At 58.8% G+C, this 57671-nt stretch carries 49 protein-coding genes and 7 pseudogenes; 23 read left to right on the top strand and 33 right to left on the bottom strand.

The annotated features are described in order from the left end of the window. Positions 1-275: 275 nt before the first annotated feature. The 5 genes and pseudogenes from AB3X95_RS37700 to AB3X95_RS37680 all read right to left on the bottom strand — a co-directional run. Positions 276-365, bottom strand: a pseudogene (locus AB3X95_RS37700) (LysR family transcriptional regulator); the annotation flags it as partial. A 795-nt stretch (positions 366-1160) separates the two neighbouring features. After that, positions 1161-2067 (bottom strand): annotated as a pseudogene (locus tag AB3X95_RS37695) (HTH-type transcriptional regulator ArgP). A 140-nt stretch (positions 2068-2207) separates the two neighbouring features. Continuing rightward, the gene (locus AB3X95_RS37690; protein ID WP_368593757.1) at positions 2208-3437 is read right to left on the bottom strand and encodes a diaminopropionate ammonia-lyase; all 1230 of its coding nucleotides are present in this window, start codon (positions 3435-3437) and stop codon (positions 2208-2210) included. Positions 3438-3497: 60 nt separating this feature from the next. Continuing rightward, positions 3498-4754 carry a Zn-dependent hydrolase gene (locus AB3X95_RS37685; protein WP_368593758.1) on the bottom strand — a complete coding sequence of 419 codons (1257 nt, stop codon included), beginning with the start codon at positions 4752-4754 and terminating at the stop codon, positions 3498-3500. Positions 4755-4770: 16 nt separating this feature from the next. Further along, positions 4771-5933, bottom strand: a pseudogene (locus AB3X95_RS37680) (M20 aminoacylase family protein). 150 nt (positions 5934-6083) lie between these two features. Between AB3X95_RS37680 and AB3X95_RS37675 the strand changes: the two are divergent. Next, positions 6084-6563 carry an Lrp/AsnC family transcriptional regulator gene (locus AB3X95_RS37675; RefSeq protein WP_368593759.1) on the top strand — a complete coding sequence of 160 codons (480 nt, stop codon included), beginning with the start codon at positions 6084-6086 and terminating at the stop codon, positions 6561-6563. Positions 6564-6568: 5 nt separating this feature from the next. Here AB3X95_RS37675 and AB3X95_RS37670 read toward each other — a convergent pair whose 3' ends face one another. The 5 genes and pseudogenes from AB3X95_RS37670 to AB3X95_RS37650 all read right to left on the bottom strand — a co-directional run bounded on the left by AB3X95_RS37670 (position 6569) and on the right by AB3X95_RS37650 (position 12048). Then, a complete protein-coding gene (locus tag AB3X95_RS37670; protein WP_368593760.1) occupies positions 6569-7705 on the bottom strand; it encodes a branched-chain amino acid ABC transporter substrate-binding protein in 1137 nt (378 codons plus the stop codon). 515 nt (positions 7706-8220) lie between these two features. Then, positions 8221-8439: pseudogene (locus tag AB3X95_RS37665) on the bottom strand (transposase); the annotation flags it as partial. A 56-nt stretch (positions 8440-8495) separates the two neighbouring features. Continuing rightward, the gene (locus AB3X95_RS37660; RefSeq protein WP_368593761.1) at positions 8496-9386 is read right to left on the bottom strand and encodes a LysR family transcriptional regulator; all 891 of its coding nucleotides are present in this window, start codon (positions 9384-9386) and stop codon (positions 8496-8498) included. A gap of 11 nt (positions 9387-9397) precedes the next feature. Continuing rightward, entirely contained in the window at positions 9398-10675 is a 1278-nt protein-coding gene (locus tag AB3X95_RS37655; protein WP_368593762.1) for an MFS transporter, read from the bottom strand. A 23-nt stretch (positions 10676-10698) separates the two neighbouring features. Beyond that, entirely contained in the window at positions 10699-12048 is a 1350-nt protein-coding gene (locus AB3X95_RS37650) for a tetratricopeptide repeat protein (protein WP_368623902.1), read from the bottom strand. A gap of 217 nt (positions 12049-12265) precedes the next feature. On the opposite strand from AB3X95_RS37650, the gene AB3X95_RS37645 reads away from it, so the two are divergent. Next, positions 12266-13042, top strand: coding sequence for a helix-turn-helix domain-containing protein (locus AB3X95_RS37645; RefSeq protein ID WP_368623901.1), 777 nt, complete (start codon positions 12266-12268; stop codon positions 13040-13042). 87 nt (positions 13043-13129) lie between these two features. Here the strand turns inward: AB3X95_RS37645 and AB3X95_RS37640 are convergent, their stop codons facing one another. Then, the gene (locus tag AB3X95_RS37640; RefSeq protein WP_368593765.1) at positions 13130-14563 is read right to left on the bottom strand and encodes an amino acid permease; all 1434 of its coding nucleotides are present in this window, start codon (positions 14561-14563) and stop codon (positions 13130-13132) included. 159 nt (positions 14564-14722) lie between these two features. Continuing rightward, on the bottom strand, positions 14723-15961 hold the full coding sequence (locus AB3X95_RS37635; RefSeq protein WP_368593766.1) for a MalY/PatB family protein: 1239 nt from the start codon (positions 15959-15961) through the stop codon (positions 14723-14725). A gap of 474 nt (positions 15962-16435) precedes the next feature. On the opposite strand from AB3X95_RS37635, the gene AB3X95_RS37630 reads away from it, so the two are divergent. Then, positions 16436-16864 (top strand): SDR family NAD(P)-dependent oxidoreductase, encoded by a 429-nt coding sequence (locus AB3X95_RS37630; RefSeq protein WP_368593767.1) that lies wholly within the window; start codon positions 16436-16438, stop codon positions 16862-16864. Positions 16865-17639: 775 nt separating this feature from the next. Next, positions 17640-17831: a hypothetical protein gene (locus AB3X95_RS37625; protein WP_368593768.1), complete on the top strand. Its 192-nt coding sequence runs from the start codon at positions 17640-17642 to the stop codon at positions 17829-17831. A gap of 343 nt (positions 17832-18174) precedes the next feature. Here AB3X95_RS37625 and AB3X95_RS37620 read toward each other — a convergent pair whose 3' ends face one another. The 6 genes from AB3X95_RS37620 to mdeB all read right to left on the bottom strand — a co-directional run bounded on the left by AB3X95_RS37620 (position 18175) and on the right by mdeB (position 27270). Further along, positions 18175-18681, bottom strand: a complete 507-nt coding sequence (locus AB3X95_RS37620; protein WP_368593769.1) for a hypothetical protein — start codon at positions 18679-18681, stop codon at positions 18175-18177. 495 nt (positions 18682-19176) lie between these two features. Beyond that, the gene (locus AB3X95_RS37615) at positions 19177-19440 is read right to left on the bottom strand and encodes a hypothetical protein (RefSeq protein ID WP_368593812.1); all 264 of its coding nucleotides are present in this window, start codon (positions 19438-19440) and stop codon (positions 19177-19179) included. A gap of 66 nt (positions 19441-19506) precedes the next feature. Further along, on the bottom strand, positions 19507-21279 hold the full coding sequence (lpdA, locus tag AB3X95_RS37610; protein ID WP_368593811.1) for a dihydrolipoyl dehydrogenase: 1773 nt from the start codon (positions 21277-21279) through the stop codon (positions 19507-19509). A gap of 43 nt (positions 21280-21322) precedes the next feature. Then, the gene (gene aceF, locus AB3X95_RS37605) at positions 21323-22684 is read right to left on the bottom strand and encodes a dihydrolipoyllysine-residue acetyltransferase (protein ID WP_368593810.1); all 1362 of its coding nucleotides are present in this window, start codon (positions 22682-22684) and stop codon (positions 21323-21325) included. A gap of 70 nt (positions 22685-22754) precedes the next feature. Next, positions 22755-24512, bottom strand: coding sequence for a biosynthetic-type acetolactate synthase large subunit (ilvB, locus tag AB3X95_RS37600; RefSeq protein WP_368593813.1), 1758 nt, complete (start codon positions 24510-24512; stop codon positions 22755-22757). Between the two features lie 43 nt (positions 24513-24555). Next, entirely contained in the window at positions 24556-27270 is a 2715-nt protein-coding gene (mdeB, locus tag AB3X95_RS37595) for an alpha-ketoglutarate dehydrogenase (protein ID WP_368593809.1), read from the bottom strand. A 186-nt stretch (positions 27271-27456) separates the two neighbouring features. Here mdeB and AB3X95_RS37590 point away from each other — a divergent pair, with 186 nt between their 5' ends. Next, a complete protein-coding gene (locus AB3X95_RS37590) occupies positions 27457-27996 on the top strand; it encodes an Lrp/AsnC family transcriptional regulator (RefSeq protein ID WP_368593808.1) in 540 nt (179 codons plus the stop codon). A 306-nt stretch (positions 27997-28302) separates the two neighbouring features. On the opposite strand, the gene AB3X95_RS37585 is transcribed toward AB3X95_RS37590, so the two are convergent. The 5 genes from AB3X95_RS37585 to ehuB all read right to left on the bottom strand — a co-directional run bounded on the left by AB3X95_RS37585 (position 28303) and on the right by ehuB (position 32796). Next, positions 28303-29448, bottom strand: a complete 1146-nt coding sequence (locus AB3X95_RS37585; RefSeq protein ID WP_368593807.1) for a porin — start codon at positions 29446-29448, stop codon at positions 28303-28305. A 274-nt stretch (positions 29449-29722) separates the two neighbouring features. Beyond that, positions 29723-30514 (bottom strand): amino acid ABC transporter ATP-binding protein, encoded by a 792-nt coding sequence (locus tag AB3X95_RS37580; protein WP_368623900.1) that lies wholly within the window; start codon positions 30512-30514, stop codon positions 29723-29725. A 51-nt stretch (positions 30515-30565) separates the two neighbouring features. After that, positions 30566-31228, bottom strand: a complete 663-nt coding sequence (locus AB3X95_RS37575; RefSeq protein WP_368593805.1) for an amino acid ABC transporter permease — start codon at positions 31226-31228, stop codon at positions 30566-30568. Continuing rightward, positions 31225-31875 carry an amino acid ABC transporter permease gene (locus AB3X95_RS37570; protein ID WP_368593804.1) on the bottom strand — a complete coding sequence of 217 codons (651 nt, stop codon included), beginning with the start codon at positions 31873-31875 and terminating at the stop codon, positions 31225-31227. Before AB3X95_RS37570 ends, AB3X95_RS37575 begins: the two co-directional genes overlap by 4 nt. Before the next feature lie 30 nt (positions 31876-31905). Beyond that, on the bottom strand, positions 31906-32796 hold the full coding sequence (ehuB, locus tag AB3X95_RS37565; RefSeq protein WP_368623899.1) for an ectoine/hydroxyectoine ABC transporter substrate-binding protein EhuB: 891 nt from the start codon (positions 32794-32796) through the stop codon (positions 31906-31908). Positions 32797-32926: 130 nt separating this feature from the next. Here ehuB and AB3X95_RS37560 point away from each other — a divergent pair, with 130 nt between their 5' ends. Genes AB3X95_RS37560 through AB3X95_RS37540 form a run of 5 tightly spaced genes read left to right on the top strand, consistent with a single transcriptional unit; the run spans position 32927 to position 38544 of the window. Further along, positions 32927-33622, top strand: coding sequence for a GntR family transcriptional regulator (locus tag AB3X95_RS37560; RefSeq protein WP_368593802.1), 696 nt, complete (start codon positions 32927-32929; stop codon positions 33620-33622). Further along, complete coding sequence (locus tag AB3X95_RS37555) at positions 33622-34818, top strand: M24 family metallopeptidase (protein WP_368593801.1); 1197 nt, start codon at positions 33622-33624, stop codon at positions 34816-34818. Before AB3X95_RS37560 ends, AB3X95_RS37555 begins: the two co-directional genes overlap by 1 nt. 27 nt (positions 34819-34845) lie before the next feature. Beyond that, positions 34846-35880 (top strand): succinylglutamate desuccinylase/aspartoacylase family protein, encoded by a 1035-nt coding sequence (locus tag AB3X95_RS37550; RefSeq protein WP_368593800.1) that lies wholly within the window; start codon positions 34846-34848, stop codon positions 35878-35880. After that, the gene (locus AB3X95_RS37545) at positions 35874-37055 is read left to right on the top strand and encodes a pyridoxal-phosphate dependent enzyme (RefSeq protein ID WP_368593799.1); all 1182 of its coding nucleotides are present in this window, start codon (positions 35874-35876) and stop codon (positions 37053-37055) included. Before AB3X95_RS37550 ends, AB3X95_RS37545 begins: the two co-directional genes overlap by 7 nt. A gap of 22 nt (positions 37056-37077) precedes the next feature. Beyond that, the gene (locus AB3X95_RS37540; RefSeq protein WP_368623898.1) at positions 37078-38544 is read left to right on the top strand and encodes an MmgE/PrpD family protein; all 1467 of its coding nucleotides are present in this window, start codon (positions 37078-37080) and stop codon (positions 38542-38544) included. A 322-nt stretch (positions 38545-38866) separates the two neighbouring features. On the opposite strand, the pseudogene AB3X95_RS37535 reads toward AB3X95_RS37540, so the two are convergent. Continuing rightward, a pseudogene (locus AB3X95_RS37535) lies at positions 38867-39297 on the bottom strand (transporter substrate-binding domain-containing protein); the annotation flags it as partial. A gap of 88 nt (positions 39298-39385) precedes the next feature. On the opposite strand from AB3X95_RS37535, the gene AB3X95_RS37530 reads away from it, so the two are divergent. The 8 genes from AB3X95_RS37530 (at position 39386) to AB3X95_RS37495 (ending at position 46578) form a co-directional block, all read left to right on the top strand. Continuing rightward, positions 39386-40081: a GntR family transcriptional regulator gene (locus AB3X95_RS37530; protein WP_368593797.1), complete on the top strand. Its 696-nt coding sequence runs from the start codon at positions 39386-39388 to the stop codon at positions 40079-40081. 380 nt (positions 40082-40461) lie between these two features. Next, positions 40462-40638, top strand: coding sequence for an alpha/beta hydrolase fold domain-containing protein (locus AB3X95_RS37525; protein ID WP_368593796.1), 177 nt, complete (start codon positions 40462-40464; stop codon positions 40636-40638). 345 nt (positions 40639-40983) lie between these two features. After that, entirely contained in the window at positions 40984-42687 is a 1704-nt protein-coding gene (locus AB3X95_RS37520; protein WP_368593795.1) for a phage integrase family protein, read from the top strand. A 178-nt stretch (positions 42688-42865) separates the two neighbouring features. Next, entirely contained in the window at positions 42866-43135 is a 270-nt protein-coding gene (locus AB3X95_RS37515; protein ID WP_368623897.1) for a DUF1488 family protein, read from the top strand. Positions 43136-43960: 825 nt separating this feature from the next. Then, complete coding sequence (locus tag AB3X95_RS37510) at positions 43961-45061, top strand: restriction endonuclease (protein WP_368593793.1); 1101 nt, start codon at positions 43961-43963, stop codon at positions 45059-45061. Between the two features lie 372 nt (positions 45062-45433). Continuing rightward, positions 45434-45916, top strand: a complete 483-nt coding sequence (locus AB3X95_RS37505) for a hypothetical protein (RefSeq protein ID WP_368593792.1) — start codon at positions 45434-45436, stop codon at positions 45914-45916. Positions 45917-45964: 48 nt separating this feature from the next. Next, positions 45965-46279: a transposase gene (locus AB3X95_RS37500; protein WP_368623896.1), complete on the top strand. Its 315-nt coding sequence runs from the start codon at positions 45965-45967 to the stop codon at positions 46277-46279. Continuing rightward, positions 46276-46578, top strand: coding sequence for an IS3 family transposase (locus AB3X95_RS37495; RefSeq protein ID WP_368623895.1), 303 nt, complete (start codon positions 46276-46278; stop codon positions 46576-46578). Before AB3X95_RS37500 ends, AB3X95_RS37495 begins: the two co-directional genes overlap by 4 nt. Here the strand turns inward: AB3X95_RS37495 and AB3X95_RS37490 are convergent. Continuing rightward, positions 46564-46767 (bottom strand): hypothetical protein, encoded by a 204-nt coding sequence (locus AB3X95_RS37490; RefSeq protein ID WP_368623905.1) that lies wholly within the window; start codon positions 46765-46767, stop codon positions 46564-46566. The two genes, AB3X95_RS37495 and AB3X95_RS37490, sit on opposite strands and share 15 nt — an antisense overlap. Before the next feature lie 26 nt (positions 46768-46793). On the opposite strand from AB3X95_RS37490, the gene AB3X95_RS37485 reads away from it, so the two are divergent. The 5 genes and pseudogenes from AB3X95_RS37485 to AB3X95_RS37465 form a co-directional block, all read left to right on the top strand. Beyond that, entirely contained in the window at positions 46794-47303 is a 510-nt protein-coding gene (locus AB3X95_RS37485; RefSeq protein ID WP_368623894.1) for a hypothetical protein, read from the top strand. Next, positions 47269-47673 (top strand): hypothetical protein, encoded by a 405-nt coding sequence (locus tag AB3X95_RS37480; protein ID WP_368623893.1) that lies wholly within the window; start codon positions 47269-47271, stop codon positions 47671-47673. Before AB3X95_RS37485 ends, AB3X95_RS37480 begins: the two co-directional genes overlap by 35 nt. Then, a complete protein-coding gene (istA, locus tag AB3X95_RS37475; protein WP_368623892.1) occupies positions 47666-49165 on the top strand; it encodes an IS21 family transposase in 1500 nt (499 codons plus the stop codon). The genes AB3X95_RS37480 and istA overlap by 8 nt, the downstream gene beginning before the upstream one ends. Further along, positions 49134-49943 (top strand): IS21-like element helper ATPase IstB, encoded by an 810-nt coding sequence (gene istB / locus AB3X95_RS37470; protein WP_368623891.1) that lies wholly within the window; start codon positions 49134-49136, stop codon positions 49941-49943. The genes istA and istB overlap by 32 nt, the downstream gene beginning before the upstream one ends. Positions 49944-50016: 73 nt before the next feature. After that, positions 50017-50550 (top strand): annotated as a pseudogene (locus AB3X95_RS37465) (IS3 family transposase); the annotation flags it as partial. A gap of 602 nt (positions 50551-51152) precedes the next feature. Here AB3X95_RS37465 and AB3X95_RS37460 read toward each other — a convergent pair. From AB3X95_RS37460 to AB3X95_RS37425, 8 genes and pseudogenes are all read right to left on the bottom strand, one after another. After that, positions 51153-51908 (bottom strand): hypothetical protein, encoded by a 756-nt coding sequence (locus AB3X95_RS37460; protein ID WP_368593791.1) that lies wholly within the window; start codon positions 51906-51908, stop codon positions 51153-51155. Next, complete coding sequence (locus AB3X95_RS37455) at positions 51905-53263, bottom strand: AAA family ATPase (protein ID WP_368623890.1); 1359 nt, start codon at positions 53261-53263, stop codon at positions 51905-51907. Before AB3X95_RS37455 ends, AB3X95_RS37460 begins: the two co-directional genes overlap by 4 nt. Next, positions 53260-54159: an HEXXH motif-containing putative peptide modification protein gene (locus tag AB3X95_RS37450; protein ID WP_368593789.1), complete on the bottom strand. Its 900-nt coding sequence runs from the start codon at positions 54157-54159 to the stop codon at positions 53260-53262. Before AB3X95_RS37450 ends, AB3X95_RS37455 begins: the two co-directional genes overlap by 4 nt. Further along, positions 54156-54740 carry a cyclophane-containing peptide 2OG-Fe(II) oxygenase YhhC gene (gene yhhC, locus AB3X95_RS37445; RefSeq protein ID WP_368593788.1) on the bottom strand — a complete coding sequence of 195 codons (585 nt, stop codon included), beginning with the start codon at positions 54738-54740 and terminating at the stop codon, positions 54156-54158. The genes AB3X95_RS37450 and yhhC overlap by 4 nt, the downstream gene beginning before the upstream one ends. Next, positions 54737-55876 carry a cyclophane-forming radical SAM/SPASM peptide maturase YhhB gene (gene yhhB, locus AB3X95_RS37440; RefSeq protein WP_368593787.1) on the bottom strand — a complete coding sequence of 380 codons (1140 nt, stop codon included), beginning with the start codon at positions 55874-55876 and terminating at the stop codon, positions 54737-54739. Before yhhB ends, yhhC begins: the two co-directional genes overlap by 4 nt. Further along, the gene (gene yhhA / locus AB3X95_RS37435; RefSeq protein ID WP_318231751.1) at positions 55873-56070 is read right to left on the bottom strand and encodes a YhhA family cyclophane-containing RiPP; all 198 of its coding nucleotides are present in this window, start codon (positions 56068-56070) and stop codon (positions 55873-55875) included. Before yhhA ends, yhhB begins: the two co-directional genes overlap by 4 nt. Positions 56071-56470: 400 nt before the next feature. Further along, positions 56471-56701: pseudogene (locus tag AB3X95_RS37430) on the bottom strand (ABC transporter); the annotation flags it as partial. 163 nt (positions 56702-56864) lie between these two features. After that, positions 56865-57083, bottom strand: coding sequence for a hypothetical protein (locus AB3X95_RS37425; protein WP_368593786.1), 219 nt, complete (start codon positions 57081-57083; stop codon positions 56865-56867). Between the last annotated feature and the right edge of the window lie 588 nt (positions 57084-57671).

Genomic DNA, 57671 nt, shown 5'->3' with positions numbered 1-57671 from the left:
GAGTACATTGTCGGAGATAAATCAGAAAACATCCTCGTTAAATCAATCACCTAAGCGTGAAATCAGAGTCCTCTTCTGGAGTCCAAAATCGTACGAGGAAGTCTCGTAAAGCTTGAATACCTGATAAACGTTTGATTCGATGAGATTTTTCCGAGTGCCGCTCGGTGCGCAACCGCGCATGGTGGGCCATGCAGTGCATCCACGGCACATCAAAGTTCGAGTGCTGGAAACGTACTCGTATCCTTTCTCTTTCGCACGCTCAGGCACTGCCAACGATCGACAACCGGTTCCGGTTGCGTGGACAGAAAGCCCTTGACGTCGCCGCGCGCGAGTGCCTCGAGCGTATGGTCCGGCGTGTTCAGCATCGTCCACTTTCCCCCTCGCTCTTCGAGCGCGTCTGACACGGGAACATCAACGCCATGCAGCGTCCGGTAGTGGCGCGGGTCGATGGTCGTCTTGCCCGGGCGCCCGGTGGTCAAGAACGACGCGTAACCCGTTGCAGAACTAACCGTGACAGAAAACCGTAACCGGTATCCAGCAGATGGGGATAGCGACGGGCCGATTTCCTTCACAGGCCTGCCGGTACTTTTCCCGACCTAGACGCTTGCACCACTCGCTTCCGTACACGAGACTTTACTGTGCATGGCAGGCCGCTCTGGACCGGAAGGATAAATGCACCATTTGCCGTCTCGGTGACGAAAAAAGAACATCGCCTTCGATCCGCTCCCATTGTCTGCGACGACGCAAACGTAACGTCCCGCCCCGGATCGCCCGTAATGACTGACCCGGAATCCCCTCTCAGGGTCGGGTGCCAGCCAGTCCTGGACCATGTCTCTCAACGACATTCCTGAGATCGCCATAAAACGTCCTCCTCCTTTGTGAAGGTTCGCGTCCGGGATCATCTCGACGCGCGACAGCGGCTTCGGCTCGATGGGGCCGAGCTTCCAGTCGACCATCGGCCATGGCAGCAGATCGAGTGCGCAGCTCGTCGACGCTACAGCTGCTTCCCGGCACCGCGCACTGGCTTGTCATCGCACCTTTCACGAAGCCGTGATGTCGTCCCATTGTGATGCGCCCTTTCGGGGCAGAACCCCAGGATGCCGCGCGTTGAGCGTAGCGTCCGACCGGCGAAAACATCAGCGTAGCGCCACAAGCCCCCTTCAACGGGTCTCCTCATCCCTCTGGGCCGGCTGAACCAGGCCGCGCCGCGCCGCGGCCATGACCAGTGCGCTGATTGTCGCGAGTGGCTCGGGCTCCTCCTCCCAGTGATGCCAGTACAGATCGAGCAAAAGATCGTGCGCGGGCGCGAGCACGACCATTCTGCCACTGCCGGTCAGCGGCTCCGCCTGCATCGCGGGCACCAGCCCGTAGCCGAGCTCGTCCAGGAGCGCATTGAGCAACGCCACCGGCGAAGGAAAATAGTGCCGCGGATACCGGCCGACCGTCACCCCGAAATACGACGCGAAAAACGCATCGTGCAGCGCGTCCTTCCGGTCGAACAGGATGGCGGTGGCCTCGAGTGCGCCCGGCAAGGTCAGGCCACCAGCGAAATGTTCGCGCGCAAATCCGGGGGTGGCGACGCACTGGTAGCGCATCTGCCCGACCGGCGCCGCAACGAAACGGTCGACAACCGGTTCCGGTTGCGTGGACAGAAAGCCCCCTTGACGTCGCCGCGCGCCAGCGCCTCGAGCGTATGGTCCTGATCGTCCACGACGATCTCGAGCGCCACATGGTGTTGCGCCGGCTCGCGCGTACCGGCTCGAACCAGGTCGCTAGGGAATCGGCATTGATGGCCAGCGCAAGCGCTGTCGTCGCCGCTTTACCCGGTGTGACACGCCGAAGCAGGTCATCCTCCTGAAGCCGGACCGTCATGAAATGACGAAACACCGCTTCGCCCGCTTTCGTCGGCAGCACGACCGGTTCGCGCAACAGGAGCAGCGCCCCGATCGACTGTTCGAGCCGCTTGACCCGCCGTGTCGCCGCTGCAGAGGAGATGTTCAGCGCAACCGCCGCCTGCGTGAAACTGCGATGCTCGACCACCGCGGCAAATGTCTCCAGCTCCACCATGTTCAACAGCGCGTTCACTTTCACCCTCGCTCCTCGCTCTTCGATCCCGCATCTGGGACGGGAACGTCAATGCCAGGAAGTCGTTATGTAGGCAATGAATGCCGTCATCGCGTCGGAGATGACGGCGAGCGGGAGTTCGCTCAGGCTGTCGGCTCGGCTAGCCAGGCGAGTTGGCGTTCGAGGACTGATTGGGCGGTCTCGCCGACCAGTTTCTGATACGTTGCGGGAGCGGTTGCGCCTTCCGTATTGACCAGCAACACGCGGGACGAGCCATCGAGGCCCACTTTGCTGGCCAACTGCGCGTCCTGAAGCAAGACGATAAGCCCGGCGAGACCCGCCACGCCCGACTCGCCAGCAACAACAGGCGTATCGGTATCGCTGCCAGCGGCCAGGATACGCATGGCGTTCACTGCATCGTCATCGCTGATCGTCATGAAATCATCGACAGCGGGTTGCAGAAACTTCCACGCAAGCGGCGACGTCTCGCCGCAAGCGAGCCCGGCCATCACGGAGTCGACGGAACCCGTTGCACGCGCTGCGCGTCCCGCCAATGCGCTCTGATACAGACAGTCCGCCTGCTGCGGTTCTACGACGACAAAACGGGGACGATGTTCGCCATGGCATTCCCACAGGTAGCTGATCAATCCTGCTGCAAGGCCGCCGACACCGCCCTGAAGGAACACATGCGTGTACGCCGGCCGATCCGGCTGGCTGTCGCTCTGCTCGACAATCTCCGCTGCAATCGTGCCGTAGCCTTGCATCACATCGCGCGGGATGTCTTCGTAACCGTCGTATGACGTGTCGGAAACGACGTGCCAGCCGTTCAACGAAGCAAGGCGCGCCGCCTCTTCGACCGACTCATCGTAGTTTCCGGTGATCCTGACGATTTCCGCGCCATACGCCGCGATGGCCTTCTCGCGCTCGACGCTGACATTGGCGTGCAACACGATCACACAACGGCAACCGAGCGTTTGCGCGGCAGCGGCAAGACCCTTCCCATGGTTGCCGTCCGTGGCGCTCACTACCGTGAAATGCGTCAGCAGATCCCGATAGCGCCCTTCGAACAGGCCACGCGCGTCGAGATCGTGATTCGGCCACAGCCGCTGAATCAGGCGTACCAGCGCAATAGGCGCGCCTAGTGCCTTGAAGCTGCCCAGCACAGAGCGCGTCGACTCGTCCTTGATGCTGATGCTGCCGACCCCGAGCCTCACGGCCACCCCAGGCAAATCGCGCAACGGCGTCGCATCGGGCGAAATCTTGTCCCAGCATGAAAGCCAGGCACGGCTTTCCTGTGCCTTCTCGATGCTGAGAATGGCCTTCAATTCAGCGGGGTACGCAGCGCGCGTTGCGCGTGGATTGGCTACCAACATGACCGTGATACTCCAGTAACGAATGATGTGAATGGGCGAAGTCGTGAGCGACAGTCGCGCTCACTTCTGTGCGAGGCGTTTGAGCACGACATCCAGCAAGACGTTTGCGCCGTCGATAAGCTGATCGCCGTCCGTGTGTTCGCGCGGGTTATGACTGATGCCGCCGCGGCTCGGCACGAAGATCATCGCGGCGGGCGCGATGCGCGCGATCATCTGGGCGTCGTGTCCTGCGCCGGACGTCATCCGGCGATGCGTGAAGCCCATGCGCTCCGCCGAGGCTTCGATTGCATCGGCCAGCGTTGCATCGAATACGACTGGCTCGAAACGGACCAGGCGTTCGGTCGTGATCTTCACGCCTTCCTTCTCCGCGACTTCGATGAGGAATCCGGCAAGACGACGCTCGGCGTCCTGCAGGCGTTGTTCGTCCGGGTCGCGCAGATCCACCGTGAACACCGCCTTGCGCGGAATCACGTTGATGACGTTCGGCTCGATGCGCAGCATGCCGATCGTCGCCAGCGTGGTGCCTGTGGTCACGGCCAGCTCACGCAGGAACGTCGACACGGCAGCAGCCACCCAGCCCGCATCATGACGAAGCCGCGTTGGCGTCGTACCCGCGTGATTGGCATTGCCCTGAACAGTGATCTGCTGCCACGAGATGCCCTGAAGATTCTCGACTACGCCGATACGGATGTTCTCTGCTTCGAGTATCGGACCCTGCTCGATATGCAGTTCCAGATATTCGTGCGGAACCACCACGCCGGGCTCCAGATCACCCGCATAACCGATGCGCGCGAGTTCGTCGCCAAGACGCGTACCGTCGATGCCAACCGTATCCAGCGCTGCATCGACCGACAGGCCGCCCGCGTAGACCAGCGAGCCCATCATGTCCGGCTGATAGCGGATGCCTTCCTCGTTGGTGAATGCGCCGATGGTGATCGAACGCTGCGGTTTGATGCCCGCCTGACGAAATGCTCTTGCAACTGCGAGACCAGCCAGCACGCCGTAACAGCCATCGAGCGCACCCGCGTTTTTAACCGTGTCGATATGCGAACCCATCATCAATGGACGCTCGTTGCCGTCATCCGAATCGGAACGCAGCGTGCCGAAAATGTTGCCGATGCGATCGATGCGGACATCGAGATCGAGTTCGCGCATCCATCGGACGACGAGATCGCGACCGGCTCGCTCGTCATCAGTCAGCGCGATGCGCGTCCGTCCACCCACTTCACGATCAGCACCCAGTTCACCAAGCTGACGTAGTTGCTCTAAAAGCAATGCGCCGTCGAGCATCAGCGATGAAGATACAGACATATTCATTTATTACCTTTGATCGTTAGCCGACCGGCAATTCGAGCCGCGCGATCTCAGCGAAATAACGCGCTCCCGTCAAAAGGATGTCGTCGTTGAAATCGTAGGTGGCGTTGTGCAGCGGCGTGCCGCCCTTTCCCGCCGACTCGCCGTTGCCGATGAAAATAAAGTTGCCGGGCACGGCCTGCAGGAACGCACCGAAGTCTTCCGAAATCATCATGGGCTGAATGTTGTCATCGACGCCGTCGCTTCCCGCCACATTGCGCGCCGCCTCTACCGCGACGCCGACGAACTGCGCCGAGTTCACCGTCGGTGCGAACTCATGTGTGTACTCGAAGGTGCAATCGGCGCCGTGCGTGCGGCAGATGCCTTCGCATACTTCGCGCATGCGCGTCTCGAGCAGCGTCTGCACTTCGCGCGAATAGCTTCGCGTATCGCCCTTGATGATGACATTCGACGGAATGACGTTTCTCAGGCCGTCAGTGATGAATTCTGTACACGAAATCACCGCCTGCAGGCTCGGATCGAGATTGCGCGACACGACGGTCTGCAATGCCATCACAATCTGTGACGCGATGACGATCGGGTCCACGCCCATATGCGGACGTGCAGCATGTGTGCCCCGCCCCTTGATATGAATGACAAAGTTGTCTTCACTCGCCATGATGCCGCCCGCGCGCGTTGCAAACGTTCCCGCGCGCATGCCCGGCATGTTGTGCGCGCCGAAGATGGCATCGACGGGGAAGCGTTCGAACAGGCCGTCGGCCATCATCGCCTTCGCGCCCCGGCCATGCTCTTCCGCCGGCTGAAAGATGAAGCGGACCGTGCCATTGAAATCGCGTCGTTCTGCAAGGAGTCGCGCCGCCCCGAGAATCATCGACATATGCCCGTCATGCCCGCACGCATGCATTTTTCCGGCGGTGCGCGAAGCATGCTCGCGATCGGGCGCCTGCTCGGCAATGTTCAGCGCATCCATATCGGCGCGCAGGCCAATAACCCGTTTCCCGTCCCCGGCCGTCAGGTTCGCAACGAGCCCCGTTCCCCCGATGCCGCGGTGAACTTCCAGCCCAAGCGTCCGGAGAATGTTCGCCACATAGTCGGACGTGTTGACTCCTCGAAGCCCGTTTCGGGATGTTGATGCAAATACTGGCGCCAGCTCTTCAAGTGGCCCTGCAGCGTGCTTTCCATTGTCGGACGTCCTTGCTGATGATTTCGGGGAATGCGCCTGTCGAACCTGTCGGCTGGGGAAATAATATTGTTTGCGGTGACAGAAAAAGTCTCCAAATCGTCCCCCCTCATGCAAAAATATCTTTGTTTCGACCTTCCGGCCGCAAAACCATGACACTCAGCCTGGACGATTTTGATCTCAAGCTATTGATGGAAGTCCAACGCGACGCGCAGATTCCTCAGAACGAACTCGGCGCGCGCGTCAATCTGTCTACAGCGGCCGTCAATCGCAGATTGCGACGCCTGTCGGACGAAGGCGTCATTCGCAACTATGCCGCCATCGTCGCGCCCGAGAAGGTCGGCTATCCGCTGACGATCATCGCAACAGTCGAGGTCGAGAGCGAGCAGATCGATCTGCTCGACTCGATGAAGCGCATCTTCGCGCAATGCCCGCAAATCCAGCAGTGCTACTACGTCGCGGGCGAATGGGACTTCGTGCTGATACTGACGGTTCGCAACATGGACGAGTACACGGCCCTCACGCGGCAACTGTTCTTCTCGAACAACAACGTCAAACGCTTCAAGACGCTGGTGAGCATGAGCAGCGTGAAGGTGGGGCTTGGTGTACCCGTCGCGCCCGAAAGCGCGTGACGCCGTCAACGCACGACTGACTTGTCGGTCCAGTTGCCCTGATCGAACTGACGAACGGTAATCGCGCCGTTACGGATGTCCCCCTTCTCGTCGAACTGGATCGCACCCGTCACGCCGTCCAGCCTGGATGCGCGCAGCTTCGGGAGATACACCTTCGGGTCGGTCGAGCCCGCAGCCTGCATCGCGTCCGCCATCGCGAGCACGGCGTCGTAGGCATAAGGCGCATAGAGCTGCACGGGAACGCCAAAGCGCTGCTGATAGCGTTTGAAGAACTCCGGTCCTTGCGGCATCTTTGCAGGCGGCACACCCGCCAATGTGCAGTACGCGTCCTTGCTCATCGAAGACCCGGCCAGCTTGATGAACTGCGGGGTGCACGCTTCATCGCCGGCAATGAACTTGACCTTCAAGCCGAGCTTTTGCGCCTGCTGCACGAATGCGGCGGCTTGCGTGTCGCCGCCCGTGAAAGCGATCCCTTCCGGCTGACGGCTCTTGATGGTCGTGAGCACCGCCATCCAGTTCGTCGTCTTGTCGGTGCCGTATTCGCGGGCGACGACGTTGCCTCCGGCAGCCTTGACGGATTTTTCGATCTCGTCGGCGAGACCTTGTCCGTACGCCGTGCGATCGTCGACGATGGCGACCTTGCGCGCGCCAAGATCGTGGACCAGATACGAGCCGATGACCGAGCCCTGTCTCACGTCATTCGCAACCATACGGAACACGTTCGTGAATCCTTGCTGCGTGAGCTTCGGGTTGGTTGCCGATTCGGTGATCATCGGGACGCCTGCATCCGAGTAGATTTTGGAAGCGGGTATCGACGTCCCGGAGTTCGCATGACCGACGACGCCCGCCACGCCATCGTCCACCAGCTTCTGCGCGACGGTCACTGCTGTCTTGGGGTCGGCCGCATCGTCCTGCGAGTCGAGCACGAACGTCACGCTTTGCCCCCCTATGCGAATCTTTTTGCTGTTCAGATCTTCGATCGCCAGCCGCACACCGTTTTCATCATCCTTTCCGATGTGGGACAACTCGCCCGTCAGCGGGGAAACTTGCCCGATCTTGACCGTCAAATCCGCGTGAGCCGCGAGAGGTTGCAGGGCAAGCGTCAAGGACGCGAGGGATATCAATGGCCGGGGTGATCGCATGGTCGTGCTCTCGATAGGTTGGCTTGAAATCGGATCGGCAGAACCCGCGACCCGTTGGGCCAGGCAACACTGTGCTGACCCTCCAACCATCGTAATGACGCGCGATAGTAGCCAAAATCGGCTGCGACGACCTTTCTGCAAATTTCGATTGAAAAACGAGCAATTTTCGATAATTTTTCTCGGTGCCTGGATAGCAGTGTTTGCCATGGCCGCTGCCGATCTTTCCGCGGCTCATACTGCGGTCGACGCCATCCAAGAATGGCTCTTGTTGTTCCCCGATTTACTGGCGAACGAGAGATCCTTGTCCCAGGAGCGCCAGATACAGCACTAGGCGGCTTGGTAGGACATGCAAGGCAATGCAGTGAGCTCGGGCGCGAGATTGAAGCGCTGGGAATTGCTGTGTGCGGTGGCGGGTCGAGTTCCGCTTCGGAGGCCTACTGGAAGGCAACTGCGACTTGACTGGTCAAGTCATCGTAGCTGACCAACTGATATAAAACGGCTTCAGGTTCATCGAGGATTAGCGGGAACGCGGCGCGGTGGATTTTGAGGGACAAGTACTCCTCGTCGCGATAGCCGTACGCGCGGCGTTTGATGACCTTGATGGTGTTGTTGACCCCTTTAACGACGCTGGTTTTGAGTGGATGACGATAGCGCGCCTGGATGCCATGCCAGTAGCCGCGCAGGCGCCGGGCAAACAGCTGCAGGGCCGCTATCCCGCTTTGCCGGGCCTGTTCGACCTACCCAGCAAGCATCGGTCAGCGACCGCAGTACTTCGCTTAACGCTTGATGACTACTGGACGCCGAGGTCACGCGCCAGAGCGAGAAATCCTGCAATGTACGCGACCTCCTCTTCTCCACGCCGCACACCTACGTTGATGCATTTGCTAATACCCGGCTCGCCCAGACGAATGGCCCGTACAGGCAACCCTTCGCCCTCTTCTGCTACGAGCCAGTCCGGCAACACCGCGACGCCGCGTCCAGCCGCGACGAGTTGCAGCATCAATTCCGTCTGCTCCGCCGTCCGGTGATACTTCGGCTTGCAATGCGCGGGCACGAGAAACCGCGTGAAGATATCCAGACGCTCCTTGCTGACGGGAACGGTGATGAGTTCCTCATTCATCAGATCCTGCGGCAGCGCAAATTCGCGCGCGGCGAGCGGATGCTCGTCCTGCACGACGAGCATCAGTTCATAGTCGATAACAGGTGCGAACACGATGTCAGGCACGTCGATGGGGTCCGGCGTGATCAGCATGTCGATCTCGTAGCCGAGCAGCGCAGCGACGCCATCGAAGCGGAACGCCGTACGCACGTCGAAATCGACGTCAGGCCACGCGGTTAGGTATTGAGGCGTCAGGCGCGTCAACCATTTCTGGCACGGATGACATTCCATACCCACGCGCAACGCTCCCCGGCGACCTGCAGCGAAATTGGTCAGCGTGCGTTCGGCGTGTTCCATCTGCGGGATCACGCGTTCCGCGAGACCCAATAGATATTCTCCGGCGTGCGTGAAACGCAATCCGCGGCCGTTCTTCGTCCACAACTTGACGCCATGTCGCTCCTCGAACTTCCGGACCATATGCGACAGCGCGGACTGCGTCACATTCAAACGCTCGGCAGCGGCCGTCACGCTGCCGAGACGGTCGACTTCCATGACGATCGACAGATACTGGAGGTCTAGCATATCTTGCTCCTTCAGCCGCGGTGCGTCCCGAAGGTTCTCACCGATGCGCGGGTGTTTCGCGACATGGCGGTGAATGCGACCAGTCCGAGCACCGGGCCAGGTACCAGCAGCCAGGTCGCATCCAGGCCGACGCGTTCGAAGAGCGACGTCGTGATCGCGATCGAAACCACCGTCACCGCGAATCCGATCGAGTTCTGGATGGCGAGCGCACTTCCTACAAGCTCCGGCGGACACGCCTTCGCAGCCAGCGCGGAGAACTGGGGCGAATCGGCGACGACGGCTGCACCCCATATCGCCATGAGCACGGCCAGCCATTCAGGAGAGAGGTAGCGCCAGCCGAGCGCAAAGGTAAGACAGCAAAAGCCCGATATTGCAAGGGCGCCTGTTGCCACCTTCGCGCTCCCGATGTGTCGCGACAGCACACCGCCCGCTAGCGAGCCAACGGCACCCATGCCGATGATCGCAAACGACATCGCCGGCACGCCGATAGCGGGAAAACCTGATACGAGAGATGAATGGGAAACCAGCAGCGGCACCGCAGTCCAGAAGGTGTACAACTCCCACATGTGACCGAAATACCCGAACGTCGCCGCCCGGAATGACGGGATGCGAAACGCGTCGATCACTGAGGGTTGAGTCGCTGCTGGCGCAACCGCGTCGTCGAATGCACGCGCCCTGACCGCAGAATGCGGCCCTTCTGCCAATGCCCCGATAACGATAGCACCGCTCACAGCCAGCAACGACGACGCGGAGATGATGAGCTGCCACGGAAAGCCTGTGCCCATGACGCGCATCGCATGCGGTAGCGCCGTGCCCAGCACGAGCATCGCGACGAGTTGCGCCAATGCCTGGCCCGTGCGGTTCGGCGCCCAGCCGACGATGAGCTTCATCCCCATCGGATAAATCCCGGCAAGACAGACGCCCACGCCGAACCGGTACACGCCGCCGCTCACGAGCCCGGTCGAGAGCCACGCAAAACCGAGATTGAGGATTGCACCAGCAAGCGCGCTGCACACGAAGATGCTACTCGCACGGAAGCGATCCGCCGCGCCGCTCAACGAGATGATGAGCGTACCCAGAATGAATCCGAGCTGGACTGCATTTGTCAGCCAGCCGATATCGGCTGCGCTCGCGTGCCACAGCTTCATCAGGTCGGCGGCGGTGCTGTTCGCGCTGAACCACAACGCCGTGCCGAACAGCTGCGCGAGCGAGATTGCCGCGACGGGGCCGAGACTATCGACCAGCAGTCTGCGCAGTCCCGTCGCGTTCATCGTGATACCCGAGTCCATTTCGCTTTCCCGAGGCGCCACCATTAGCCATTCGATAAACCGCTCGCCGTTTCCGCAGCCAGCAGTTCGTTCAGCCATCGGGTATCGCGGGGCGACGGGCGGCGGTGCAGCCGCCTGTCGAGCAGCGCGTGGGCTTTCTTCAGTTCCCCGCTTCGCATCAGGGCAACGAGCAGTGTGTCTTCGACGATCTCGCGCTGTGCGCCGCTTCCGCCTATGCGCACCACATCCCGCTCAACCGGCTCGAGGATCCGGACCGCGAGCGCATATTGCCCGCCCGCAAACGCAAGCGACGCCCGGCAAATTTCAGGGACCACCGAACCGGCAGGCAGCCGGCCTTCATCGACGAGCTTGTTCAGCGCGTTGACCCGCTGCTCGACCGCCTGCGTGTCTCCCGTCGCGGCGCCGACAAGCGCCATGTGGAAATCCGCGAAAGGGAAGCCCGCGTCCCTGAAGTAGCCCGATGCGTAGCGCGCCGCATCATTCCACATTCCTTCAGGAACAGCATGGCCGTATGCCTGCATGCGCCACAGAAACGACGACGTGTCGCTGACGATGTTGATGGGCGTGCCCTTCGACGCCGACGGCGCAACATGATCGCTGTAGATCGCGATCGCGCCGTCAGTGTCTCCGCGTTCCAGCGCGATGAGCGCCCCGTGCCACGCAATGTGACCGTGCAGCACGCCAGCCTTCGGATACGCCGGCAGCCAGCCGGCAATCAAGTGCTGGGCCTCGTCGTTCGCGCCCGACTCGTAGAGAACGTGAGCGACGGCATGTGCCGCATTCACGTTATGACGACGCAATTCGAGTGCGCGCTGCGTGAGCGTACGACCAAGTCCGACATCGCCATTCTCGCCATGCGCCCAGCCGCGATAAGTGAGGAACCACCAGTCGTCGGAATCGAAATGGCGTGCGTGCCGCTCGCACAGATCGACTCGCGCCTGATCGTGGTCGGCCATGCCAGAGAACGCGTAAAGCCCAAACGCGCCGAGCGGCATCGAGAGAATCACAACGTCGCGCGGCCATCTGTCGGTATGCGCCAATGCACCGGCAAGCGCTTTCGGCGCCTGCCCTTCTATCGCGAGCCCTAGCACCTCGACATGACTGCGCTCACGCTCGGTGCCGCGATGCGCAACGAGAGCCTGCGCTGTCGCGATCTTCTCGCGCGCTTGCGACGGTTGTGCGCTGATCGCGTGCAGCCGGGCGCGCGCCGCGTGCGCCAGCGCAAAGTCCGGGTCCGCCGCGATCGCCGCGTCCAATGCTTCGCTGGCACCGGGCCATAGCGACAGCAGCAGGTCGATACCCGTTCGATATCGCTCCGCTGCAAGGTCGGAGTCGGTCGAAAGTGGCAGATCGTATCGGTCGTGGCGAGCCATAAGGCGCAATACTCCAAGTTTCCTGGGCCGTGGTGCGCAGCGCATTCTTCATCGCGCGCGGGAACCCAATGCGGGGGAACCTTCATTAAAACAATTTTTGGGATGACAGTCTTTCGACGAGTGGTCAAAATATGTCGAATAACTGCCAACCGGATGACATGTGATGTGGAAAACAATTGAAGCGCCCGCTGACGCGGCGCCGCCGAACCCGTTGACGGTGCGCGCGCAATTCATTCCCGCCCAGCGTTTTTTCCCGGAGCACTCGCACCAGTGGCATCAGATGGTGTATGCGATCTCGGGCGCGCTGACCGTGATATCGGAAGGCGGGTCGATCGTCATTTCGCCCGAGCAGGCAGTGTGGCTGCCGACGGGCCTTCGTCACAGGGTGGGCTCGCTGCTAGGTTCGGAATTTCGCAGCCTTTGGATTGCCGACGAAACCGGCAGCACTCTGACGGGCGCGAGTCCCATGGTGTTCGCCGTATCGCCGCTGCTGAGGGCGCTCATAGTCGAAGCCACCGCGATAGCTGGACAGCCGGACGATGACGGTTATGTCGGGCGAATCACGCAACTGATTCTCGATCAGTTGCGTCGGGCGCGGCCACTTCCGACGGCTCTACCCTGGCCGCGCGATGACACGCTCGCGCAGCTCTGCGAGACGCTGCACGCGGACCCGGCGGATCCGCGCGGACCCGATGAGTGGGCGCAACGCCTGGGCATGTCCGCGCGCACGCTGGCGCGGCGCTTCGTCGCGGAAACGGGGATGAGTCTGCGTTCATGGCGCCGCAGGCTGCGGCTCTTTCGGGCGATCGAACTGCTGGGCGGAGGCATGGATGTCACCCGAACCGCGCTGGAACTCGGCTACAGCTCGACATCCGCTTTCATCTACGCATTCCGGCTTGAATTGGGCAGCAGCCCGCAGGCCTTCATGCGCGGCCGTAGTGAGCGGGCCGCATCGGATCTTGTGGCACCGTCGCAGCAGGATTCAAATGAGTAAGCCGTTGGCGCTTGCCAACGGAATCAGGGCGAATCACCGCGGATCTTCCGTGCAATTCGCCCCGCCTTTCAATTGCTTTCCCGCTTGTCACGCAAGCTGATCTTTCGGCTCGCGCAGTTCTGCCTCACTATCGGACCGCATCGCACCCTTGCCGACGAAGAAGCGATACGCGACATACACGACCGCAACCCACACTGCCGAGACCACGAGCGACATGCGCATGTCGGGCAGAATAGCGATGCCAGCCAGCACCGCTGCGATAAAAAGCAGCGCGATGTAGTTGCCGTACGGGAAGAACGGCATGCGGTACGTGATCTGGCTTGCCTCTCCTTTGAGAACCTTCAGCTTTCTGAAACGCAGGTGGCTGATGACAATCGAGCCCCACGCGCAGACGAGCGCGAAGACGGTCACCGAGGAGAAGAGTTCGAACGCCTGCTCGGGCATGAAGTAGTTCAGCAGCACGCCTGCGAACATCGTGACGAAAACCATCATGATCGCGCGATGCGGCACTTTCCGCGCATTGGTGACGCCAAGGAAGGCGGGTGCGTTCTTCTGCAGGGACAGATTGTAGAACGTCCTGCTGTTGGTAAAAACGCTCGCATTTACCGCAGACAGCACGGCCATGATTACCACCAGATTCATGATGCTCGCTGCTGCCGGAATGCCGATCTTCGTGAACACCTGAACGAACGGGCTGCCCTTGGTGGTCAATGACGTCCATGGGAAAATCATCAGCAGTACGGCCATTGCGCCGACATAAAAAATCAGCAGACGCCAGAACGTCGCGTTGATGGCCTTGGGCATCGTCGTCTTCACGTCCTTCGTTTCTCCCGCCGCGAGGCCGAGATTTTCAACGCCACCGAACGAGAAAGCGACCATCACCACCGCGAGAAATGTTCCGCCCGCGCCCTTCGCGAAGAAGCCACCGTTATCCACCAGGTTGTGGTATCCGATCGGCACACCGTTATTGCCAATGCCGAAGACGATCATCCCCGCGCCGAACGCAATCATTGCGACGATGGCGACGACCTTGACGAGCGAGAACCAGAATTCGGCCTCCCCGTAAATCTTCACGCCGATGATATTGACGAGGAACATCACCGATACCGCCGTCCCGGCAGTGACCCAGATCGGAATGTGCGGGAACCAGAAATGCACGTAGTTCCCTAGCGCGTTCAGATCCGCTGCGCTGGTTGCCAGCAGAAAAATGAATGCGTTCCATCCGTTCAGAAAACCTGCGAAACGGTGAATATAGCGGTTGGAATATGAGATGTAAGAGCCCGACACCGGTTCCTCGACGGCCATTTCACCGAGCGCCCGCATGACGAAATAGATCGCGATGGACGCCAGCAGGAACACGAGAAGGATGGCCGGCCCCGCCGTCCTGATCGCCCACGACGATCCGTAGAAAAGGCCGGTTCCGATTGCGCCGCCGATGGCGATCATCTGGATGTGCCGATTCTTGAGATCTCGTTTCAGATCCTCGTGTTCGTAGGTCTGTATTTCGATGTCGTGACTCATGTAGTCTCCAAAGATTGTTTGCGATGTTGTAGTTCTCTTGATTGGGGAAATTGATTCAGTGCCAACCCCACACCCTCGACGCGGCCGGCCGAATGTACCGAGCTTAAAAGTGCAAAGCGGGAAGGCATGTGCCTACGCGGTGGTTATGTCGACCGCCTTCTATAGGGCAGCGAGCGCGTTTGTTAGCCGACGAATGGCTTCATCGATCGTGGACCGGGGACATCCGAGGTTTGCCCGCATATAGCCGTGTCCTTCGACACCGAACTTCTGCCCTTTGTCGAACCAGAGCCTCGCTTCCGTCAGCATGAAGCGGTTCAGCACATCCGGGTCCATACCCAGTCCGCGGCAGTCCATCCACGCGAGATACAGCGAGTCGGCGGGCAGCATCTCGATCTTCGAGGTCAGTCCGTGCACTGCATTGCGGAAGTGCGTATGGTTGTCGCGCAGGTACACAAGCAGTGCCTCAAGCCACGACTCGCCACCCGTATAGGCCGCCTCGGCGGCGACCATGCCCAGCGTGTTCACGGATTGATACATGTTGCGGTCGACCTGCCTGCGCAGTTCATCGCGCAGCCGTCTATCCGGCACGAAGAGATTCGCGCTCTGCAGTCCGGGCAGATTGAAGGTTTTGCTGGGCGCCGTGCACGTGATGCTGTTCGCTGCGAATCGTTCGCCAAGCGACCCGTAAGGGATGTGCTTTTTGAACGGATTGATGATGAGGTCCTGATGGATCTCGTCCGAAATCACGAGCACGCCGTACTTCAGGCAGATTTCACCCATAGTCCGCAGTTCGTCCTCCGACCAGACATTGCCTGTCGGGTTGTGCGGATTGCTCAGAATGAAAAGCTTCGTGTTGCTTCTGATTGCTGCCTCGAATGTCGTTGCATTGAAGCGGTACGCGGTGCCAGCCCGTTCGAGCGGCGCGTAAACGAGCTGCCGTCCGTTCAGCAGAACATCGTCATGAAAGTGCGCGTATACGGGCGGCTGGATCAGGACAGAATCGCCCGGCGCGGAGAACGCCTGAATCGCATTCTTCAGCGCGGTGATGATGCCGCTGGATTGCATCACCCATTCTCTCTCGACTTCCCAGCCGAAGCGCTTTGCCTGCCACGCGATCACCGCATCGACATAACGCTTCGTCGCTCCGTGCGAGTAGCCGAACACGCCGGACTCGACCGCTTCGTGAAGCGAATCGATCACACACTGTGGCGCGCGGAAATCCATGTCGGCGACCCACATCGGCAGCGGGTCTGCAGCAAACTCTTCCGGGCTCAACAACGTTTTACCGAATGCCCACTTCAGCGAATTCGAGTGTTTCCGGTCGATGACGTCATCGAATACAGATTTGACCCTCACGGCAGATGCGCCGCTTCCCGACGTTTCACGATGAATCTTCACGATGCCTTCCGTTCGCAATTGACTGTCACACCGACGGGGTGACTTCGTATTGCGGCCAAGAGTAGCAGCGCTAAATTCGGGGCAACAATGGTAAGTTCTCACGCGATAATGAGCGCAGTTCATGGATGCTGCCGAGAGCCGGCGCGCCGGTCATCAGGGCGGCGTCCGGACCGCCATCGTGAACAGAGAGAAAACGCGACGTCATGTATCGTCGCGACCGTCTTGACCGGTTACCATCTGCGTTCCAACGGAGCGGACCTTCAGCTCCTCGCTCACTGCGACATCAACGGCAACCCGTCGCGCCGACTGATCGGAGCGCAACAAGGTCATTCCGTCCTCTCCTGCAGACTTCGCGTCAACCGTCGAACCCTGTAGGCTGCCACCGACCCTCGCGGCGGTACCGACCACTTCGAGACAGGGCGTGATAGCGTACCCTTCATTCGAATTCAGCAAACAGCCACCGGCGAAACCAACGTGCTTGGGGTCTTCGCGGTCACACAGGCGACGCTGCCGCTGCTTCGAAAAGCACCGACCGGCCGCATCGTCAACGTGCCGAGCGCAGGTGGCTCTTTCACGCTCAAAGACAACCCGTCCGACTACTCGCGACAGTACGTCGAGGAGTACCAGACGTCGAAAACCGCGCTCAATGCTGTGACGCAGGCGTTCGCCATTGAGCTGGAGGGCACTAGCATCAAGGTCAATGCAGTCTGTCCAGGGATCACCGCAACAGGTCCGAGCAACTATGCCCCCGATGCTGGATCGGTTGAGGATGCGGCACGGCAACCCGTCCGCCAGGCCGTCCTTGATGCGAATGGACCCCGCCGACAAGGTTCTGGAACGCCACAGGTCCACTTCCTTGGTAAGGTGCTTTGCGGGAACGTATCAGGGATTGCTGAACCATGATGGTCTGACCGAACGCCCTGCCGTGCGCCTGGTCTGGCGCGCCTCGTCGGCAATGAAACGCGCCGCCCCGCGGGGCAGACAAACTGGCAACATTCAATCTTCGCCAAACCCGTGTCCTTCGAGCGGCTCGAGGATCGCCTGGCTCGCGCGATCTCTATGAAAAGCTCGTTCATCCGGTCGGGCGCGTCCAGTAGTCGATCGGACAATTTGTCCGCGTCGCGACGCTGACCTGATTGCGCCGTTCAATACGAGTATGCGATGCCGTCGATCTCAAGCAGGTCACGAAGCACACTCACCTTCCCACGCGTAGCTGCATCTCCACGTAACTGACACCAAATCGCGAACGGTTCGGCGTCGACGGAGAGTCGACGCTCTAGCTGCCGTCCAGCTAAAACCCAAGGCACGAAAGTACCAGGTACAGGAAAACCCTTGTTGATATACCGAGCATACCAAGTATGCTTTAATGGTGCATTGGTAAGGAGTGCGGGATGGACAGCAGCGGAAGCTCTCTGCGCGCGATTGTTACAAAATGGCTCGCGCCTACGGCGTGTTCACCGGTAGCCTTGACGCGACTCCGGTACTCTAATGCCGGGTCACTGCGATGTGTTCGCGCCGCGCGTGTTGGTTCACAACATACGGTGGCAATCTACTTCTTTCGGCACGATGATGGATGGTGGTCGGTATTTCCTCCCGCACCTCCGCGGCCGACAATGCGGGCAGTTGCAATGGCTGATTAAGGATGGCTGATGGACGATCGGCAATGAAGGGGAAGGCAATGGACTTGGAACAGAAGGCGCGCGAGTCGGGTATGTTGATCGTCCCGGACGGCCGCATCGGCTGCGAAGAATACAAGAGCGTCTACGGCTCACTGGATGCGCTCCAGCGATTTGCGAATAGCGTTGGAGAGGAGGCTGCAAACCGGCTTCGATTGTATGACGTTGGCGCACGATCGCCGGACCTGACCTGACTGGGCCTGCGCGCGGTCCGCGGGGGTCCCGAGCAACGCTTGACTAGCGCTGGGAAACCCGTCGAGTTCAGGGATCGTCGACAACGGCTGTCGGTTCATGCCAGAGAAGCCGTCTATACACCGATCATTGAGTGGCCGATTGGTCGGCTCACATGCACTGGCTAGCATACGCCGATCGGGAATGGCTCGAACAAGCCGTTCAGTGACACGAGGGAGGCGGCACACGGATAGACATTCGAGCTTTTTCAACTCCACGAATTTGTCCGAGGGCTAAGGGGCGCTGACGTCGTTCTACTTAAAATTGCGGTAGGCTACGAACGAGTCGTGCGCCGTCTCGAAAACATTAGCCTTGGGTGCGTGGGAAATTCGTTGCTGGCCGGTCTCTGTTCATCTTCACTCTTCTCCTTGAGCGTTGCACTAGCTCATCGATCGACAATCGCTCTTCAGGAGGAGCGTTGATATTCCGGTCTGCCCGCCGATGTGCTTCAATCAGTTCGTTGAGCGGTGCTGCCTGAAGCTGAGTATCGAAGAGCGTCAGCAGCCGGGCGGTAGGCTCAACCGCGTGCGCACTCAAGCGGTAGCTGGCCTGAAGGTTGCGCGACATGGCAAGCTCGCTCAGCCTGAGATCCGCTTCAGAATAATCCGCCAGATTTCCGTCGCCGTAGCCTGCGTCAAACAGATAGAACGACACAAACAATGTGCGCACGATCGTTCCCAAATGAAACGCGCATCCGTATTCATCGCGTAGGGCACTGAAACAGAGATGGTTGCGGAGCGATAGATCAATATAGCCAGCAGCGGGGAGTCGAGCATGCTTGCTTGGTCTCATATTTATGATGCGAATTGCCATGTCGATTAGTTCAATCTCAAGTCCGGAATAGTCATGCTGCCAATTTGTATCGAGGGCTAGGGACGCCGGATAAAGCATACTTCGGCAGCCCAGGCGGGGCGCCGGATTTACGCATCCACAGTTCCCGTTGCGGAATCCGAGTACCCGCCGCGAAGTTGCGCCGCCTTCCTTTCAGGCAAAGCATATGAGCCTTTCGACTCAATACAGCTATCGCCTACCCCGTTTTCTCGGCCACCGTGCGTGATCAAGTTCGGTCGCTGTGCTTTGTGACGCTGCAGGCGGATCGCGCGCGACCGGGCTACTCGACAACGTCAAAGCCTGCACCGGATAGTCGCCTCTTTGGTTCTCGTCAGTAGACGATCTTCGGCTCTCCCGATGGAGTCCAGTTCGCATGAGGCGAACGAGCCCCGCGCTCCGCTCGCGGATTGCTCCCGCAGTAATAGATGCGCGCCGTGACGCGCAGACGGGGGCTGCGCTCGATTGCCCCGCCTCTACTCAGTTGTAGCCGAGAATTGCAGCACGCGAGACATCGGCCCGTTCATTCACAACGCTCACCAGCATCGATGTCGGACTTTGCAACAACGAAGCATAGGGAGAAATCTGCTTCCCTTTGACAGGTAGCGTAGACACCGGTCTCGACCGAGTCGGCTCGGCCACTTCGTTTAGCAAAATTACGTGTTTGAGTTGCTGATTGGACTGAAAAGCCGGCACAGCAGCATCGTCACATGGTGTTGCGCCGATAAAGTTATGTGTGTTCATCCAATCGTAGTGTGAATTCCTGAACGCCCATACCCAATGTCGTTGCGGTCCCACGCCGTTCGCGCTCTACTTCTTCTTTTGCGGCGGCAGATCCGTACAAACGCCTTCGTACAGTTCCGCGGCCATCCCGATCGATTCGCCGAGCGTCGGGTGCGGATGGATCGTCTTGCCGATATCCGTCGCGTCGGCCCCCATCTCGATCGCGAGGCACACTTCGCTGATCAGGTCGCCCGCATTAAGACCGACGATGCCGCCGCCGATCACGCGATGCGTTTCTTCGTCGAAGATCAGCTTCGTGAAGCCCTCATCGCGACCATTCGCGATCGCGCGGCCCGACGCGGCCCACGGGAACACTGCCTTGCCGTACTTGATGCCTTCGGCCTTGCACTGGTCTTCCGTCTTGCCCGCCCATGCCACTTCCGGATCGGTGTAAGCCACCGACGGAATCTGCATCGCGTCGAAGTACGCCTTCTCGCCATGCGCCGCTTCCGCCGCGACGTGGCCTTCGTGCACGGCCTTGTGCGCGAGCATCGGCTGGCCGACGACATCGCCGATCGCGAAAATATGTGGCACGTTGGTGCGCATCTGCTTGTCGACGTCGATGAAGCCGCGATCCGTCACGGCCACGCCTGCCTTGTCCGCGCCGATCTTCTTGCCGTTCGGGCTGCGGCCCACGGCGACCAGCACGAGGTCGTAGCGTTGCGGCTCGGCAGACGCCTTCTCGCCTTTAAACGTCACGTAGATGCCGTCCGGCTTCGCTTCCGCGCCCGTCGTCCTGGTCTTCAGCATCACGTTGCCGAAACGCTTGCTGTTGAACTTCTCCCAGACCTTCACGAGATCGCGGTCCGCGCCCGCCATCAGGCCATCGAGCATTTCGACGACGTCGATCTGCGCGCCGAGCGTCGCGTACACCGTCGCCATTTCGAGACCGATGATGCCGCCGCCGATCACGAGCATGCGCTTCGGCAATTGGCGCAACTCCAGCGCACCCGTCGAATCGACGACGCGCGGATCTTCCGGAATGAACGGCAGCTTCACGGCTTGCGAACCCGCCGCGATGATCGCCTGCTTGAACCTGACGACCTTCTTGTCGTTTTCGCCCTGCACTTCCATGTGATACGGATCGACGAACGCGCCGAGGCCCGTGAGGACTTCGACCTTGCGCGCCTTCGCCATCCCCGCGAGACCGCCCGTCAGTTTCTTGACGACGCCCGACTTGAAGTCGCGCAGTTTGTCGAGATCGATCTGCGGCTTGCCGAACGTGATGCCGTGCGAGCCGAGCGCTTCTGCTTCGTCGATCACGAGCGCCGTGTGCAGCAGCGCCTTCGACGGAATGCAGCCGACGTTCAGACACACGCCGCCGAGCGTCGAATAGCGTTCGACGAGCACCGTCTTCATGCCGAGATCGGCCGAGCGGAATGCCGCCGAGTAGCCGCCGGGACCGGCGCCGAGCACGAGCATGTCGCATTCGACGTCGACGGAACCCGAATAGCTGCCGGCTTGCGGCGTCGCGGTTTTCGAACCGTCGGCGGCCTTCGGTGCTTCCGCTACCTTGGGCCCCTTCGGTGCTTCCGCCTTCGGACCCGGCGCGGCCGCAACTTCCGACGTCTCGACCAGAGCGATTACCGTGCCCCGCGAAGCCTTGTCGCCAGCCTTGATCTTTACTTCCGTGACGGTGCCCGCAACATTGCTGGGCACTTCCATCGTGGCCTTGTCCGACTCGAGCGACAACAGCGTCTGCTCCTTCTCGATAACGTCGCCGACCTTGATGTTGACTTCGATGACCTCGATGTCCCTGAAGTCACCGATGTCGGGCACTTTTACATCGATAAGCGTCATTTGTTAGTTTCTTCTTTGCGTTTGTGCCGGGGCTTGTCGCCGGTCAAAGCGATACCCGTCGATAGTCGGCCAGAATCGTGGCTAGATAGGCATTGAAGCGTCCGGCTTCCGCGCCATCAATGACGCGGTGATCCCACGAAAGCGACAGGGGCAGGATGAGGCGCGGTACGAACTGTTTTCCGTCCCACACGGGCTTCGTGGCGCTGCGCGACAGGCCGAGAATGGCGACTTCAGGCGCGTTGATAATCGGCGTGAAGTGCGTGCCGCCGATACCGCCCAGCGACGAGATCGAGAAGCAGCCGCCCTGCATCTGGTCCGGCTTCAGCTTGCCTTCGCGCGCGAGCTTCGACAGTTCCGTCATCTCCTTCGCGATATCGACTAGGCCCTTCTTGTCCGCGTCGCGAATCACCGGAACGACGAGGCCGTTCGGCGTGTCGGCGGCAAAACCGATGTGGTAGAACTGCTTGTAGACAATGTTGTCGCCGTCAAGGCTCGCGTTGAACGCCGGGAACTTTTTCAGCGCCGCGACACAGGCCTTGATGACGAACGCGAGCGTCGTGAATTTCACGCCCGCCTGCTCATTTTCCTTGTTCAGTTGCACGCGCAGCGCTTCGAGCTCGGTAATATCCGCTTCGTCGTTGTTCGTGACGTGCGGGATCATGACCCAGTTGCGATGCAGGTTCGCACCCGAAATCTTCTTGATGCGGGAAAGCGGTTGCGTATCGACCGGCCCGAACTTCGTGAAGTCGAGCTTCGGCCAAGGAAGCAGGTTCAGACCCGCGCCTCCCACGGCCGCCGGGGCTGCTGCAGCAGCGGGCGCCGCCAGTCGACCCGTCATCACGCCCTTCACAAACGCCGTAACGTCGTCCTGCGTGATGCGACCCTTCGGGCCCGAGCCCACAATCCTAGCCACTTCCACGCCGAGATCCCGCGCCAGCTTGCGCACTGAGGGCGAAGCATGGCTCGACATCCGAACGTCCTTCTGCGCGACTACAGCCGCTGGCGCAGGCGCGGAGGGACGGCTTGCCGGTTCAAGCAGTTCATTCACAATGGGTGAACCGTCATAAAGCCCGAGCTTCGCCACGGGACCCGCCTCAGCGGTGACCACCTCGGCCACCGCGCCGTGCGGCTCCATGAGCAGGATGACCGAGCCTTCCGACACCGTATCTCCGATCTTGAGCTTTACTTCCCGAACGACGCCGCCAAGAGGACTGGGCACATCCATGGTGGCCTTGTCCGACTCCAGCGTAACCAGCGATTGCTCTTCCTGTATTACATCACCGGGAGCCACCAGCACCTCGATGACGGGCACGCCATTGTAGTCGCCAATGTCAGGCACCTTAATCTCTCTTACATGCACTTCAGTAATCTCCCAATCGCGCTCCAAAGCGAGAGCAACAATCATCGCGTAGTATTTCGCTCCGGCCGGAACAGGCAGCGGACACGTGGATGCCCGAAGCCCTAGTCATATCGAACTACCGGTCGAGGTCGCCCGAATTCATCAGCATGTCCGTCAGTCCCGCGCCAGCCCGTACCATAGGCCAGACGTTCTCGGACGGATCAATGGCGAAGTCCATGAATACCGTACGCTGCTTCATGGCAAGTGCTTCACGCAGCACCGGCTCGACATCGCATGGTCGCTCGATGCGAAAGCCGACATGCCCGTAAGCGCGGGCGAGCGCGATAAAGTCAGGCAACGCGTCCATGTACGAGTGAGAGTAACGGTCACGATAATTCACATGCTGCAGTTGCCTTACCATACCGAGGAAGCCGTTGTTAAGCGAAACGATTTTGACGCCGATGTCGTACTGCTTACAGGTCGACAACTCCTGGATGCACATCTGGATCGAACCGTCCCCGGTGATTGTGACCACGTCCGCGTCCGGAAGCGCCCGTTTGACGCCCATTGCGTAGGGCAGTCCGACACCCATGGTTCCAAGCCCGCCTGAGTTGATCCATCGACGCGGTTTGTCGAATCCATACAACTGCGCGGCCCACATCTGGTGCTGCCCGACATCCGAACAGATATAGGCATCGCCTCCGGTAGCTTCCCAAAGCCGTTGGATAACAAACTGAGGCTTGATCACATCGGCGTCCGGCTCGTAGGCGAGGCAGCGCTTCGCACGCCAGGCCTCGATCTCTCTCCACCAGTCGTTGCGATTTCCGTCATTGATCCGCTGTGCCCGGAGCTGCTCCAGTATCGCGCGCACTGAGGTCCTCACATCTCCTACGATCGGTATGTCAACCTGCACCCGCTTATCTATGGACGCGGGGTCGATATCGACATGGATAATCGTCCTGCCACCGGAGCGGAAGTCCCCGGTATTTCCAACCACCCGATCGTCGAATCTCGCACCGAACGCAATCAGCACGTCGCAATGCTGCATGGCCATGTTGGCTTCGTATGTGCCATGCAGCCCTGGCATCCCGAGGCACCGCCTGTCTGAAGCGGGAAAGGCGCCGAGCGCCATCAACGTGTTCGTCACCGGCGCATCAAGTCGCCGCACGAGTTCCCCAATCTCCTCGCTTGCTGCCGACGCGACCGCTCCGCCGCCAACCAGAATGCATGGCCTGCGTGAGCGTGCGAGCGCTTCGGCGGCTCGACGCACCTGTCCCGCGTGAGGATCCGTGCGTGGACGGTAGGACCGTAGCTCAATGGATTCAGGTATGCACAACGGCGTCCTCGCCTGAAGTACATCTTTGGGAATATCCACCAGTACGGGGCCTGGGCGTCCGGTGCGGGCAACATGGAACGCGCTTTTTAGCGTCTTCGCCAGTTGCGAGACGTCCAGCACCAGAAAGTTATGCTTGACGATCGACCTGGTGATCCCGACAGCATCACACTCCTGGAACGCGTCGGTTCCAATAGCGTGTGTGGGCACGTTACCGGAGATCACCACCAGCGGGATCGAATCGAAATAGGCGGTCGCAATGCCCGTCACCGCGTTCGTCACGCCCGGCCCCGACGTCACCAGCGCTACGCCGACCTTTCCCGTTGCGCGCGCGAAACCATCTGCCGCGTGCACGGCGGCCTGTTCATGGCGAACCAGCAAATGGGTGATATCGATGGATTCCTGAAGCACGTCGTAGAGTGGCAGGACGGCGCCCCCTGGGTACCCCCAAACCGCATCAACACCCTCTGCGCGCAAGACGGACATGACCACCTGTGCTCCCGACGCGTGGCCATCCGTGCCCGAATTGCCCGAAGGACCGGCTTTCGCAACCTGTTGCATCTCTGAACCCGCAATTTTCATTTTTGGCTCCGCATGGTGCGGATCACCGTTGCCACGGCGGGGCCCGTTGACCATCATGCTTGCCATAGCGATCAACGGCCTGTTTGACGACCTCATCCGGGATTGCGCCGTCGTCCGCGAGCGCTTTCAGCGCAGCAATCGCGATCGAATACCGGTCGACTTCGAAGAAGGCTCGCAATGCCGCACGGGTATCACTGCGTCCAAAGCCATCGGTGCCGAGTGTCACGTAGCGCCGCGGCACATACGCACGAATGAGTTCCGGCACAGCACGCACATAGTCTGTTGCTGCGACCACGGGCCCCCGAGTGGGAGACAACACAGACGTCACATACGGAGCGGGACCGCGATCCTCATTGAACAAACGATCGGTGCGTTCGGCTGCGACACCGTCCCGTTGCAGCTCGGTATAGCTGGTGACGCTCCAGATAGAAGCTTCGATGCTCCAGTCTTCCTTCAGCAAGCGCGCAGCGGCCTGCACTTCGCCCAGAATCGCCCCCGAACCGAGCAACTGGACCTGTGTCCGACCGACGGATGTCGCGTCGAGCGGATACATACCCTTGAGCACACCTTCACGCACGCCCTCGACGGGTGCACCCGGAAGCGAAGGCTGGGCGTAGTTCTCGTTCGTCACCGTCAGGTAATAAAACACATCGCGCTGACGTTCGATCATTTCGCCCATGCCTTCGTCGACGATCATGGCTACCTCGTACGCGAATGCCGGATCATAGGCTCGGCAGTTCGGTACCGTTGAAGCCGCCAAATGGCTCGTGCCGTCCTGATGCTGCAAACCCTCGCCACCGAGCGTCGTTTTGCCCGCCGTCGCACCGATCAGAAAGCCGCGCGCTCGCTGATCAGCAGCAGCCCAGATCAGATCGCCGATGCGCTGGAAACCGAACATCGAGTAGTAGATGTAGAACGGCAGCATGGGCAGGTCGTGCACGCTGTATGAAGTTGCCGCCGCAACCCAAGACGACACAGCGCCGGCCTCCGAAATGCCTTCTTCCAGTATCTGTCCGCCAGTGTCTTCCCGGTAGTACAGCATCGAACCCATGTCTTCGGGCTCGTACAGTTGCCCGAGCGGCGAATAGATCCCAACCTGCCGGAACAGATTCGCCATGCCGAACGTGCGTGCCTCGTCGGCAACCACAGGGACAATGCGAGGACCGAGCGACGGGTCCTTCAGAAGGCTTCCGAGCATCCGCACGAACGCCATCGTGGTTGACATCTCCTTGCCGCTGGCTTCCAGCGCGAATTGCCCCCAGGCCGACAGTGCCGGCACAGGCAGCGTTTGCGACGCGGCTCTCCTTCTGCGGGGCAGATATCCGCCAAGCGCTTCGCGCCGGGCATGCAGGTACCGCATTTCCGGACTGTTGTCCGCCGGCCTGTAGAACCGCAGCTGTTCGACCTCCTCGTCGGAAATGGGTAAGCGAAACCGGTCGCGAAACGCTTTCAGCTGTTCGATGTCGAGTTTCTTCTGCTGATGCGTAGTCATCCGGCCCTGGCCAATCGAGCCCATGCCGAAGCCCTTCATTGTCTTCGCGAGAATGACAGTGGGTTGACCACCATGCTTCAGTGCCTTGTCGTACGCCGCATACAGCTTCCGTACGTCATGTCCGCCGCGGCGCAGACGGTCGATGTCATCGTTGCTCAGATGCGCGGCGAGCGCAGCCAGTTCCTCGTTCTGTCCAAAGAAGCGCTCACGGTTGTAGGCGCCGTCATTGGCCGAAAAGGTCTGAAACTGTCCATCGACGGTATGCGCAAACGCGCGCAACAAGGCGCCAGTGCGATCGCGTGCGAAAAGCGCATCCCAGTCGGAACCCCAAACCACCTTGATGACGTTCCAGCCCGCGCCCGTGAATTGCGCTTCGAGTTCGTCGATGATGCGGCCGTTACTTCGCACGGGGCCGTCAAGTCGCTGCAGATTGCAGTTGATCACGAAAACGAGATTGTCGAGCCCTTCGCGGGCCGCAAGAGACAAGGCCCCAATCGATTCGGGCTCGTCCATCTCGCCGTCCCCGAAGAACCCCCAGACCTTTTGCCCTTCCGTTTGGCGCAACCCACGGTTCTGCAGATAGCGCATGAAACGCGCCTGGTAAATCGAGTTGATCGGTCCGATGCCCATCGAACCCGTTGGAAACTGCCAGAAGTCGGGCATCAGCCAGGGATGCGGATACGAACACAGGCCCGGGCCTGCAATCTCGCGACGGTAATGCTCCAGATGCTGCTCGCTCAGAAAACCTTCCAGGTATGCGCGCGCATACACGCCCGGTGACGAGTGGGGCTGGAAATAGACGAGGTCACCTCCATGCGTATCATTGGCACCACGAAAGAAGTGGTTGAACCCCACCTCAAAGAGATCCGCTGCCGACGCGTAGCTCGCAATATGTCCCCCGAGTTCGCCGTAAGCGCGGTTCGCCCGCACCACCATCGCGAGCGCATTCCAGCGTAGTGCAGCTGCGAGTCGCTCTTCCATATCGACGTCACCTGGAAACGGCGGCTGCTGGTCGACCGGAATGGTGTTCGTATAGGGTGTGACATTCGCACGTGCCGTTGCAATACCGCTCGACAAGGCGTGCGCCGCCAGACGGTCGAAGAGATACTGGGCGCGCTCGAGCCCGACATGCTCCACCACGCCGTCGAGTGCGGCGATCCACTCGGCAGTCTCCTGCGGATCGTTGTCGATACGGGTTTGAGCGAGGGCGAGAACCGGTTTGGCACCGCTCGATAAATCGGTCATGGTGACTCCATGCTGAACAGTGAGATTCGTGAGATTTGAGACTCATGCATGTCGAACGAGACAGTTCGACGGCGTGAGAAGAGCTTATCCAACTGTTCACAAAATGTGCGTCTCTTTTGCTGGTAGTTTTCGCTTCAGATAGGGTATAAATTCTGGGAACGCAGTCTCACGTGAGATTTCCATACTATGACGTCCGAAACAAAGCTTCCAACCCGCCGGTTGGATCGAACCGACATCGCGATCCTGCGGCAGTTGCAGGACAATGCGCGTATCACAAACGCCGAGCTCGCACGCGCTGTTAACCTCTCTCCAACTCCCTGCTTCAATCGCGTGCGCACACTCGAAAAGCTCGGTCTGTTCCGGCAGCACGTCACCCTCCTCGACGCAAGCGCACTCGGGTTGCGTATCAATGTCTTCATTCAGGTCAGGCTCGAGCAACAGGTAGAAGACGCACTGCGCCGCTTCGAGAGGGAGATCACCGATCGGCCCGAGGTGATGGAGTGCTATCTGATGACGGGCGATGCCGATTATCTGCTGCGGGTTGTCGTGCCTGACATGCAAAGCCTTGAGCACGTCATCGTTCAATGGTTGACGAAAATACCCGGCGTGTCGAACATCCGCTCCAGCTTTGCGCTTAAGCAGGTGCGGTACAAGACAGCGTTGCCTTTACCGACTGTTGGCCTCACGTTGCCGAGTGGCGAGGAAACGCCTCAGGAATGGACTTGAGGGGCAGTAGCCAACGTCTAACGTTGGCACTGGTAACGCCCTTGTGCCGACAAGTAGCCGACCGGGCAGACAGATAATGCAGAAGCCGAAAATGCCCCGTCGTCCACGGCCGCGTCATCCCCGCCAGATCGCGAACTATGGATTTGCGTCGAACTCAGTCCCTGAACACTAATACCTTCAGACCGGTATTAGACGATGCGAACTCGCCGCCTTTTTACCCTGTCGCGCCGCGGCGAGATTGGCCAACATTGCACTGCTCTTCAGAGAACCGCCCGATCTCCCCGATTTGAGGTCAAGCCGAGCTGACTAGAATTTATGACGAAGCCCGAGGCGCATAACGAGCTGGCTGTTGCCCGAGGAAACACCGTAAGCACCGGGTACATATGCGAAATCCAGCACTGAACCTGTTGCATCTCCTCCGACGTGCTGATAGGCCCCCTGAAGATAAACATCGGTTCGCTTTGAAATGTTGTAGTCGCCCATCAACCCGACTGTTTGATAGTTCGGGTGGAAGGTGCCCGCCGCCGTGTTCATCGTCGCATGTGTATACGTGTACATCGCGCCAACATAGAACGCTGGCGTGAACTGGTACTTGCCATTGATTTCGAAGTTCTGGAAGCGGAGGTCCGAAGCGGGACCGCTAACAGGTGTAATAGCGCCCACATAGCCGGAGTTCACCGGATTCTTCACATCCACGTTTGAGTAAGCGAAGCCGAACGTGGCGCTTCCAACATAGTAGTTAATACCTGCACCGAAAATGCGAAGCCGGTCACCCACAAAATTCTCATCGCCGCCGTTGTTGATCGCACCGGTTGCAGTTGAAGACGGGTTATTAGCCTGCAAATAAGACGCCGCGAACAGAAAGCTTCCAGTGGCGTATTGCGCACCTAGGCTGTATTGGCGATTGTTAGCGAAGTTGGTGTCGTTAGAGAAACTATAAGTGCCGCCAAACTGGAAGCCCCCGAGATTCGGACTGGTGTATTTCGCCGTATTATTGACACGGAACGTACCATCCGTATTATCGTTGTCGTATGGGTGAGAAAACAGATAACCCGCCCAGTTTCCATTTGCCGTCGTCAACGAGAAGTAATCGACAACAGAGTCATACTGTCGACCAAAGGTAAGCTTGCCATAAGTCGAACTTGACAGTCCCACGTATGCCTGACGTCCGAACATCAGGCCGCCCTGGCCAAGCTTTCCATTGTTGACGTTGAAGCCGTTTTCAATCTGAAACACTGCGCTCAATTGACCGCCAAGATCCTCACTACCTTTCAGACCCCAACGACTGCCTTGAACATAGCCGCTTTGAAGTTCGTAAGCCTTGCTTCCTGACGCATTGTTCGTGAAGTCGAATCCCTCGTCGAACAGACCGTACAAGGTAACCGACCCTTGTGCATAAGCGGAAGCTCCTACGACCGTCACAACTGACGCAACAAGCAATTTCATCTTCATTTAAATGTCTCCAAATCAGAAAACGACGTTATTTTATTTGCATACCTAATTGCTATTTAGTCACTTTTTAAGCCTTCGCACGTTACAGCCTCAATCTCATCGCAATTTTCCCGGCTCCGTTAGTGGTGGCACGAACCACTCCTCTGTCGCCTGCCCTATCGATCCTCGCGTCAGAATATCGTGCTTACAGGTTGTTCGACTGTTCCGGAAAACTGTCAGTTCGTGCCTATAGCGACGTGGATTCCGGCAAACTTCTCTTGAAAATTATGTCGCCCTATTTATGCAACAACTGGCTGAGGAATTGCTTCGCGCGTAGGTGTGTCGGGCTCCGGAAGAACGTCTCTGGATCTGCGCACTCGATGATCTCACCTGCGTCCATGAACACTACCCGGTCCGCCACCTCGCGCGCAAAACCCATTTCATGGGTCACACAGATCATCGTCATGCCGTCACTTGCTAGGCCCGTCATGACGTCCAGTACCTCCTTGATCATTTCCGGGTCAAGCGCGGACGTGGGTTCGTCGAACAGCATGATTTTTGGCTTCATGCAGAGAGCACGCGCGATCGCAACGCGCTGCTGTTGCCCTCCCGACAACTGCGCCGGGAATTTCTTTGCCTGATCCGGTATCCGTACACGCTGCAAATTTTCCATTGCAACCGATTCTGCCTCTTCCCTTGACACCTTTCGTGCTCGTCTCAAGGCCAAGGTGCAGTTATCCAGTACGTTCATGTGTGGGAACAGGTTAAACTGCTGAAACACCATGCCAACGTCGCGACGCAACGCGGCCAATCCTTTCATGCGCGCGTGCATCTCCACGCCGTTGACATTGATTCGTCCCTCTTGGTGGGTCTCCAACTGATTGATGCATCGGATCAAGGTTGACTTGCCGGACCCGGAGGGGCCGCAGATAACGATTTTTTCGCCAAATTCCACCTCCAGACTCACTTCTCGCAGAACCTGGAAGTTGCCATACCATTTTGAGACCTTCTCCATTTCGACAGCAATTGGAGACGCTTGTGCGCAAACACTCGCAGTGGCGAGTGGGCGCGTCAATTGGGATGCCATGTCGTCCTCCACAACAACTTTATACGATGTACTACTGCTTTTGTGATCTGCTCACCGCGGCACAGCGCCAATCCCGAGAGATCGTTCTACGCGCGCAACCAGGCCAACGGCGATGAGCGCCAGTGCCAAGAACAGAATCCCCGCAACGAGCATTGGTTCAGCATAACGGTAGGTATCGGAAGCCACGTCCAATGCGCTGCCGAGCATTTCGGGAACCGCAATCACCGAAAGGTAGGGCGTCGATTTCAGGATTGCAATTGAATAGGCACCAAGGGGAGCGGCGACATTTCGCAACATCTGCGGCGCAATCACGAAAGCGATGGTGTCCCACCAGCTGAGTCCGAGGCTCTTTGCGCCTTCGGACTGTCCAACGGGGACAGCATCTATGCCAGCCTTGAACACTTCGGCCATATATCCTGAGTAGTAGAAACTCAGACCAAAAACCCCGACGAACAACGCCGGCAGCGTGACTCCATAGTAGGGCAGAACAAAAAACAGAAAGTAAATCTGAACGAGCGCAGGTGTAGACCGGATTGCATCGATGATGAACTGGATGACGGGACGGACCACATTGCTCGAGCGGCGCAACATCTCCCAGACAAAACCAAGTGTAAGCGCACCAATGAAGCTAAGGATTGCTACAAGGAGAGTGTTGCCGACTCCCTCCAGTACCCGCGGTATGATTCGCAACGCGAAAGCAAGATCGAAGTTCATGTTCTCCCCCGCCGACTTCCGTGTGACTTCTCAAGGTAGCGCCCGAAGATGGTCACTGGATAGCAGAGCGCCAGATAAGCAAGCAGAAGGCTCGAGTAGATCAACAAGGGATCGTAGCTCAACTGCGCGATTTCCTTAGCGCGAAACGTCATGTCCGCCAACGTAATAAGTGATACCAATGCAGTTCCCTTGATCAACTGAATTAAATCATTGATAAAGGCCGGTATCATCGCCCTGATTGCCTGCGGCAACTCGATGAGAAAGAGTGCTTCGACCCGGCTCAAGCCCAAAGCGAGACCCGCTTCGCATTGCCCACGCGGAAGCGACTGCAATGCGGCACGGACAGACTGGCTACTGTAGGCGCCCGAATTCAACCCGAGGACGAGTGCGCCTACCGTCACGCCAGACAAGTAGATACCAAATGCCGGTAGCGTGTAGTAGAAAGCATAGAGGAGCACAATAACTGGCGAACTCCTCCAGAATTCGATGACGAAGGTGATGGCCTTGCGAGTAAAGCCGCTCGAAAAGTTCTGAAGGATTCCTCCAAGCAGGGCAAACGGTATCGCATATAGGAGACCAAGGATGGTAACGGTCGCAGTGACCCCAAACCCTTTATAGATCCCCAGCATGACATTGGGAAAATTCATTTGCCCTCCTGGAGTATCCGGGTCACTGGTTTATCGAAAATCGTCGCCACAGATCTTTTTTGCAGTCATATCGCTGGGTGCGATCTCAGAATCGCTGAAACCGTATTTAGCAAAGATCTTTTTGACCGTCCCGTCGGCCTTTATTTTGGCGAGACTTTCGTTATAGGTGTCCCGCAGCTTTGCATCTTCTGGCCGGAAAGCGATTGCCGCGTAGTTCGCTACCTGCTGTCCATTTATCACCAGACCGGTAAAAGGCATCGCCCGCTCGAGCTTGTTACCGACGTTAGGATCCTTGAGTACATTAATTACAGTGGAGCTGGACTCAGTATCCGCGTCAATGCGCCCTGCCAGCAATGCGCCGACGGAAGACTCGACGTCCTTCAGCAAAAGTATCCGGTCTTTTGGAATGCCCGCGGAGATGGCATGTTCGACAGCCGAGCTTCCGCGCCCGCCCGCCATGCGGACCGCCGGACTTTTCGCGACATCGGCGTAGCTATGAATATTGAGCGGGTTACCTTTCTTCACGAGAAGGGCATCACCGATTGCCAAATCAGGATTGCTAAAAATCACCTGTTTGCAACGTGGCAGTGTGATTGCCAATCCTGATGCGACGGCGTCAATACGGCGCGAGAGCAGGCTGGGAATAAGCGCATCGAAGTCCACGATTACAAAGTCAACTTTCTTCACGCCGAGCGGCCCAAGCACCGCCCGGATCATGTCGGGGCCGACTCCGGCAACGCTGCCATCGGCATTCCGGTATCCCCAGGGAACCTGGTTGTGGATGCCAATCGTGATTTCTCCATCGTGAAGAACCTTGTCTTCGGTGGATTCCGCTCTAGCAACTGTAACACCCGTGCTGACCACTGTCACGGCCGCTGCCAGAACAAGCGCCACCCGTTTGCTCAACGCTGAGATTCTCATAACTGTCTCCTTTCCTTTTGTTGATATGGTGAGTATACTGGGTATATCAGGTATGTCAAGATGCCAAGCTGATGGCAATACCGGTACTTACCCGGTAGACCGCGTGAACAGACCAAGACTGGAGACTTCTTTGTCTTTGTACGAGAGCGTGCGCGAGGAGATCCTCAGACGCATCAGGAATGGAACTTACGTTCGCGAATCGCCGATCCCGTCGGCGGCGACGCTGAGCGCAGAGTTCGGCGTCAGTCCTATCACCATCAGACGTGCCGTTCGGGACTTGCAGGCAGCGGGCGCCCTCGCCGCGATCCCAGGCAAAGGTACTTACGTGAAGACGCCTCAGCGCATCTTGCGGCAACTCGATCTGCGTATGTCCTCGCTGCACAGCGCAGACATACGCTTGATTTCCGTTACGCGGGAAAAGATCTGCGATCCATCGATGATGGCAATTGAACCGCCCGATCAAGTGATGCTCTGCGTAAGAAAGGTGATATACGACGGAGACATCCCATTCCTATATGACGCCAGCTATCTTTCATCACATATCGAGGACGACATCCTGGAGGAGTTTGGCAAAAACTATATTGTGGATGCCCTGAGAAGTCGTGGGATCAACATTATCAATACGCGAATTGTTGCTGAAGCTGCCCCAGCTTCGGCAACGGTCGGCGAAATTTTCTCGGTCCCAATCGGTTATCCGATGCTTCGTCGTGTGTACAGGATGGCGACGAGCGACGCCGGAGTCACGATCTACGGCGTCGTCCAGGCGCCCTTTGACCGTCTCGCCTGCTACGTTAATTTTCCGTCTCAAGGTATGGAGATTAAATAATGAATGCACTGCAACTCGAAATCCCGCGCGCCTTCCGCCCGCCTGCACCGGCCGTCCCGGAAGCCGAAATGCAACAACGGCTGTCGAACATCCGCCGCGAGATGGTAAAGGCAAAAATTGACGTGATTGTTCTTACGGACAAGAAGAACGTCGACTACTTTACCGACTACCAGGAACTTTCTTGGGATCACAAGGCACGTCCCATTTTTGCCGCCATCTCCCTCGCGGACTTCGCGCTCTTCGGCAGTCTCGGGGAAGCCCGGACAGTCGAGCTCAGGCCCCGCCTCTTTGCTCCGGTGTACTACAACGGCTATCTGGACGAGGCGGTCAGCGCTGTCGCGGAATGGATCAAAGGCGGGACCGCTACCAGCCCCCCTCATATCGCGGTGGACTATGGCCAGGACATGTTCGGGCGGGGGTCCCTCGGGCTGATCGAAGAGCTCAGATCTCTTGATGCGCAAGGTTGCGTCAAAAGCGCTGCAGATACTATCTGGCAGGTTCGACTGATCAAGTCCAGATTCGAGGCAGAGATGAATCGCACGGCCTACGAAATCGTCGACACCGCGTTCAATCAGGCGATCAAAAATGCCTATATCGGCATGACGGAATATGAGCTTTATTACCTCATGCAGGCGCAAATCTACCTCAACGGCGCGGAAAGCGCCGAACCGATTGCGATGCTGTTCTCGAGGGGCGATTTCGCATACGCACGCACGGCGAAGGAACGGAGGCTTGAGGAAGGACACTACGTCTGGACCGACTTCCGGGCGACGTACGGAGGGTATCCCGCGGATTGCAACCGGATCGCACGCGCCGGTGAGCCCGCTGACTGGGAAATCCGTACTTACGGGGCCGTGCGATCCCTGACACTGGATCTTGCAGGTCAGATCCGGCCTGGAATGACCTGTTCGGACGTCTACAGACTATTCGACCAGATGTGGCGTAGTGCCGATCTCGGGACGGTGTACAGCGCGGTCTCGCGGATAGGACATGGTGGAGGGATGGACGTAACCGAGCCGCCCTCTCTGTCCGCAGCAGACATGACGGTCATCGAACCGGGAATGGTTCTGCATATCGAACCGAAACTCGAACGTGACGGCGCAGTGTTCCAGTTCGAGGAGGTCGTGTTCGTCACCGAATCTGGCGTTGAGTTTCTGAGCGCGCTATCACCCGCAACCCTTCCGGTGATTCGCTAAGCCATTGCTATTTTAGACAGGTCACAAATGTCAGACTCGACACGAATCTGGTCCACCATCGATTTTGCGAAAGACGGCAAACAGGTCGACTTTCTCCGACTTCCGATTTCGACCGACACGTCAGCTTATGGTTGGATTCCGGTTCCCGCGATTTGCATCAAAAATGGCGTCGGCCCGACCGCTGTGCTCATCGCCGGCACGCATGGCGATGAATACGAAGGCCAGATTGGATTGATGCGGCTGGCGAGGGGACTGCGTCAGAGTGACGTGACGGGGCGGGTCATCATTCTACCGTCGCTCAATTTCCCAGCGGTGCAGGCCGGTCGCAGGGTTTCGCCAATCGATGATGGCAACCTCAACCGGCTTTACCCCGGGCGTGCACATGGTACCGCGACGGAGATGATCGCCCACTATGTTACCCACGTCATTCTCCCGATGGCCGATCTTGTGGTCGACCTCCATTCGGGCGGTCGCTCTCTCGACTATCTTCCATGTGCCCTCGTGCGCGGCGCAAAGACAACCGCGGAAAACGAAAAGCTGCTCGAATTACTCCGCGTCTTCGGAGTGCATCTGGCGGAGTTCACCGACGGTACAGGCGGGGGCGGGAACACTACGCTGCCCGCCGCTGCCGGTGAACTGGGTATTCCGGTGATCACTGCAGAGCTTGGAGGAGGCGCAACGCTGCGCCGCGCTGGTTCCGATCTTGCCGAACACGGTGTACTGAGGCTTCTAAAACACATCGGCATTCTAGCCTCATGTGACGCGCCCGATCCCGGGCCTGTCAGGATGATGAGTTGCGAGAGCATGGACCTTTTCGTCTACGCGGACACGAGCGGTCTCTTCGAGCCGTGGGTTGAGCTTGGTGACGAGGTTGTGGCGGGGCAACTTGCCGGACTGCTTCATTCCGTAGATGACCCGCATCGCCCGCCGAGGGAGATTTTGTTTGGCTCTGCCGGACTGGTGGTCTGCAAGCGTCACCTGACGCTGGCGAACCGTGGCGATTGCCTGTTTGGCCTTCTCCAGGATGCCACCGCGTTGCCACTTGGGAGAATCACGTGCTGAGCAAGCTCAATCCGAACGTAGCAGCCATGAGATGCCTCCAGTGTGCTCAGCTTCACCCGCTGGACGACTATTTTGAAGGCTGCCCTTCTTGCCTGAAATGTGACGCGCCGGCGAGCGTCGCGCCCCATTACGCTGATTTTCCGACCGAATTGCGTTCGGACAATATGGCAGAGTGGCTGTCTTACGGATCTCCATCTGGCCTGGGCGAAGGGAACACGCCATTGTCGAGCCTGCCACGCCTCGCCGCCTCGCTGGGCATAGAAGCGGTATACACGAAGAATGAGTTCGCCAATCCCACTGGCTCCCACAAGGACAGAATGGGCGCGATGGTGGCCCAACGCGCGATGGATATTGGTGCGAAGACCATTGCCGTTGCCTCGAGCGGAAACGCCGGGGTGTCAATGGCAGCCTATGCTGCGCGTGCCGGCATCGATTGTATTGTCGTAACGACGCCGGATATGAGCCCGAACTGGCGTAGAGCAATCGAGATGCACGGCGCTCGAATCATCGCGATGGAAAATTCGGACGATCGCTGGGTGCTGATCGCACGCCACGCAAGGCGTGGCGACTGGTATCCGGCCACCAACTACCTTATGCCGCCCGTTGGCAGCAACCCTTTCGGCGTGGATGGGTACAGGGCTATCGCGCTCGAGTTGTACCTGCAGTTTCCTGCCGCTCCACCCACAGACATAGTGGTGCCCACCGCCCGCGGTGATCTCCTTTGGGGTATTGCGAAAGGCTATCAGGACTTGCGGGCCACCGGACTGATAAGCGCAACACCGAGGGTTCACGCTGTCGAGCCCTTCCCGCGTATCGGTCGTGCCAGAGAAGGACATGGCATGGTATGCAGTAGCTTCTCCGGCGACACAGCCATGGTGTCGATCGGAGGGAACACCGTCACGTTCCAGTCGTTGCTTGCGCTCGAACTGACCGATGCCTCCGGCGTGGCGGTCAATGATCAGGAAGCAAGCGATGACCAGCTTCTCCTGGCGAAGGAAGGGCTTTACGTTGAGCTCTCGAGTGCTGCTGCCGTGTCGGGCCTGCGTAAATTAGTTGGTCAGGGAAAGATTGGACATCGTTCGCGCGTCGTCATGATTGCTACGTCACATGGGTACAAGGAACAACCTGAATTCACCGCTCAATTGATAACGAGCGAACTGGCGACGGAAGGGTGATTCGACCGTGCGCGGGGACAACATGACAAACGAGAAATCGAGGGATAACCGGGTCGCCCAAGCGTGCATGGCACAGCCGCGAGGCCACATATTGTTCCCTGACGATCCGGCTCACTCGCATGCGGGACTATTGGCGCGATTTCTAACTGACCTGCGCTACGAGAACATTCCGGACGATGTCGTGCACAAGGCGAAATTGCTAACGCTTGACACCATCGGCTGCATCATTGCTGGAACCGATACAGTTCTCGGACGAAAAATCCTGAGCGCCTACGACACGCGAAAACAAATGGACGGCTGCAGCGTTGTCGGTACGTCGTTGCGCTTGCCACCGTCGTTGTCCGGCAAGGTTAACGCGTGGCTTGCGGACGTCCTCGACTATGAGGATGTCGCGGTTGGCCATCCAAGCGCAACCGTCATACCGGCTGCACTGGCAATGAGTGAGCACCTTGACGCAACGCCGAGACAGTTCCTCGCCGGCGTCGTCGCCGGTTACGAAGCAGGTCTCAGGCTTCACGATGCAACGCAAGCTAGCCCGGAAGCATATCTGCGTTTCGCGGTCTACCACGCGTGGCACGGTGTAGCCGCCGGAGCCGCCGCCATGGTGGTCTCGAGAGGTTCGGAAGAACAGTTTCGCTCAGCTCTCGGCCATGCCGCCGCCAATACATGCCTTCCCCTATGGTACGTTCAGTATGGACGTCCAGCGCATGCGCTAAAGGCGAACTATGGCCAGATGGCACTTGGAGGGATCGATGCTGCGATTTGCGCGCGCCGGGATATTATCGGACCCTTTGCTATGCTGAGCGACCCAGAAAGAGGTTTCGCGCAAGTGATCGGATCTGATAGGTTCAATGCGACTCTCCTTTCCGCGGATCTCGGTCTCACTTGGCGTACAAGGGAATCATCATTCAAAGGATTTCCCTGCTGTGCCTTTCTCCACACGACCATCGAGGCAATTGCCAATCTCATGGCAACCCGCGGTGTCCATCACGACTCAATCGACGAGGTTTTAATCCGGACATTTTCCAGAATCCCTGAATGGTTTTCCGATCGCGGGCCATTATCTGACATTGATGCGCAGCTATCAGTGCAATACGTATCGGCAATGGCTCTTCTTTCCATCGAAGTAGGAAGAGGATGGTTCTCTCCTTCAGTGATGGCGGACAGCAGGGTCACTGACCTGATGCAAAAGATCGTCGTTGACGTGGATCCGGTCGCAGAACAGGCGTTCTGGCGCATCGATCAGCACAAGTCTTCTGTTACTCTGCTGCTATCGGACGGTCGCTCGTTCGAGACGTCGGTCGACTGGCCAAAAGGCCATTGGCGAAGACCTTTCGACGACTTGGACGTGAAGCGAAAATTTTTGAAGAATGTTTGCGGAACTCCAATGGAGCGCAGCGGAGAGGACATCTTCGAGCGCATCATGAGCATGGAAGATTGCAGCTCGATGCGTGAGCTCGTCAACCTGCTACGTGCTTCGCGTTCCTAAGAATTGTCTCAAGGTTAGAGGTGCCGTCAGACCGGTTTGCGGCCCTCGTTTTACCCGTCCTCAGCCTCGACCGTGGCAGGCGGGCTTCACACTGTTGCCTTACTCGCTTCACACGGAAACCGCAAGCGAAGCGGCGCAGTGACGGGTGCGTTGATGCAAAATATTGCGGAAGGCGCGCGCTCATGCTGCGGGCCTCCCCGTAGTGTTCAAGTGTTGCCTGAATTTCTGGCAACAACACCTTCAGCTCGGCGGTCGCGATGCCCGTCCAATCGACTCCAACGAATACGCGGTAGCTTCCGGACATCGCTGCGGTCGAATTCAATCAACTTCCGTATACGTCGAATGTAAAATACTTCTTGTCGATCCGGTCATATGTCCCGTCCTTTCGCACGTCCGAAATCGCCTTATTAACTTTCTCCCGTAATTCCGTGTCCTCTTTTCGCATTCCGATGGCAGCCCCTTGTGGCTCGTCGGATCGACAATTTTGCCGCCCATAAATGCGAAGCTCGCGCCCCGCGGCGTCAGCAAGAAGCCGATTTGTACCTGCACGTCGCCGATCAGCGACGCATCGAGCGGGCCAACGGTCAAGTCGGTGGAGACTTGATCCTGATTCTGATACGGTACAACCGTGACGCCGTTCGGCGCCCAATGCTGATTGGCGCATGTTTCTCCGACCGTCCCCTGCTGGACCCCTGTCGTACCTTTCAAAGAGGCTGCTGTCGGCAGAACGTTCGAACCTTTCCTCGCGACAAGCATCTCACGGATGCCTGGCATACTAGGCATCTATAGCGCGGCGAGATATAGTGGATAGTGTCTGCGGCTGCGCCACGAGAGGAAAAACTTGATCAAAATACAACCGTCGCAATCACTGCATGAGTCAGTGCGGGAGGAGCTTCGCCGACGCATCGCGGCCGGTGCATACTCCTTGGACCTCCCCATTCCTTCGACTGCCATGTTGAGCGAGGAATTTGGCGTCAGTTCAATCACCGTAAAGCGCGCCTTGCGTGATCTTCAAGCGGCCGGAGAATTGACCGCGGTTCCTGGAAAAGGAACGTATGTCAAGCGACAACAAAGATTGCTGCGTCAGCTTGACGTGATGCAGCCTTCATTGTACGACGCGAGCATCCGGGCAGTTTCGGTTACGCGAGAGAAGATCTCTGACCCGACAATGAACGCGCTCGCCCCTCCCGATCACGTTATGCTCTGCGTTCGGAAGACGATCTGGACAGATGACGCGCCGTTCATGTATGACATAACCTATCTTTCGCCTGAGATCGATAATGAGATTGTCGACGAATTCGGCGCGCGGTTTGTCGTGGATGCATTAAAGATGCACTCCGTCCATATCCGAAAGACGCACATCGTTATCGATGCCGCGCCCGCCGCTGGGGCAGTCGAGGAGATATTTGATGTGCCGAATGGCTATCCCATGCTTCGCCGCCTGTACAGGATGGAAACGAGCGATCCGGCCATTACCGTCTACGGCGTGCTACAGGCACCGTTCGATCGACTCGCATGTACGATAGATTTTCCTTGAATTATGGCTTGCACTAGCAAGGGTTGCTGCGTCAGGAAGGATGAACATAAGCTCTTGTGAATTCCTGCAATCGATTGGGAAGCGCCCTCGATTTCCGCGCCTGGCGCCAAGCGCGCATGGCCGTTCAATATATGTCTCTCCTTTGAATGGATTGAGCATGCCGCTAGACATCGCCTCCCACAAGTTAATTGATCAGCTTGCCTCTGCCGGACTTCTTCCGCCTACCGACTAGTCAACCCTCAACAAGCCCGTGAGTTGGGGCGGGCCCTTCGTGTACCGGTGCGGCTTTTACCAATCGAGCGCGTTGAGAATTTTGATATCGTCCATGAGAACCGGCACTACGGGGCACGCCTACACGTGCCCGAAGGACACCTGAGCGGATGCACTGTCTATTTCCATGGCGGCGGCTGGGTGTAGGCGACATTGAAGACTTCGAGCCCATGGCCCGGTCGTTGTCCCGCGAGTGCGGATATGCACTATTGCCTGTGGACTATCGCCCGGCACCCGAGGCGCCCTTTCCCGCAGCAGTGCATGATGCCTGCCATGCCATCGAATGAGCGCATTCGACGCTGCATTCCCGATTGGGGAAATCGCCGCCATTGGTCGTGGCAGGTGATAGCGCAGGCGGGAATCTCGCCGCTTTCGTCGCAAGAAAAGTCACATACCGCTTGCCATGCAGGTGTTGATCTATCCTTTCACCGACAGCAGTCCCCAAAACGACGCCGGATAGATTTGAGCAAGCCAACACTGCATCAGACATCAGGGGTTGCAAAACTGGGGCGGACCATAAATTTAGTTGTGTGAGCGAGCGATGTGTTCGCGTAAAAACGTCACCTCAAACGCGACTATAAAGATAACTCTTCTTATCCTAAGGTGTCTGTTTTTATACTAAACTCAGGGACATGAAAACGCGTCTCACCCTGCCCTCCGCGCCCTCGACTGACACCGCCCCCGGTTTCCCCGATGCCGACGAGCTTGCCGTGCTGCGCGCGTGGTACGCCGGCGTGTCCGTGCGGCAGGCCGTCGCGCGTTACCTCCCCTCCGCACTCGGTGACGGGAAATCCGCACGCGGCGTGCTCGGGCGAATCCGCGGCAAGCTGCTGCACGTCGCGCGCGCGGCCCATCGCGACGATCTCATCGCACTCCTCACCCATCCCGCCGCGGAACGTGAGCGGCACGCAAAAGGCGTTGCGCAGGCGATTGTCGCGCTGCGCAACGCGCGGCCGCCCGACCCGCAGATCGCCGACGACATCGCCCAGTGGTTCACCCCGCGCGCGGTGCGCGTGCTGCACGCGCACGGCATCACGACGCTCGCCGATCTGACCGTGCGCATCCCCCGCCGGCGCCAGTGGTGGAAGGCCGTGCCGGGGCTCGGCATGGCGAGCGCCCGCGCCATCGAGGCATTCTTTTCCGCCTGGCCCGCCCTCACAGAAAAGGCGCGTGCGCTGGTGGTCGCGAGCCCTCGCGGCGACATCGTGCCGTGGGAAACCCTCAAACTGCCAGACGAGGTCGACGGCTCCGCCGGCACGTTCCGCGCGCCGCGCGCGACCTGCACGCTGGATGCCTCCAACGACTATCAAGCCGTGCGGACCTGGCTCGCGCTGCACGAGTCGCCTGCCACGCAGCGGACCTACCGCAAGGAAGCGGAACGGCTGATCCTGTGGGCCATCGTCGAACGCGGGCGCGCGCTGTCGTCACTCACCACCGAGGATGCGATCGCGTACCGGACGTTCCTGCGCCATCCGTCGCCGCGCGGCCGATGGATCGGCCCGGTGCGCCCTCGCACGTCGCCCGACTGGCGGCCGTTCAATGGCAGCCTGTCCACGCGCTCCATCGCGCACGCGCTCTCGATTCTCGGCGCTCTGTTCCGGTGGCTTGTCGAACAGCGCTATGTGCTGGCCAATCCGTTTGCGGGCCTCAAGGTGCGCGGTGGCAAAACGGGATCGGCGCTCGACGCGTCGCGCGCCTTTACCGACGGAGAATGGGCACTGGTGCGCACGTTGGCCGACGGGCTCGAATGGTCTGACGGCTGGACAGTGCCCGCCGCACAGCGGCTTCGCTTCCTGCTCGATTTCGGCTTTGCGACGGGCCTGCGCGCGGGCGAACTGGTCGGTGCGACGCTCGGGCACGTCGAGACGGACGCACGCGGCGAACACTGGCTGCGCGTCACCGGCAAAGGCGGCAAGATCGGGCGGGTGGCGTTGCCACCGCTCGCGTGGGACGCACTGGCCCGTTATCTGGCCGAGCGGCACCTGCCGACGACTACCGCGCGCTGGCGGCCGGATACGCCGGTCATCGGCAGTCTGGACGCGGACAGTGGCGCGTCCATCAGCAGCGTGCGGCTGTGGGGTGTCCTCGAGCGTTTTTTGCTGCTTGCCGCCAGTGCGATCGAGACCGATCACCCGCCGCTCGCCGAAAAGCTGCGCCGTGCGAGCCCGCACTGGTTGCGGCACACCCACGCCACCTTCGCGCTGGCGCACGGCGCCGAACTCACCACGGTGCGCGACAACCTGCGGCACGCTTCCGTTTCCACGACGTCAATTTACCTGCACAGCGACGAAGTGAAGCGCGCGCGGCAGATCGGCGAGGCTTTTACCCGGCGGTGAGCGTGCCGGCTCGTGTTACGGACGCGCGTGTCAAAAGCCGTCCACACAGCTCGCCTACGCGCCTGGTGATGCCAGGCAGGCTGTATCCTGATGCCGGCGACAATCGCCGGCATCATCAGACCAATTTGCACACCGCTTTACCCCGCACAGAACAGACGACAACGCACTGAAACCTGTCATGGAAAAACCTGAATTCGAGCCGCAGATTCTGGCCGATGGGCAAGGCGTGTCATTCGTCCTCGTCAGAGGACACACGGTCGTCGAATGCACCATCACGATCGCAGCGCTCGAAGCCCACTTCTGGCTTGAACCCCGGGCCGACGACGTCCGGATCCTCAGGACCTTCCGGGACGGATACAGCCGCATCCGCGCGGTCGCTGAACGCAGGCTGCTCGCGCACCCGCGCGCCCGCCTCGTACTGGCGCCGGACGATTTCAGGCCCCCCTGATCAAGGCGGTCGAGGCACGTTACGCCACCTCGCGATGCGCAAGGAAAACCCGGATTGCTCAATGCGCACGCCCTTTTTCAGGCGGGGCGCTGTCGTCACCTGAAATCCCATACTTCTGCCAGACGGGGTTATGGCGAAGCTCAGCGGGAGGGCGGGTGCGATTGACAGTTAGTTGCGTTACAACCACAGGGACGCCTTGAGTATGCACGGGCTGCGGCCGAGACGACCACAAGTCCGACGCCCGTCCACGAGATATCGATTTTGCGAGTGACACCGAAGCGCAAACGAACCACCTACTCCGGAACCCGTCGCCCACAGGGAGGGGTTCTGTGCAAGAGCCCACACGATCCTCTGTCGTACCGATGCCTTCGAGCGGAATCAAGCTTTGTCACTCGCACGTACTTATTGCTGCTTATGCAGTTTGTAGAAAATCTCGGCCGTCGCCTGACCGTATGTTTTAGAGTCGGTCTCGGGGGGCAGCGTCGACCGCGTCACGATCGATGGGCATACAAAAGACGTGTGTGGTCGATTTTTTGAAGCGGTTCGGCGATCGGCGGAGCGTAGCGGATGGGCGGCTACGCTTCTGCGTGAGCAATATGCACACTCTGGGCTTCGCGACGCGATTGGTGCACAACGTCCTTCTAACACTACAAGGTTGCAGTGCAGATTAAGTTGGTAAGATGGTGGCCACCAAAAAACAGATTCACAGTCCGGAGAGAACTCGTGATCTACCAATGTACTTCGTGCAGACGCAAATCATTCGAAACTAAATGCCCATGGTGTACAAATGCTCCGGTCCAAGCATCGGGTCAGCCAGCAGCTGTATTGCTCCAAGTCCCGCTTGACCCTTCCTTCTATCCCGAATTTCAGTACCAGACGAAAGGGTTCCTGAAAGATCTGCTCGGCAAGAAGAAGGAGCAGGCGCAGCTCAACGACCTGCTTCGCGCGGTGCTCAGAAAATATTCCGAACTGAAAAAACCTTACTTTGCCAACTTCTTTCACACAGTTCGAAACGTGGGCGTCGAGCCCAGTGATGCCGAGACGCCCGGCGCACGAGAGAATGGAACGTATTCTAACCGTGAGCTTTTTCGCGAGGTCCTGATCCGCAAGGGCTTTACAGAGCTCGAAGAGCTTCCGCATCTACTGGACAAACTTTTGCTGACAACGGGGTTCAATTCGGCATACCTTGGCTTCTCCAACGAGATTTCGAGGCACGTCAAGGGCTCACTGCGTGAGATTCTTCGGTCGTGGATAGCGGAAGCAGGGGTGAGCTACCGCGATGATCTCAGCCTGTTGTTCTATTTCCTGTGGGACAACAACATCCGCCACCCAGAAATACAGTATGCCGATCAGGCGTCCACGGCATTCGGCACGCCGCTTCTACCCTGGCAGACTGTGGAGACCTGGCTCGACGTCTGCGAACAGATCAACTTCGACATCCTCGTCGAGAGGCTGGCAACGAAACTGGAGTTTTTTGATCCTAATCAGTTTGTCACGATGTACCACGTGGACGCCATGAATGGATACGAATTCGAGAAATTCCTCGCTCAAATATTCCAGACGGCGGGCTACGATGTCGAGGGAACCAAACTGAGTGGCGATCAGGGCGCAGACTTGTTCGTAAGTAAGTTTGGTAAAAAGATGGTGATCCAAGCGAAAAATTACTCGGGAAACGTCGGCAACTCGGCCGTCCAGGAAGCCATCTCCGCGAAGAGCTTCTATGGTTGTGATGATGCCATCGTCGTCACGAACTCCTATTTCACGCGATCAGCTACCGAACTCGCCAACGCTGCATCAGTTCGCCTGATAGGGCGCCGTGAGTTGCAGGCCTACCTCGATGACCACAACCAACGGATCATCGAGCAGTTCCGACTGGATCATGAAGGCGTCCAGGCCTCTGAATCCCCAGCCTTCACAGGCACGTGACCGTGTTGCTTCGCAACTGTCTGAGCGGTCATATTCCGAGTGGGTTTCCCCCTACGTCAGACAAGTTGTCTGTTGCGGCCGACGTCAGAATGAACCGGTCGCCGACGCGCCCATAATCCGGTCAGCCAAAACGCAAATGCCGTCCACTCCAGGACGAGGTCAACATCCGAACGGTTCACATGAATCTCGGCATCTGGATTAAAACGGAGTCGGCGACAACAGTGCCAGACCTCAACTTCGCCGACCTTTGGATATTTGACGGGTTGGCGCCAGATCAGTCAATCTGCGGACGGTGGGGAGACTTCATGAAAACTACCACTGGGACGCGTCATTCGTATCCACTTTAATTCCGACCACGTCAACAGCAAACAAATGAGTGATGAAAATATAGTAAAGCTCGCGGCCCTTCACCGGCATTGGATCGTAGCTGACGCCGTGCGTGTGGTTCTACAGCAGAAAACGACCACACCCGAGCAGGAAGAGGGGACCATCAAAAAGTTCGGCATCGAGTATGTAGCCTTCGGTGAACATGCCTCGATGGTTTGCCGTATGCAGGTCTGGTACTCGTTGCTGTATGTGGTTGTCGAAGGCTACAGGGAGCTTGGACAAAAGTATGAGCCTCTCGAAGAAGTTCTGACGAAGGCCGAGTACGTGGATCTGCTACGCAGGTTCCGTAACGCTACCTTTCACTTCCAAGCAGACCCGCTGAACGATAAATTGATTGACTTCCTAGATAAGCAAGACAGTGAATTATGGATCGGCGATCTGAACAAGCAACTGGAAGCGTTCTTCATGCAGGCACTATCGCTCAAAGAGACCGTGCAGAAACTGGAGCGCAACGGGGTGCCGAAGTGAAGTTGACCCGCGAAAACGGACACCTATCCTTTTAAAGGAGGTGCCGAAATGGGCAAGACTCGTACACCGTACCCGGCGGAGTTCCGGGCGCATATGGTGGAACTGGTCAAGGCCGGGCGTACGCCGCAGGAACTCGCGCGCGAGTTCGAACCGACGGCGCAGACCATCGTCAACTGGTGCGCGCAGGCTGATCGTGATGCTGGCGTACGGCATGACGGGCTGACCACGGCTGAGCGGCAGGAACTCGCGCGTCTGCGCCGTGAGAATCGCCAGTTAAAAATGGAACGCGACATTCTCTCGCAGGCCGCGGCCTGGTTCGCGAGAGAGACGGGAGCCGTGCCACCGAAGGGTACGGATTCATGAAAGCGAGCCGGGCCCGCTGGCCCATTGCCACAATGGCGCGGCTGCTCGGGGTCTCGACGAGCGGCTTTTACGCGTGGCTGGTACGCGAGCCATCGCAGCAGGCATGCAGTGATGCGCAGTTGCTTGCGCGCATCCGGACATTGCATGCGAGCTCGCGCGGCACGTATGGCGCGCCACGCATCCATGCGCAACTCGCGCGTGAAGGCATGCACGTGGGACGTAAGCGGGTGGCGCGTCTCATGCGCATGGCAGGGTTGTGTGGGGCCAGCCGGCGGCGCTGGCTGTCATCGGCAACTTGAAAGTCGTCGAGAGCTGACGGCGCGAACGTCATCTTCTTCGGGGTGGTTTTTCTTCCAGGTGGGTTTTCTTCCGGCTTTTGTTTCATAAAGGCCTGGCTGTTCTTCGCTTTTCGCGTCCTTCTTCCGTTGTTGCTTTTTGTTCGTGCCGAGCCTGACGACGGCGAGGCTCGGGCAGAGGTGTGCGCGCATGATCTGCCCCCAAGGAGGGCCTGGTCATGAAGCGCGTCGGACAGCGAAGGTGCCGGCATTGCGGGGCCTGGTTTCGTCCCGAGCCCCGCAATGCGCGGCACCAACGGTACTGCAGCGAACCCGCATGTCGCCAGGCGAGCAAAGCCGCTAGCCAGCGGCAATGGCTGGCCAAACCCGAGAACCAGGACTATTTCCACGGTGCGGAGCACGTCGCGCGGGTGCGGCGTTGGCGCGCCGAACATCCGGGCTACTGGCGCCGAACGCCACAGAAGTCCGAGAAGTCTGCGGATGCGTTACAAGAGGACTGCCCCGAGCAAACCCTTGCCACACAAGGCTCAGCGGCCGATTCGGAAGGCGATGCGTTACAAGAAGTCTTATCGGCGCAACCGGCCGTCCTGATTGGGCTGATCGCGCATTTGACCGACAGCCCGTTACAAGAAGACATCGTCCGTAGCACCCGGCGGTTGCTACAACTGGGACAAGACATCTTGAATGGGATGAATGAACATGCCGATCAAGCGCGTCATCTGCCCTGAGCGAATCCGGCAGATTCCAGCGCACTTCAGCTGGGTCGATCACCGGCTGGTGCGCGAGCGGTACATCGAGCGCTGCGACGCCTGTGCGGCGGCGCTATACCTGTTTCTGGTCACCGTCGCCGATGCGCAGGGGCTGAGCTACTACGCCGACGCGACGCTCGCGCGGCGCCTGTCGATGGCGCCAGCGCGTCTGGAGATGGCCCGCAGCGATCTGATCCGCGTCGGCCTGATCGCCTGGCAAAAGCCGATCTACCAGGTGCTGGCGCTGGAGGCATCGGCGCCTGAGCCAGCACCGCTTGCGCGGCCTCAATCAGAGGTGACCGCGCGGCTCGAGCAGTTGCGTGCGGCGCTGGGCAAACGCGATGCTTGATTACGAGACGTACTGCAAGATCCACGACTGCCATGATCGGCAGCACCTGACGATCACGCAGACGGCGCGCTCGCTCGGGCTGCACCCGCAAACCGTGTCGAAGTGGCTCAAGGCCGAGCAGTATCGGCGTCGCCAATCGCCGCCGCGTGCGAGCCGGCTCGATCCGTTCAAAGCGCTGGTGGTGCGCTGGCTCGATGCGCATCCGTACAGCGCGCAGCAGATCTTCCAGCGCTTGCGCGAAGGCGGCTTCGACGGCGGCTACACGATCGTGCGCGACTACGTGAGCAAGATCCGGCCGCCGCGGCGCGAGGCGTTCCTGAAGCTCGCGTTTGCCGCCGGCGAAACCGCGCAGATCGATTGGGGCGAATATGGCTCGATTGCCGTGGGCTCGACCCGGCGACGGCTGTCGTTCTTCGTGATGGTGCTGTGCTACAGCCGGATGATGTATCTGGAATTTACCGTCTCGCAGACGATGGAGCACTTCCTCGCCTGCCATGAGCATGCGTTCGCGGCCTTCCATGGCTGCCCGCGCAAGGTCATGGTAGACAACCTGAAGTCCGCAGTGCTGCAACGGCTGATTGGTCAGGCGCCGGTGTTCAATCCGCGTTACCTCGATGCCGCGCGCCACTGGGGATTCGACATCGTCGCCTGCAACGTCAGAAAAGCCAACGAGAAAGGCCGGGTGGAAAACGGCGTGGGGTACGTCAAGAAGAATCTCCTCAACGGGCTTGAGCTCCTCGAGTTCAGCGCAATCAACCCCGCGGCCCGAGTCTGGCTCGATACCATCGCGAATGTGCGCATCCACGGGGAGACGCACCGGCGACCCGTCGATCTGTTCGAAATTGAGCGCGCGCATCTGAAGCCGCTCAATGTTTCGCCCTACGACGTCGCGCGCATCCTCACGGTGCACGTGAACAGCCAGTTTCGCGTGGCGCTGGACACCAACCACTACTCGGTACCGGCGCGCTACGCCAATACGCGTGTCACGCTCAAAGCCTACCCCGATCGGGTCTGCATCTACTACGAGAACCAGTTGATTGCCCGCCATGTACGCAGCTACGAGCGTCACCTCGATATCGAGGATCCCGAACATCCGAAGGTCCTGCTCGCGCAGCGTCACCATGCACGCGAACAGCGGCTGATGCTGCGCTTCCTGAGCCTGGGCTCGCACGCCCAGGCCTATTACGAAGGCCTCGAACAACGGCGCACCAATGCACGCCAGCATGTGCGAAAGATCGTCGCGTTGAGCGAGATCTACGGCATCGAGGCCGTCGCGCGCGCCTTGCAGGACGGGCTCGCGTTCCAGGCCTTCAGTTGCGAATACATCGCCAACATGCTCGAGGCCAGAGCCCGGCAGCGGCCCGAGGCCGGTGCACTGCATCTGATCCGCCATCAGGATTGGCTGGAGCTCGATCTCGCACAGCCGGATCTCTCGTGCTACCGCGTGCCGGAGGCCAACGATGAACAAGACGACGACAAAGACAAAAGCTGAATCGAGCGCGCCACAATCAGGCGCCGATTGTGCGGCGACGCTGCGCACACAGCTTATGCAACTGCATCTGGCCTACACGCTGCAACACTACGAGACGTTGGCCAGCGAGGCGGCCGCCCTGCACTGGTCGCATGTCGAGTATCTGGCCCGCCTGATCGAAGGCGAAGCGCATCGGCGTGAAGATCGCAGCGTCGCCCGGCGCGTTGCGCTCGCGCGTTTCCCGGTGCTCAAGACACTGGACCAATTCGAATGGAACTGGCCGACCAAGATCAATCGCCTACAGATCCAGAATCTGTTTCGCCTGAACTTCATCGAGGAGCACGCCAACGTGATCTTCCTCGGCGGCGTCGGGCTCGGCAAAAGCCACTTGAGCATCGCGTTGGGCCATACCGCCTGCCTGCGCGGCTACTCGGTTCTGTTTGCCACGGCCGTGGACATCATCAACGCCGTGAATGCCGCCTGTGCCCATGGCGGGCTCAAGCGCGAATTGCGCCGCTACGTCAAGCCACGACTGTTGATTATCGACGAACTCGGATATTTGCCCATCGACCAGCAAGGCGCCGACATCCTGTTTCAGATCGTCAGTCAACGCTACGAACATGGCGCCACCGTCATCACCTCCAATCGCGCCTTCAAGCACTGGCCCGAGATCCTCAACCACGACAGCACATTGACCTCCGCGCTGCTCGATCGCGTCTTGCATCATGCCGAGACCGTCGTCATCGAAGGAAAGAGCTATCGCATGAAAGACCAGTGCGACCCCGAACCCGCCGCTTGATGCTGTTTAGTACCGTGAGTTTCAAACCGCCCGTTTCGCGTGAAATTGACGCCGCCGCTGACACTGGCCACGCACCACGCGACAACGTGCGGGGGCGCGGCGCGCACCTGACCTGGTACGCCGGCACTTCAGCGCTGAGGCGGTGAACGTGCTGTGGGTTGCAGATGCCACCTACATCCCGACTGATGAGGGGTTCCTGTATCTGGCCGTAGTGCTCGACGTGTTCAGCCGGCGCATCGTGGGCTGGGCGATGTCCAACCATCTGTACACGGAACTGATGCTGCGAGCGTTGGACATGGCATTGCAGCAGCGCCACCACGAGGGGGTAATTCACCATTCGGACCAGGGCTGCCAATACACATCCATTGCCTTCGGCCGACGTTGTCGCGAGGCCGGCGTGCAACCGTCAATGGGGACAGCCGGCGACGCCTATGACAACGCGATGTGTGAGTCGTTCTTCGGCACGCTCGAGGCGGAGTTGCTGTCGCGCGAACACCTCGCCACCCATGAACAGGCTCGTCGACGAGTGTTCTCATTCCTGGAAGGCTGGTACAACGTACGCCGCCTGCACAGCAGCATCGGTTACTGCTCGCCGCTCGAATTCGAAAACCTGCATGCGCCACATCAATCGTCATCACAGCGCGGGTTGCCCACCGCCGGACAGCGTCATGGTCGAGAGAAGCGACCCGCCGCCCGGCCGTGGACAACCCGCGAGTCAACCTTTAACGGAGGCTAGACTACATCAAATCTCTGACTCCAAATCTGTCCGTCAAACCGGGGCAATCTCAAAGATCCCTCGCGGCACGAGGCTGAGCACTCTTTTTCAGTGGGGCAAAAGGTAGGCCTCACGCAGTGTCGATGAGCCTGCTCCATAGCACTTGAATGTCCACAAAGGAATGCGCAGTGGCGTCACGACTGCCGATCGCCGATCGTCCGATGAGGCCGAAATCCCACTGAAGCGTGTACGACGCCGGACGGCTCGTGTCGGCCTTTGCGGACGTTGGGACCGGGTGACCGCTCTGTCAGCAATGTGGCCGATTGCGGCCGGCAGTTTGGCATGACCGCCGAATAACAGTTTTCTTGATCAGCAAACTCACCCTCCCGACCCAAAGCCGTCCGTATCCGTTCGCGAGAGCGGACACTCCGGCCAATCATTTCGGTAGTGCGCGATGGAAGTCTGCAGTGCGTGCAAGCCGGCGCCCGGACTAGTTAGATTGATAGGAGATCCTGTGTCATCGCGCTGAATGGCGCCTCAGGCTTGACCAGCAAAGCCAGCTCAGCGCGAGCCCTTTGAATCTCCACCATAACCTGCGGATTGACCGCATCGAGATTAGCGACCGTCCGCAAGCACTCAACCATGCGAATATGGCGCAGCCGGGAATCATCCAGTTGCGATCGATCCAGGCCCATCGTTCTCACCGTTTCTCGTCCTTCCTCGGTGATGCCGTAGGGCTTGTTATTTCGAAAGCGGATGTGTTCGCGCGGATCGGTGGGCCCCGCTGGGTCGATCAGCAACGGCGTCTCGCCCGCGAGGTCGTCGGCCGATCGTCGTGCTCGGGTGTTGGGGTCCTTTAGGGGAAAGAGGTTGCGCTTTACGGGTCGATTGCACAGCTCGCACGCATAGAGCAGGTTCGACCACTCATATGCCAGCCAGTAGTACCCAGGGTACAGCTTCGCTGCGCTCTTACTCTGCTGGCTGAACGCCTTTGGGCGAAAGTGCTCAACATCCCCGGATGCGTTTCCGGAAAAATTGGCCTCGCAGTAGGCGCATTTGTGGTGCTGGGCCGCCTTTAGGGCGTTTTTAACAGTCTTGTGGCCGTAGATTTTCGAATCAAAGACAAACGGCTCCGATTCTTGCCCCGCGACAATTGGATTCAACGCTATGGCGTTGTCCATCGCCTCGACCAGAGCAACCCCAAGTTGCAATCGGGCGGGAGCGGCCGCCGGCCGCGTGATCCGGATCACGATTTTGGGCGGCCCATCGCCGACGCCGCACGCTGAATGATGTCCATCGCCTGCTCGAGCGCTGGGGGCAAGCCAGTTGGCAATAAGCTAGCGAAGTGTTCAAGCTCCTCCAGCCGGCGGTTATCCCGCGAGGTGCGGTCTGTTTTTTGGACCAACTGAGCTTGTTCGTCGAGCTTTTCTTGAACATCGGGTGACCATGGTGCCAATCCGAACAGATCAGATGTCACAACTTGATCAATTCGCCAGTTGTCGACAACAGACGGGTCGTTGTGTATGCATGCCGTGTCGCCGTCGCGTAGCACGACCGCTAGATTCTGACCTATGGCCGCCTGAGCCATCAAGGGGCTGTGGGCCGTTGCGACGAATTGCACGGCCGGAAAGTGCTCAGACAGCAGCTTCTGAAGTTTGCGTTGCCAGCGCGGATGCAAATGGAGATCGATCTCGTCGACGAGCACAATGGCCGGTTCGCCAAGGGGATGGCTACTATTCGGATAGTGACGAAATAGCTGCCAGGCAATGTCAGTAAGCCAGGCAATCATCGTCTGGTAGCCAAAACTCAGCTGCCGTAGTGGCACCTCCCCATAAGGTACCCGCACATGAACGCCTCTTTTTAAATTACGGCCAACTGGCGACGGCCCATAGATGACGAAGTTTTCTGCCGATTCAACATCAGGCAATAGCTGGGCCAGCATCGCAAGAAATGTGTCGCGCTGTCGGCGAGCCAGTTTTGTTTTGCGCTTGACGGCCGCGTAATCCAACTGCTGAATCACCTCTTCTGCATCTATCAACTCTCGCTCGTCGGGGAACAGTGCGCCTTCCAGCGCGTCCGGGGGCATGTCCTCCAGATTCCCGGTGCCCATTTTGCGACCAGCACCGTATGAAAGCACTAGCGGCTCGGGATCAGCGGTCTCTTTGGCAGTGACTGACTGGAACGGATCACCACTCTTCGATGAGGAAAACCGAATGCCAACTTGAAAAGTCTTAGGTTTTCGATCGGACTTCCCCCCAAGACAGATGTTTTCCGCGTAAGTCGAAAGAATCGCGAATTCGCTATTACCATCACGCGCCAGGAGTTTGACCACCGAATCGTCGATCACACCCACCGCCTCAAGGAAAAACTTGGGCTTGGCTCCGGATCGACTTGTAGAAGATTCAGCGTTCTTATGAGGAGCCGTGGCGGCGATGCATTGCAAGAGTGTCGTCTTGCCGACGCCGTTCTCGCCAAGTATCAGCGTCCAACGCGACGGGTGCCCACGGGAATCACATAAGTCCAATTCCTGACGGCCTTTGAACGACTTCGCGTTCTGCACTGTAAGTCCGGTCAGGTACGTCGCGGATATTGCCCGATTGGTCATTGAGATTCCTGAAGAGGTTTGTCTTCGCACTCGGGTTCAGAGGAACCTGGGGAGGACGCTGCGGCGCTGATGCGCATTAGGATACTACGCGCCAATGCTGCACCGATTTCTGTAAGACCACTGGCCTCTGGGAAATCGGCGATCTGTCGGGCCTCTTGATCGATATCGGCTAATCGCTGCCGCACATGCGAGGTTGGCGCGGAGGATCTTGTCATCCATTCGGCAATCATGCCGAACACGTAAAGTCCGTGTAGCACGCCACGCACCGATCGCGCAGCTTTGCGCCACGGCGAATAGTATTCCGTTTGCGGCGATGCGATCAGTGGGACGACTCGCTCGATGAGTGACAGCTGCAAGTGACCGGCTTCGTGGACGATCGCCTCAGCCACGCGCCATCGCATGTGCTCTAGTGGCTGCAGAGGTATCGACACGAATACCGAAAGCGGCAACTCCGGCTCACTGAAATTAACATCGTAGGCGTCGTCATTCGGCATTAACAAATGGATGCGATGAGCAAGCTGTCCTACGGTGTCCGAGAGTTCGGGCACAATGGCGATTTCATCCAGCGCACTGGCAAGAAGGTCAAGCGCCGCGCTCTGCTCCAATTCATCGACTTTCCAGAATCGACAACCCGGAATCTCATAGCGCTGTTGCAATGTCGATGACAGAACCTCCACTAGCGCCTGCGTACGGATTCGACAAGTGTTTCGAATGGCAAACAGCCGCAGCGGCGAAATCGAACCTTGGGTAATCCATGCCGACGTGGAGTAGCTTGTTAGATCGAACCCGCGCTTTTGGCTCAAGTCATCTACCAGGTGCCTCGCTAAGCCCGGCCACCATAACCGCACAGATGGATCCGTGATGCGATCCAGTATCAAGGCGGTCAGATCGTTCATCGCTCGTCCCGATAGAACGAGAATACCAAAGTGTAACGTTCGCCCTGTACGATCGGCGTCACGGCGTGGTGGGATTTGGGCGAAATCTCAAAAGCGACACAACTGTCATGCAGCGGTCGGAACGCTTTGCGGACATCAGTCGCATCTTCGGAGCCGAAGAACAGCAGCGCTCCTCCATTATCGTCGGTCCAGCCGCTATTGAGTTGGATCAGCACCCGATGGGATTCTTGTCCAGCAATGTAGTCGTTGTGAATGCGTATACGCTGACCTGGAACGAGCTTGTGGACAGTAATGTCGCAGTGAGACGCGAGTCTCGTGCAAAACGAGTCAGCGACACACTGTCTCAACGCCTCGACCTTTGAAGAACTGAAGGATGGCTGGATTGCGCTCGGCAACACGGTGTCGCGCAAGCTGAACTCGTATTGTTGATAGAACGTGGCGATTTTTAATCGCCAAGGTGCATCGGTCTCCAGCCAATGCAGGCAGGCCTGACTGCTTTCGACGCCCAATGCGTTTGGGACGACAAAATGCGGAAAGGGCGCCGCAAAGATCGACCTCGAGGCAAACGCGGCCAAATTCATGAGCTTAATCCCGCAAGCTGTAAGCGAAGCCGAATCGCACCGATGAGGTGTCGCTGATCGGCACAATATATTGAAGGATTGTCGAGCCCACTGCCGTCACGCCAGCGGTGTAACGGCATTCCGCCACCACAGATGGTCAAGTCGGCACAGCCACGGCATTCCTGGGATGTCGGACGTTGGATCGCAAAGTATTCCTTGAACTCCTGACTGGCGAAAATCTCGCTCAAACGATGCGTGTGAACCGACCATGTTTGGCGAAACCGATCCGCACCGTTATAGGTGCTCTTCAGGGTGTCATTCTTTGTGACACTTCCATCGCTGTCGATAATTGCAATACCGAAGTCCATTTGCCCGCTACCCTCCTTAACACCACGACCACCAAGGCACAACTTGATCAGGTCATCAAGGAACCGGATTCGTGGCGGCGCTGCATCGGCAAGATATACGTCGAGTACCTCGACGAGCCATTCGGCATACTCGGTCGATTCGAACGATTCTTTAGCGAAAGGGAGCGTAGTGTGATTGCCGTCCCGGTATAGAAAGTCGATCGATGGTGCTCCGAGTCCTTTGAGGTACTGATAAACCTCTCGCGGGGACGAAAGCGGGTTGATCACTGCCAGAACACCCGAGAACAATGCGTCCGATTCCGGATGGTCACGCAGCAACTGAATGCCCCGAACGGCATCATTATGGGTGCCTTCTCCGCGCTTGCCGATGCGGAATCGATCATTGATCGGTCGAGGCCCGTCCAAGCTCACTGATAACGACGTGCCGTACTTGGCGCAAATGTCGAGAATGGTCGGAGTGATCAAGATTCCGTTGGTTTGCAAGCTCAACGGATTGACACCCTGAGGAAGGACACGACGCAGCGACTGCAACAGGTGCTCTAGCCTGCGAGCACCCATCATCAATGGTTCTCCGCCGTGGAGCACAACCGCAAAGCAGCGCCTTTGATCTTGTCGCAACTTGCCTAGCGCGCTGCAAACGGCTTCGATGGTCGCGTTCGACATCAGTGCTGGCATGTTGCGCCAACTATCGTCCCCCATGTTGTAGACATAGCAGTAGCTGCAATCGATGTTGCAGCGGCTGGCGACCTTGAGCAGGACCGTGTCGACTTCGATGGCGTTGCTGTTCACCGGTTGTGGCGGTTGTAGGTCCTGTCGTACTTTGTTGCGCCAGGGAGATCTTCGTTTCTCACCTCCTCCACCAAGCGCGCCAGCGTGACGCTAGAGAAGTCCGCAAGGTTGACTTCGAGATCCATTTTTGGACCTGTTACGTGCGTGGGTGCAATCACGGGCTGTTCAGCGCCGATGTTTAGGGCTTGGTGCATGGGTTTGCCTCCAAATTATTGAAATCCTATGATAGACGATAGATGATGCAGCTGGCAAGCTCAGAAAACTTAATTTAAATCAATTACTTACGCAAATTCACTGACGTGCCATGATGGTCATTTAAGATCGAAAAGTCTTTAAAAATCAATAATATAAAAATTCTATGATGCATCGTGGCGCTCGATTTATTTTGCGTGGAGCCGCGGACCGACCTGCAATTGACAGCAGTCCGCCGAGAGGCCGCATTGCGGTCAACTTTGGAATGACCGGTATTGGGTGCGGATATCTTGTGGCGGAACGCGCCCGTCCGCACGAATGCTGAAAAGGTTAGCGAAGGTCCGCGCTTCGCCTCCCATGCAACTCCGGCCGCCCGCCTGGGGTATCTCAGGCAATGACCTTCTACTTTGCGGTGGCCTGCTCGCGCTTGCGACGACCTTCGTCGCGCAGGAACTGCTGGTAATCGTCCAGATCGCCGTCGAAGGGCTCGACGCCGCCCCAGGTGACCAGCCAGAACGCATCACATACCGCGCGCAGCAGGGCCCGGTCGTGACTGACCAGCATCACCGTGCCTTCGAATTCGTTGAGCGCCATGGCTAGCGCTTCGCGTGTGGTCAGGGCGAGGTGGTTGGTATCCGCACTTGCTAGTTGGTGCACTCACGGACTACTGCATCGCGGAAGCCGAGCAACAGCGAGAACAGAAGGACCGGTGCAATCCGCGCGGGCAGCGATGCCGCGGAAGAAAAGGGGGCTACGGTTCCCCGTAGTGCCCTCCTCGATGTAGACGCCGCCCGCCTTACCAGGTAGCGCCGTTGACGGCTTCGTAAGAGTCGTCCATTAGATTGATCTTGTGCGGAATGGACGCGAGCACGTCTCGCAGCTGCTCCAACTGGTGGGAGTTGATCAGAGCCGTCTCGATGCCTGGAAGATTATCTTCAGGAATGAACGCAATGACGGCACCATCGAGCTTGCAGCTCAACGTGTCTTTGCTGCGGAGTTGCAATGCAATCGTCATCTTCACCTCATGTTATTGTCGGCGACCGGCGACATACGGGCGCGCGACGGCGAACCACCCATTGGTTTCACAACGAACACGCGTCCGTCCGTTATGGGGACGTTCCCGCATGTTACAAGTGTCGAATTGCTAACAATCCTTCCAGCGGCCGCCGAACCGCCTCTTGATCCCCTCTGCCCGCCGGCGGGTTCGTACGCGGAGCTAGCTCGCTGAAGGTCCTCTTTCACAAAACGCCGAAGGTTTCTTGTGGGTCGTGAAGACTTATTCGACGGCGGTGAGAGCTGTCATTCGTCAACGCCGGTTTGCGAACGTCGGCAATGGAATGTGCAGCCGCCTCACGGCTCCCGATCACCGACCGTCAGCAATGGCCGAATTGCGCATCTAGCTCGTCCGTCAGGTGCCGGGGGACTGCAGGCGTTCCAACGGCGAGTTTCCCCACTCGTCGAACGACTCTTTGTCGCCGACGGACTAAACCGCTTACGCGGTAGGGGCTACGGTCCGGCGCTTGAGGTCAGGGAGAGGCCGGGCGCGCGGTTCTATGTTGGCGAATGAGGCAATCCGCCTCGTTCTCCAGCAGGAGCCGAATCA

The sequence above is a fragment of the Paraburkholderia sp. BR13444 genome, assembly GCF_040948755.1.
GTDB classification, from domain to species: domain Bacteria; phylum Pseudomonadota; class Gammaproteobacteria; order Burkholderiales; family Burkholderiaceae; genus Paraburkholderia; species Paraburkholderia youngii.
Note: the sequence above shows the minus strand (reverse complement) of the source record. Positions and strands in the feature narration are given on the sequence as shown.

Coding starts and splice junctions, on each gene's coding strand:
- AB3X95_RS37690 (WP_368593757.1), bottom strand. CDS start 3,437: ATGTTGGTAGCCAATCCACGCGCAACGCGCGCTGCGTACCCCGCTGAA.
- AB3X95_RS37685 (WP_368593758.1), bottom strand. CDS start 4,754: ATGAATATGTCTGTATCTTCATCGCTGATGCTCGACGGCGCATTGCTT.
- AB3X95_RS37675 (WP_368593759.1), top strand. CDS start 6,084: ATGACACTCAGCCTGGACGATTTTGATCTCAAGCTATTGATGGAAGTC.
- AB3X95_RS37670 (WP_368593760.1), bottom strand. CDS start 7,705: ATGCGATCACCCCGGCCATTGATATCCCTCGCGTCCTTGACGCTTGCC.
- AB3X95_RS37660 (WP_368593761.1), bottom strand. CDS start 9,386: ATGCTAGACCTCCAGTATCTGTCGATCGTCATGGAAGTCGACCGTCTC.
- AB3X95_RS37655 (WP_368593762.1), bottom strand. CDS start 10,675: ATGGACTCGGGTATCACGATGAACGCGACGGGACTGCGCAGACTGCTG.
- AB3X95_RS37650 (WP_368623902.1), bottom strand. CDS start 12,048: ATGGCTCGCCACGACCGATACGATCTGCCACTTTCGACCGACTCCGAC.
- AB3X95_RS37640 (WP_368593765.1), bottom strand. CDS start 14,563: ATGAGTCACGACATCGAAATACAGACCTACGAACACGAGGATCTGAAA.
- AB3X95_RS37625 (WP_368593768.1), top strand. CDS start 17,640: ATGGACTTGGAACAGAAGGCGCGCGAGTCGGGTATGTTGATCGTCCCG.
- AB3X95_RS37620 (WP_368593769.1), bottom strand. CDS start 18,681: ATGGCAATTCGCATCATAAATATGAGACCAAGCAAGCATGCTCGACTC.
- AB3X95_RS37615 (WP_368593812.1), bottom strand. CDS start 19,440: ATGAACACACATAACTTTATCGGCGCAACACCATGTGACGATGCTGCT.
- lpdA (WP_368593811.1), bottom strand. CDS start 21,279: ATGACGCTTATCGATGTAAAAGTGCCCGACATCGGTGACTTCAGGGAC.
- aceF (WP_368593810.1), bottom strand. CDS start 22,684: ATGATTGTTGCTCTCGCTTTGGAGCGCGATTGGGAGATTACTGAAGTG.
- ilvB (WP_368593813.1), bottom strand. CDS start 24,512: ATGCAACAGGTTGCGAAAGCCGGTCCTTCGGGCAATTCGGGCACGGAT.
- mdeB (WP_368593809.1), bottom strand. CDS start 27,270: ATGACCGATTTATCGAGCGGTGCCAAACCGGTTCTCGCCCTCGCTCAA.
- AB3X95_RS37590 (WP_368593808.1), top strand. CDS start 27,457: ATGACGTCCGAAACAAAGCTTCCAACCCGCCGGTTGGATCGAACCGAC.
- AB3X95_RS37585 (WP_368593807.1), bottom strand. CDS start 29,448: ATGAAGATGAAATTGCTTGTTGCGTCAGTTGTGACGGTCGTAGGAGCT.
- AB3X95_RS37580 (WP_368623900.1), bottom strand. CDS start 30,514: ATGGCATCCCAATTGACGCGCCCACTCGCCACTGCGAGTGTTTGCGCA.
- AB3X95_RS37575 (WP_368593805.1), bottom strand. CDS start 31,228: ATGAACTTCGATCTTGCTTTCGCGTTGCGAATCATACCGCGGGTACTG.
- AB3X95_RS37570 (WP_368593804.1), bottom strand. CDS start 31,875: ATGAATTTTCCCAATGTCATGCTGGGGATCTATAAAGGGTTTGGGGTC.
- ehuB (WP_368623899.1), bottom strand. CDS start 32,796: ATGAGAATCTCAGCGTTGAGCAAACGGGTGGCGCTTGTTCTGGCAGCG.
- AB3X95_RS37555 (WP_368593801.1), top strand. CDS start 33,622: ATGAATGCACTGCAACTCGAAATCCCGCGCGCCTTCCGCCCGCCTGCA.
- AB3X95_RS37550 (WP_368593800.1), top strand. CDS start 34,846: ATGTCAGACTCGACACGAATCTGGTCCACCATCGATTTTGCGAAAGAC.
- AB3X95_RS37540 (WP_368623898.1), top strand. CDS start 37,078: ATGACAAACGAGAAATCGAGGGATAACCGGGTCGCCCAAGCGTGCATG.
- AB3X95_RS37525 (WP_368593796.1), top strand. CDS start 40,462: ATGCACTGTCTATTTCCATGGCGGCGGCTGGGTGTAGGCGACATTGAA.
- AB3X95_RS37520 (WP_368593795.1), top strand. CDS start 40,984: ATGAAAACGCGTCTCACCCTGCCCTCCGCGCCCTCGACTGACACCGCC.
- AB3X95_RS37515 (WP_368623897.1), top strand. CDS start 42,866: ATGGAAAAACCTGAATTCGAGCCGCAGATTCTGGCCGATGGGCAAGGC.
- AB3X95_RS37505 (WP_368593792.1), top strand. CDS start 45,434: ATGAGTGATGAAAATATAGTAAAGCTCGCGGCCCTTCACCGGCATTGG.
- AB3X95_RS37500 (WP_368623896.1), top strand. CDS start 45,965: ATGGGCAAGACTCGTACACCGTACCCGGCGGAGTTCCGGGCGCATATG.
- AB3X95_RS37495 (WP_368623895.1), top strand. CDS start 46,276: ATGAAAGCGAGCCGGGCCCGCTGGCCCATTGCCACAATGGCGCGGCTG.
- AB3X95_RS37490 (WP_368623905.1), bottom strand. CDS start 46,767: ATGCGCGCACACCTCTGCCCGAGCCTCGCCGTCGTCAGGCTCGGCACG.
- AB3X95_RS37485 (WP_368623894.1), top strand. CDS start 46,794: ATGAAGCGCGTCGGACAGCGAAGGTGCCGGCATTGCGGGGCCTGGTTT.
- AB3X95_RS37480 (WP_368623893.1), top strand. CDS start 47,269: ATGAACATGCCGATCAAGCGCGTCATCTGCCCTGAGCGAATCCGGCAG.
- istA (WP_368623892.1), top strand. CDS start 47,666: ATGCTTGATTACGAGACGTACTGCAAGATCCACGACTGCCATGATCGG.
- istB (WP_368623891.1), top strand. CDS start 49,134: ATGAACAAGACGACGACAAAGACAAAAGCTGAATCGAGCGCGCCACAA.
- AB3X95_RS37455 (WP_368623890.1), bottom strand. CDS start 53,263: ATGACCAATCGGGCAATATCCGCGACGTACCTGACCGGACTTACAGTG.
- AB3X95_RS37450 (WP_368593789.1), bottom strand. CDS start 54,159: ATGAACGATCTGACCGCCTTGATACTGGATCGCATCACGGATCCATCT.
- yhhC (WP_368593788.1), bottom strand. CDS start 54,740: ATGAATTTGGCCGCGTTTGCCTCGAGGTCGATCTTTGCGGCGCCCTTT.
- yhhA (WP_318231751.1), bottom strand. CDS start 56,070: ATGCACCAAGCCCTAAACATCGGCGCTGAACAGCCCGTGATTGCACCC.
- AB3X95_RS37425 (WP_368593786.1), bottom strand. CDS start 57,083: ATGACGATTGCATTGCAACTCCGCAGCAAAGACACGTTGAGCTGCAAG.